The 52,121-nt window shown below is 65.2% G+C and carries 59 protein-coding genes and 4 pseudogenes; 11 read left to right on the forward strand and 52 right to left on the reverse strand.

Translation table 11 applies throughout. The features are described from left to right. The 3 genes and pseudogenes from FK527_RS17635 to FK527_RS14905 form a co-directional block, all read left to right on the forward strand. Nucleotides 1-200, forward strand: a pseudogene (locus tag FK527_RS17635) (hypothetical protein); the annotation flags it as partial. After that, nucleotides 181-873, forward strand: a complete 693-nt coding sequence (locus FK527_RS14900; RefSeq protein WP_003097513.1) for a heavy metal response regulator transcription factor — start codon at nucleotides 181-183, stop codon at nucleotides 871-873. The pseudogene FK527_RS17635 and the gene FK527_RS14900, both read left to right, overlap by 20 nt. Next, nucleotides 857-2,281: a heavy metal sensor histidine kinase gene (locus tag FK527_RS14905; RefSeq protein WP_425460455.1), complete on the forward strand. Its 1,425-nt coding sequence runs from the start codon at nucleotides 857-859 to the stop codon at nucleotides 2,279-2,281. The genes FK527_RS14900 and FK527_RS14905 overlap by 17 nt, the downstream gene beginning before the upstream one ends. Here the strand turns inward: FK527_RS14905 and FK527_RS14910 are convergent. The 4 genes and pseudogenes from FK527_RS14910 to mobH all read right to left on the reverse strand — a co-directional run. Beyond that, complete coding sequence (locus FK527_RS14910) at nucleotides 2,241-2,498, reverse strand: heavy-metal-associated domain-containing protein (protein WP_013391817.1); 258 nt, start codon at nucleotides 2,496-2,498, stop codon at nucleotides 2,241-2,243. The two genes, FK527_RS14905 and FK527_RS14910, sit on opposite strands and share 41 nt — an antisense overlap. A gap of 33 nt (nucleotides 2,499-2,531) precedes the next feature. Beyond that, nucleotides 2,532-2,756, reverse strand: a complete 225-nt coding sequence (locus FK527_RS14915; RefSeq protein WP_034012201.1) for a hypothetical protein — start codon at nucleotides 2,754-2,756, stop codon at nucleotides 2,532-2,534. Further along, a pseudogene (locus FK527_RS17835) lies at nucleotides 2,753-3,193 on the reverse strand (conjugal transfer nickase/helicase domain-containing protein); the annotation flags it as partial. The gene FK527_RS14915 and the pseudogene FK527_RS17835, both read right to left, overlap by 4 nt. A gap of 104 nt (nucleotides 3,194-3,297) precedes the next feature. Further along, nucleotides 3,298-4,630 (reverse strand): annotated as a pseudogene (gene mobH / locus FK527_RS14920) (MobH family relaxase); the annotation flags it as partial. A gap of 299 nt (nucleotides 4,631-4,929) precedes the next feature. On the opposite strand from mobH, the gene FK527_RS14925 reads away from it, so the two are divergent. From FK527_RS14925 to FK527_RS14935, 3 genes are read left to right on the forward strand one after another with little or no spacing between them, the layout of a single operon-like run. Then, nucleotides 4,930-5,247, forward strand: a complete 318-nt coding sequence (locus FK527_RS14925; RefSeq protein ID WP_013391814.1) for a type II toxin-antitoxin system PrlF family antitoxin — start codon at nucleotides 4,930-4,932, stop codon at nucleotides 5,245-5,247. Next, a complete protein-coding gene (locus FK527_RS14930; protein ID WP_013391813.1) occupies nucleotides 5,247-5,705 on the forward strand; it encodes a type II toxin-antitoxin system YhaV family toxin in 459 nt (152 codons plus the stop codon). Before FK527_RS14925 ends, FK527_RS14930 begins: the two co-directional genes overlap by 1 nt. A 26-nt stretch (nucleotides 5,706-5,731) precedes the next feature. After that, a complete protein-coding gene (locus FK527_RS14935) occupies nucleotides 5,732-6,109 on the forward strand; it encodes a DUF3742 family protein (protein ID WP_013391812.1) in 378 nt (125 codons plus the stop codon). Between the two features lie 15 nt (nucleotides 6,110-6,124). On the opposite strand, the gene FK527_RS14940 is transcribed toward FK527_RS14935, so the two are convergent. From FK527_RS14940 to pilL2, 23 genes are all read right to left on the reverse strand, one after another. Then, nucleotides 6,125-7,642, reverse strand: coding sequence for a conjugal transfer protein TraG N-terminal domain-containing protein (locus tag FK527_RS14940; RefSeq protein ID WP_013391811.1), 1,518 nt, complete (start codon nucleotides 7,640-7,642; stop codon nucleotides 6,125-6,127). A 13-nt stretch (nucleotides 7,643-7,655) separates the two neighbouring features. Continuing rightward, nucleotides 7,656-8,027 carry a hypothetical protein gene (locus tag FK527_RS14945; protein ID WP_013391810.1) on the reverse strand — a complete coding sequence of 124 codons (372 nt, stop codon included), beginning with the start codon at nucleotides 8,025-8,027 and terminating at the stop codon, nucleotides 7,656-7,658. Next, nucleotides 8,024-9,418, reverse strand: a complete 1,395-nt coding sequence (locus FK527_RS14950) for an integrating conjugative element protein (protein ID WP_013391809.1) — start codon at nucleotides 9,416-9,418, stop codon at nucleotides 8,024-8,026. Before FK527_RS14950 ends, FK527_RS14945 begins: the two co-directional genes overlap by 4 nt. A 9-nt stretch (nucleotides 9,419-9,427) precedes the next feature. Next, the gene (locus FK527_RS14955; protein WP_425439547.1) at nucleotides 9,428-10,291 is read right to left on the reverse strand and encodes a TIGR03756 family integrating conjugative element protein; all 864 of its coding nucleotides are present in this window, start codon (nucleotides 10,289-10,291) and stop codon (nucleotides 9,428-9,430) included. 83 nt (nucleotides 10,292-10,374) lie between these two features. Then, entirely contained in the window at nucleotides 10,375-10,821 is a 447-nt protein-coding gene (locus FK527_RS14960) for a TIGR03757 family integrating conjugative element protein (protein WP_003116803.1), read from the reverse strand. Between the two features lie 163 nt (nucleotides 10,822-10,984). Further along, the gene (locus FK527_RS14965) at nucleotides 10,985-11,479 is read right to left on the reverse strand and encodes a JAB domain-containing protein (RefSeq protein WP_003116804.1); all 495 of its coding nucleotides are present in this window, start codon (nucleotides 11,477-11,479) and stop codon (nucleotides 10,985-10,987) included. Between the two features lie 175 nt (nucleotides 11,480-11,654). After that, on the reverse strand, nucleotides 11,655-12,419 hold the full coding sequence (locus FK527_RS14970; RefSeq protein WP_003116805.1) for a DsbA family protein: 765 nt from the start codon (nucleotides 12,417-12,419) through the stop codon (nucleotides 11,655-11,657). A 13-nt stretch (nucleotides 12,420-12,432) separates the two neighbouring features. Beyond that, nucleotides 12,433-15,327, reverse strand: a complete 2,895-nt coding sequence (locus tag FK527_RS14975) for a conjugative transfer ATPase (protein WP_013391807.1) — start codon at nucleotides 15,325-15,327, stop codon at nucleotides 12,433-12,435. Then, complete coding sequence (locus tag FK527_RS14980; RefSeq protein ID WP_003116807.1) at nucleotides 15,327-15,776, reverse strand: TIGR03751 family conjugal transfer lipoprotein; 450 nt, start codon at nucleotides 15,774-15,776, stop codon at nucleotides 15,327-15,329. Before FK527_RS14980 ends, FK527_RS14975 begins: the two co-directional genes overlap by 1 nt. Beyond that, nucleotides 15,757-17,175: a TIGR03752 family integrating conjugative element protein gene (locus FK527_RS14985; RefSeq protein ID WP_003116808.1), complete on the reverse strand. Its 1,419-nt coding sequence runs from the start codon at nucleotides 17,173-17,175 to the stop codon at nucleotides 15,757-15,759. The genes FK527_RS14980 and FK527_RS14985 overlap by 20 nt, the downstream gene beginning before the upstream one ends. Then, the gene (locus FK527_RS14990) at nucleotides 17,165-18,076 is read right to left on the reverse strand and encodes a TIGR03749 family integrating conjugative element protein (protein WP_003116809.1); all 912 of its coding nucleotides are present in this window, start codon (nucleotides 18,074-18,076) and stop codon (nucleotides 17,165-17,167) included. Before FK527_RS14990 ends, FK527_RS14985 begins: the two co-directional genes overlap by 11 nt. Further along, the gene (locus tag FK527_RS14995; protein WP_003116810.1) at nucleotides 18,073-18,765 is read right to left on the reverse strand and encodes a PFL_4703 family integrating conjugative element protein; all 693 of its coding nucleotides are present in this window, start codon (nucleotides 18,763-18,765) and stop codon (nucleotides 18,073-18,075) included. Before FK527_RS14995 ends, FK527_RS14990 begins: the two co-directional genes overlap by 4 nt. After that, a complete protein-coding gene (locus tag FK527_RS15000) occupies nucleotides 18,762-19,160 on the reverse strand; it encodes a TIGR03750 family conjugal transfer protein (protein WP_003050133.1) in 399 nt (132 codons plus the stop codon). The genes FK527_RS14995 and FK527_RS15000 overlap by 4 nt, the downstream gene beginning before the upstream one ends. Before the next feature lie 11 nt (nucleotides 19,161-19,171). Further along, on the reverse strand, nucleotides 19,172-19,531 hold the full coding sequence (locus FK527_RS15005) for a TIGR03745 family integrating conjugative element membrane protein (RefSeq protein WP_003090173.1): 360 nt from the start codon (nucleotides 19,529-19,531) through the stop codon (nucleotides 19,172-19,174). Between the two features lie 16 nt (nucleotides 19,532-19,547). After that, nucleotides 19,548-19,781, reverse strand: coding sequence for a TIGR03758 family integrating conjugative element protein (locus tag FK527_RS15010; RefSeq protein WP_003050225.1), 234 nt, complete (start codon nucleotides 19,779-19,781; stop codon nucleotides 19,548-19,550). Beyond that, the gene (locus tag FK527_RS15015; protein ID WP_013391806.1) at nucleotides 19,778-20,161 is read right to left on the reverse strand and encodes an integrative conjugative element protein, RAQPRD family; all 384 of its coding nucleotides are present in this window, start codon (nucleotides 20,159-20,161) and stop codon (nucleotides 19,778-19,780) included. The genes FK527_RS15010 and FK527_RS15015 overlap by 4 nt, the downstream gene beginning before the upstream one ends. A gap of 98 nt (nucleotides 20,162-20,259) precedes the next feature. After that, entirely contained in the window at nucleotides 20,260-21,009 is a 750-nt protein-coding gene (locus FK527_RS15020) for a TIGR03747 family integrating conjugative element membrane protein (RefSeq protein ID WP_013391805.1), read from the reverse strand. Then, complete coding sequence (gene traD / locus FK527_RS15025; RefSeq protein WP_144735305.1) at nucleotides 21,006-23,195, reverse strand: type IV conjugative transfer system coupling protein TraD; 2,190 nt, start codon at nucleotides 23,193-23,195, stop codon at nucleotides 21,006-21,008. Before traD ends, FK527_RS15020 begins: the two co-directional genes overlap by 4 nt. A 4-nt stretch (nucleotides 23,196-23,199) precedes the next feature. Beyond that, complete coding sequence (locus FK527_RS15030; protein WP_013391803.1) at nucleotides 23,200-23,739, reverse strand: integrating conjugative element protein; 540 nt, start codon at nucleotides 23,737-23,739, stop codon at nucleotides 23,200-23,202. Beyond that, nucleotides 23,736-24,326, reverse strand: a complete 591-nt coding sequence (locus FK527_RS15035; RefSeq protein ID WP_013391802.1) for a transglycosylase SLT domain-containing protein — start codon at nucleotides 24,324-24,326, stop codon at nucleotides 23,736-23,738. The genes FK527_RS15030 and FK527_RS15035 overlap by 4 nt, the downstream gene beginning before the upstream one ends. Next, entirely contained in the window at nucleotides 24,308-25,033 is a 726-nt protein-coding gene (locus FK527_RS15040; RefSeq protein WP_013391801.1) for a TIGR03759 family integrating conjugative element protein, read from the reverse strand. The genes FK527_RS15035 and FK527_RS15040 overlap by 19 nt, the downstream gene beginning before the upstream one ends. Nucleotides 25,034-25,047: 14 nt before the next feature. Then, nucleotides 25,048-25,692: a hypothetical protein gene (locus FK527_RS15045; RefSeq protein WP_013391800.1), complete on the reverse strand. Its 645-nt coding sequence runs from the start codon at nucleotides 25,690-25,692 to the stop codon at nucleotides 25,048-25,050. Next, nucleotides 25,689-26,255, reverse strand: coding sequence for a PFGI-1 class ICE element type IV pilus protein PilL2 (gene pilL2, locus FK527_RS15050; RefSeq protein ID WP_013391799.1), 567 nt, complete (start codon nucleotides 26,253-26,255; stop codon nucleotides 25,689-25,691). Before pilL2 ends, FK527_RS15045 begins: the two co-directional genes overlap by 4 nt. A 168-nt stretch (nucleotides 26,256-26,423) precedes the next feature. Between pilL2 and FK527_RS15055 the strand changes: the two genes are divergently transcribed. The 5 genes from FK527_RS15055 to arsH are packed head-to-tail and all read left to right on the forward strand — an operon-like array spanning nucleotide 26,424 to nucleotide 29,482. Further along, nucleotides 26,424-26,744 carry an ArsR/SmtB family transcription factor gene (locus tag FK527_RS15055; protein WP_016445103.1) on the forward strand — a complete coding sequence of 107 codons (321 nt, stop codon included), beginning with the start codon at nucleotides 26,424-26,426 and terminating at the stop codon, nucleotides 26,742-26,744. Between the two features lie 2 nt (nucleotides 26,745-26,746). Beyond that, a complete protein-coding gene (locus FK527_RS15060; protein WP_013391797.1) occupies nucleotides 26,747-27,241 on the forward strand; it encodes an arsenate reductase ArsC in 495 nt (164 codons plus the stop codon). 10 nt (nucleotides 27,242-27,251) lie between these two features. Continuing rightward, the gene (gene arsB, locus FK527_RS15065) at nucleotides 27,252-28,328 is read left to right on the forward strand and encodes an ACR3 family arsenite efflux transporter (protein WP_013391796.1); all 1,077 of its coding nucleotides are present in this window, start codon (nucleotides 27,252-27,254) and stop codon (nucleotides 28,326-28,328) included. A gap of 16 nt (nucleotides 28,329-28,344) precedes the next feature. Then, a complete protein-coding gene (gene arsC / locus FK527_RS15070) occupies nucleotides 28,345-28,767 on the forward strand; it encodes an arsenate reductase (glutaredoxin) (RefSeq protein WP_013391795.1) in 423 nt (140 codons plus the stop codon). Continuing rightward, on the forward strand, nucleotides 28,760-29,482 hold the full coding sequence (arsH, locus tag FK527_RS15075) for an arsenical resistance protein ArsH (RefSeq protein WP_013391794.1): 723 nt from the start codon (nucleotides 28,760-28,762) through the stop codon (nucleotides 29,480-29,482). The genes arsC and arsH overlap by 8 nt, the downstream gene beginning before the upstream one ends. 59 nt (nucleotides 29,483-29,541) lie before the next feature. On the opposite strand, the gene FK527_RS15080 is transcribed toward arsH, so the two are convergent. From FK527_RS15080 to FK527_RS15205, 25 genes and pseudogenes are all read right to left on the reverse strand, one after another. After that, nucleotides 29,542-31,821, reverse strand: coding sequence for a helicase-related protein (locus FK527_RS15080; protein ID WP_013391793.1), 2,280 nt, complete (start codon nucleotides 31,819-31,821; stop codon nucleotides 29,542-29,544). Nucleotides 31,822-31,957: 136 nt separating this feature from the next. After that, nucleotides 31,958-32,263 (reverse strand): hypothetical protein, encoded by a 306-nt coding sequence (locus tag FK527_RS15085; protein WP_003116817.1) that lies wholly within the window; start codon nucleotides 32,261-32,263, stop codon nucleotides 31,958-31,960. An 89-nt stretch (nucleotides 32,264-32,352) separates the two neighbouring features. Further along, nucleotides 32,353-32,673: a hypothetical protein gene (locus FK527_RS15090; protein ID WP_003116818.1), complete on the reverse strand. Its 321-nt coding sequence runs from the start codon at nucleotides 32,671-32,673 to the stop codon at nucleotides 32,353-32,355. 50 nt (nucleotides 32,674-32,723) lie between these two features. Beyond that, nucleotides 32,724-33,857, reverse strand: a complete 1,134-nt coding sequence (locus FK527_RS15095) for a DUF6094 domain-containing protein (protein WP_281287836.1) — start codon at nucleotides 33,855-33,857, stop codon at nucleotides 32,724-32,726. A gap of 40 nt (nucleotides 33,858-33,897) precedes the next feature. Beyond that, the gene (locus tag FK527_RS15100) at nucleotides 33,898-34,548 is read right to left on the reverse strand and encodes a hypothetical protein (RefSeq protein WP_034030343.1); all 651 of its coding nucleotides are present in this window, start codon (nucleotides 34,546-34,548) and stop codon (nucleotides 33,898-33,900) included. Between the two features lie 76 nt (nucleotides 34,549-34,624). Next, nucleotides 34,625-34,885 (reverse strand): annotated as a pseudogene (locus FK527_RS15105) (hypothetical protein). A 16-nt stretch (nucleotides 34,886-34,901) separates the two neighbouring features. Continuing rightward, a complete protein-coding gene (locus FK527_RS15110; RefSeq protein WP_034030340.1) occupies nucleotides 34,902-35,309 on the reverse strand; it encodes a hypothetical protein in 408 nt (135 codons plus the stop codon). Nucleotides 35,310-35,414: 105 nt separating this feature from the next. Beyond that, a complete protein-coding gene (locus FK527_RS15115) occupies nucleotides 35,415-35,756 on the reverse strand; it encodes a hypothetical protein (protein WP_034030346.1) in 342 nt (113 codons plus the stop codon). Nucleotides 35,757-35,851: 95 nt separating this feature from the next. Next, on the reverse strand, nucleotides 35,852-36,541 hold the full coding sequence (locus FK527_RS15120; RefSeq protein WP_034030338.1) for a DUF3275 family protein: 690 nt from the start codon (nucleotides 36,539-36,541) through the stop codon (nucleotides 35,852-35,854). A gap of 56 nt (nucleotides 36,542-36,597) precedes the next feature. Beyond that, nucleotides 36,598-37,506: a DUF3577 domain-containing protein gene (locus FK527_RS15125; protein ID WP_034030336.1), complete on the reverse strand. Its 909-nt coding sequence runs from the start codon at nucleotides 37,504-37,506 to the stop codon at nucleotides 36,598-36,600. Between the two features lie 440 nt (nucleotides 37,507-37,946). Next, nucleotides 37,947-38,300: a DUF3085 domain-containing protein gene (locus FK527_RS15135; RefSeq protein ID WP_034030334.1), complete on the reverse strand. Its 354-nt coding sequence runs from the start codon at nucleotides 38,298-38,300 to the stop codon at nucleotides 37,947-37,949. A 106-nt stretch (nucleotides 38,301-38,406) separates the two neighbouring features. Continuing rightward, complete coding sequence (locus FK527_RS15140; protein ID WP_034030332.1) at nucleotides 38,407-39,219, reverse strand: hypothetical protein; 813 nt, start codon at nucleotides 39,217-39,219, stop codon at nucleotides 38,407-38,409. A 264-nt stretch (nucleotides 39,220-39,483) separates the two neighbouring features. Then, nucleotides 39,484-40,704, reverse strand: coding sequence for an ISL3 family transposase (locus FK527_RS15145; RefSeq protein WP_023112352.1), 1,221 nt, complete (start codon nucleotides 40,702-40,704; stop codon nucleotides 39,484-39,486). Between the two features lie 108 nt (nucleotides 40,705-40,812). After that, a complete protein-coding gene (locus tag FK527_RS15150; RefSeq protein WP_058131072.1) occupies nucleotides 40,813-41,922 on the reverse strand; it encodes an S-(hydroxymethyl)glutathione dehydrogenase/class III alcohol dehydrogenase in 1,110 nt (369 codons plus the stop codon). Between the two features lie 72 nt (nucleotides 41,923-41,994). Then, the gene (locus tag FK527_RS15155; protein ID WP_023112350.1) at nucleotides 41,995-42,579 is read right to left on the reverse strand and encodes a flavin reductase family protein; all 585 of its coding nucleotides are present in this window, start codon (nucleotides 42,577-42,579) and stop codon (nucleotides 41,995-41,997) included. Between the two features lie 103 nt (nucleotides 42,580-42,682). Beyond that, on the reverse strand, nucleotides 42,683-43,696 hold the full coding sequence (locus FK527_RS15160; RefSeq protein ID WP_023007052.1) for a zinc-dependent alcohol dehydrogenase family protein: 1,014 nt from the start codon (nucleotides 43,694-43,696) through the stop codon (nucleotides 42,683-42,685). 71 nt (nucleotides 43,697-43,767) lie between these two features. Continuing rightward, nucleotides 43,768-44,823: an NAD(P)-dependent alcohol dehydrogenase gene (locus FK527_RS15165; protein WP_023102505.1), complete on the reverse strand. Its 1,056-nt coding sequence runs from the start codon at nucleotides 44,821-44,823 to the stop codon at nucleotides 43,768-43,770. Nucleotides 44,824-44,852: 29 nt separating this feature from the next. Next, nucleotides 44,853-45,263 carry an organic hydroperoxide resistance protein gene (locus tag FK527_RS15170; protein WP_023007050.1) on the reverse strand — a complete coding sequence of 137 codons (411 nt, stop codon included), beginning with the start codon at nucleotides 45,261-45,263 and terminating at the stop codon, nucleotides 44,853-44,855. Nucleotides 45,264-45,316: 53 nt separating this feature from the next. Next, nucleotides 45,317-46,735: a coniferyl aldehyde dehydrogenase gene (locus FK527_RS15175; RefSeq protein WP_023007049.1), complete on the reverse strand. Its 1,419-nt coding sequence runs from the start codon at nucleotides 46,733-46,735 to the stop codon at nucleotides 45,317-45,319. 87 nt (nucleotides 46,736-46,822) lie between these two features. Then, nucleotides 46,823-48,214 carry an NAD-dependent succinate-semialdehyde dehydrogenase gene (locus FK527_RS15180; protein ID WP_058131069.1) on the reverse strand — a complete coding sequence of 464 codons (1,392 nt, stop codon included), beginning with the start codon at nucleotides 48,212-48,214 and terminating at the stop codon, nucleotides 46,823-46,825. Between the two features lie 73 nt (nucleotides 48,215-48,287). Next, nucleotides 48,288-49,118: a nitroreductase family protein gene (locus tag FK527_RS15185; RefSeq protein ID WP_034030325.1), complete on the reverse strand. Its 831-nt coding sequence runs from the start codon at nucleotides 49,116-49,118 to the stop codon at nucleotides 48,288-48,290. Between the two features lie 27 nt (nucleotides 49,119-49,145). After that, complete coding sequence (locus FK527_RS15190) at nucleotides 49,146-49,451, reverse strand: DUF1330 domain-containing protein (protein WP_023007046.1); 306 nt, start codon at nucleotides 49,449-49,451, stop codon at nucleotides 49,146-49,148. Between the two features lie 11 nt (nucleotides 49,452-49,462). Then, nucleotides 49,463-50,140, reverse strand: a complete 678-nt coding sequence (locus FK527_RS15195; RefSeq protein WP_034030322.1) for a type 1 glutamine amidotransferase domain-containing protein — start codon at nucleotides 50,138-50,140, stop codon at nucleotides 49,463-49,465. Between the two features lie 34 nt (nucleotides 50,141-50,174). Continuing rightward, entirely contained in the window at nucleotides 50,175-51,206 is a 1,032-nt protein-coding gene (locus FK527_RS15200) for an NADP-dependent oxidoreductase (RefSeq protein ID WP_023007044.1), read from the reverse strand. Nucleotides 51,207-51,341: 135 nt separating this feature from the next. Next, nucleotides 51,342-51,953 carry a TetR/AcrR family transcriptional regulator gene (locus FK527_RS15205; RefSeq protein WP_023112346.1) on the reverse strand — a complete coding sequence of 204 codons (612 nt, stop codon included), beginning with the start codon at nucleotides 51,951-51,953 and terminating at the stop codon, nucleotides 51,342-51,344. Nucleotides 51,954-52,121 lie beyond the last annotated feature (168 nt).

Here is a 52,121-nt window from a genome sequence, read left to right on the forward strand (position 1 = left end):
TCTACAACCACCACTTGCCCCAATCAGCCCTGCAGAGCAAGACGCCTATGCAGGCTATGAGTGGGTGGTACGATTCATACCCTCATTTGTTCCATCGGCGGCCTTATGATCGTCCGGGACTGGACACGTACATCGTGAGCGGCTATTTTTCTGCGCCGCAGCGATTTCATGGGACATGCGATGAAACTGCTGGTCGTTGAAGACGAGAACAAGACGGCGGATTACGTCCGCCAAGGTCTCATGGAGGCGGGATTCGTAGTGGATCTGGCGCGCAACGGATTGGACGGACACCACCTGGCCATGGGCGAGACATACGATCTGGTGGTCTTGGATGTCATGCTGCCGGATGTCGATGGCTGGCGCATCGTGCGTGCCCTTCGAGATGCCGGTAAACAGGTCCCTGTACTCTTTCTGACGGCGCGTGGCGGTGTGGACGACCGTGTCAAGGGATTGGAACTGGGAGCGGACGACTACCTCGTCAAGCCATTCGCCTTCTCTGAGTTGCTGGCGCGGGTGCGGACGCTGCTGCGACGCGGAAGCGCTCCGAGCCAGCCTGATCGCATCCAGGTTGCCGATTTGGTACTGGACTTGGCGCGCCGACGTGCAACGCGCGCTGGCCAACGCATCAATCTCACCAGCAAGGAGTTCGCGTTGCTTGAGCTCCTGGCCCGTCGCCAGGGGGAAGTCCTTCCACGTTCTCTGATCGCGTCGCAGGTATGGGACATGAATTTCGACAGCGACAGCAACGTCATCGATGTAGCCATCCGCCGCCTACGCGCGAAGATAGACGATGCGTTCAATCCGAAGCTCATCCACACCGTGCGTGGAATGGGATACACGCTCGATGCGCCCGATGATGCCCCTGCGCCATAAGCCGCGGCAAAGCCGTCCAGCGTCGCTTGCATTGAGGGTCACGGCCCTGGTTGGTATCGCCACGACCTTGGTGTTTCTTGTGTTCAACTGGGTCATTCTCCGGTCGTTGGAGCACCACTTTGCTCAACAGGATGCCCACGAACTGGAGGCAGTGACAGCCGCTTTGGCTCAGCCCTTGCACCAGCTTGCAAGTGACATCGCAAGCGACGAACTGAAGCAACACTTGGCCAACGCAGTCGCAGGACATCATGGGATGACGTACGGCGTCTACGATGGGTCTGGCAATAGCATCTATGCCACGCCCGGTCCTGACCTGTCGAAACTTGACAGTAACAAAAAGTTGGTGAACCGCATCACCGCTGACGATTTGATCGTGTGGCACGAGGATCAGAGGTCATATCGAGGTGTGGTGGTACAACTGCCTGCTGACGATTCAGCGGCGTCCGGCTACCGCATCGTCGCCGCCATGGACATCGGCTTTCATCTCGACTTCCTGGCGGAGTTCAAGCGCATGCTTTGGTGGGCAACCGGCTTGGTCATGTGTCTGGCGCTCGGTGTGGCTTGGCTGGCGGTGCAGTGGGGCCATCTGCCGATTCGCAAGGTCAATGAAGAGATTCGGGCGATTCGCTCTTCAAAGCTGGATGTGAGGTTGGATCCTCGGGATGTGCCGATCGAACTGGCGGAACTGGTATTTGCCTTCAACGATATGTTGGCGAGAATCGAGGAAGGCTTCACCCGGCTATCACACTTTTCCGCAGACATAGCGCACGAGTTGCGCACGCCCGTCACCAACCTGGTCACGCAGACTCACGTAGCGCTTGGCCAGCCGCGCAGCAACGAGGAATACAGAGAAATCCTCTATTCAAATTTGGAAGAGTTTGATCGGATGGGACGCATGATTGGAGACATGCTGTTTCTTGCCCAAACGGAAAATGATCCCCGCAACTTGCGCTTGTCTACAATTGATCTGTCCGAATTGGTGCGGAGTCTGTTCGACTATTTCGAGGCGCTGGCAGAAGATAGCGGCATTACGCTTGGCGTTAAAGGGGCGATCGGCAGCATAGCGGCGGATCGGGAAATGCTCACCCGGGCGCTGAACAATCTTCTCTCGAACGCAATTCGACACACTCCTCGCGGGAAGAGCATCACGGTCTTGCTCTCGCAGGATGAGCAGTGGACAACGATCAGTGTGGTCAATCCCGGTGAGAAAATTCCTGAGCCCGATCTACCAAAGCTCTTCAATCGATTCTACCGAGTTGATCCGGCACGGCAACGAAATACGGCGGGCGCCGGTCTTGGCCTTGCCATCGTGAAATCGATTGCGGAGGCGCATGGTGGTTCTGTTGCCGTGACCTCCAGCGAGCTTGTCACAAGATTTGACTTGGCACTGCCCCATCTGCGGCAGTAGTCCGGGTGAGCTTCGGTGCCGGATAGCCGCATTCGGAGATGCAATGGCGCAGATCCTTGACCCTGAGGCATCGCTCGTCGAGATGAATCGTTGCGCTTCCCGCAACATAGTTGGCATCCGCATTATGGACGCCGTGAAGATACAGCAGCTTGCGGCGCACTCCCTCACCGCTCAGGCTCGATACAAGCCCTCCGACTTCAACGTTGATCGACTTCATGAATGCTCTTTCCTGTTAGCTGTATTTGTGGTGTCAAGGAGCGAATCGGCCCGAGTCCAGACAGTCCTGCGAGAACTCGAAGACAATCTCCCGGTCGGGAGCGATGACCTTATGCTTCTTGCCGGCGTAGTGCAGCCCAGAGACGGGAGAGGCGCTGCCTTGTTCCATCATCGCTGCGCTCATCGGGCCTTTGGCTCTGTCTGAATAAAGGTGCGCTTTGGCGGCAATAGACTGCCCCGGCGAAATTGAGGAGGTCATGTTGACGCCCCTTGCTTTCCTGAAGTCTGTTCGCAGTGTCTGGTCTCACCCAACAGGGATAGATAGGGATTGCTCGGAGGCGTTTCCGAGAAAAGCAGGCTCGGATCTTCCAGAAGGTATCCATGCAGACGGCGGGATTTTCTAGGCCCGGTTACTTCACAGGTCCAGATGTTCAGGCCGTTCGGTTGCTTGCGATGCAGCTGCAGCCTCTCGAAGCGCTTTTGTATCCACTGCCAGTCTTGCTGGCTCTCCTGCTTGGCCAGCGCGCTGACTTGCGGATGCTCCTGCGCATAGCGCTGGAATACGCCGGGGCTGACCAGGTAGGCGGTGCCGCTCGCGGTATGCACGAGCGCTTTCGCGTCGTTGATGATGAGCCGGCGGGAAGCGATGCCTTGTTTCAGCCACGCCATGAAGTGCTCTCCGGATGGCGCTGTCGTGGGCTTGGGCGCTGGGGACGAACGCTGAGGTGCGGTCAAGGTCGTCGCTTCAGTACGCGCGGCAGACACCGGCTCCGAAGGTGCTTCAGCGTCCTGCCGGGTTGCGGGTGAATTCACCATGCCCACCATCGAAAGCATGTCTTCCATGGCGTCGGGCAGCGGTTCACCTTTCGCTGGACGAGAGGGGTTACCTCCCTCCCATGGCGGAACCTCTTGGCCCTCCGAGGCTGACTGCGCTCCGGCCGGCGGAGTAGTGGCTGACACATCGGGCCCTTTGTCCGTGGCCGCCGCGTCGATCGCCACTGTGCCGGCGAACAGCGCCGGCCTCTCGCTTGGCTCCCAGATCAGCGCGGGCCCGAGGCGCAACAGCGTGAACGAGTGACACCAGCCGGTGGAACTGGTCACGGTCGCGCGCCAGATCGCCTTGCCGTCGGGCGTCGGCTGCAACATGCCGTGATCCTGGAGGACGTTGAACACCGCGGTGTTGTTCGCAGGAATGCCGTCAACGCCTTGGGACAGCAGGTGCGCACGCAGTTTGTCCGATACCGTCTTGCTCACCAGCCACAGCGCGTCCTCGGTGAGCCAGCCATCGGAGGCTTCCGGCTGGTTCAGCTTCAACTGTTCCTTGAGCAGGTAGCGCAGCCCGTCGAGCAGCTTGCGTTGCAGCGCGTGCTTGGGAGCGGCCATGGCGCGCGCCGGATCGCCGCCCAGTTCCTGGGCCACGGAAGCGCGGTCGGCCTGCACGACCAGTTCGCCCAGCACACCGGCGTGCTCGTACTGGCCGGCCAGGACGTAGAGCAGCGGTCCCCACAGGTCGGGATAGCCACTGAGCCAGTCCAGGAGTTGGGTGTCCAACAGTTGGCGGTAGAGCAAGCCCGTCGCCGCGCTGTGCAGGTGGTATTCGCGATCGTCGCGGTAGCGGAAGCGGTACGGCTGGTGCAGCGGACCGTACCACGGGTGCCACAGCGAGCCATCGGCCAGTTCGACGTGCAGATCGACGGCGATCTTGCCGATGTCGTGCAACAACGCGGCATAGGCGACTGCAGCAGTCCAGGCCTCAGCCTGCGCAGCCTGGTCCTCGGGGCTTGCGCCGATGGGAAGCAGATGGGACTGCCGCAGCTTCAGACTGTAGGCGACGATTTCCAGGCCATGGTCCAGCATGCCGCCGGGGTAAGCGTGATGATGCGCCTCGGAAGCCGGGAAAGCCTGGACCAGCTCGGCGTAGCGTTCCAGTGGCGCCCGGTACAAGGTGGCGAACTGCTTACGTGAGAGCGACGTGCGCTGCCAGATGTGCTCCAGCAGCTTCTGCCGGCGCGGGGTGGCCAGCAGCGATGCGGCCGACTCGGGCCGCATCAACCCTTTCGGGAGGTCGGTGACCGATGGTGGCGTCGGAGCAGCAGCAACCGCGGGCCGTTTTCGCTGGAACAGAGAGAGCATGCGGGTGTCCTGTCGCGGGCCGAGCGGGGAGGCCTTTTTGCCTTTTCGGGATAGAGCCTTTCCCCTTGCACCCCATTCCCTTGCCATTTCGACCCTTTACAGCCTTTGGGTATAGGGCGACGGGTGCTGACCGTCCACCGCCAATGCGGGTTGCAGCAGGGCCGGATTGATGCAGGAAGGCTGGCTGTTCACGCCCTACGATGGGCCGATTCTTGGACTCGGAGAACGCCGTGAGGCTTCACGTTGACAAAGTAAGGAAATTTCCTTACCATGCGGGTATCGCAATCAGGAGAGCCGCCATGCCTGCCATCCACGAAGTTGCCACGCTGACCTCCAAAGGCCAGATCACGCTGCCCAAGCCCATCCGGCAGGCGCTCGGCGTCGATGCCGGTGGCAAGCTCGCGTTCGATCTGCGGGGCAGCGAAGTCGTCGTCACCCGCGTCGATGCCGAGCATGAGGACCCCGCCATCGGCGCATTCCTGAGCCTGCTGGCCCGCGACATCGAAGCTGGCCGGAACGTCCAGGGCCTGCCCGAGGATCTGGCCCGCGCCATGCTGGAGCATGCTGGCCACGGTCTGGACCTGGACGAGGAGATCGACGGGAAAGTGGAACTCTGATGCAACGGCATGGCTGGACGCTGCTCTTCCACGACTGCGTGATCGAGCAGTTGCAGAAACTGCATGCGACCGCGAGGCGCGCGCAGGAGAACGACCCGACGGGCTTCGAGTCCAATGCCAACGTCAAGCTCTTCCGGGCCTTGAGCCAGTTGATCTTGGATGTGGTGCCAGGCGATCCGGCACGCGACGAGTACCGCCAGGGCAACACCTTGGGACCTGCCCACCGCCACTGGCGAAGGGCCAAGATCGGACGGCGGTTCCGGCTGTTCTTCCGGTATGACTCGAAGGCGAAGGTCATCGTGTACGCCTGGGTCAACGATGAACAGACCCTGCGGTCTTCGGGTAGCAAATCGGACCCGTATGTCGTGTTCGAGAAGATGCTCGGGCGCGGGAACCCACCAGACGACTGGCATGCGCTGATACAGGCAAGCAAGCAGGATTGGAGCAAACTGGAATAGGCATCGCTCAATAGCAGGAGACGACCATGAACACCACGACACGCATCCGTACCGCAGAACGACTCGGCCGCACCTTGGGTCGCGGATGGCGTGCCTACGTGCGCGGCGAACGCCGGGCATCGAGCTGGTTGGTGTCAAAGGGGGGGGCGGCGGCCGGTGCCACCGCGCTCGTGTGGGTGGTCAAGCTGGTTGCGCTCGGGGTGCTGCTGTACACCACCTTCTGGCTGGCGGTGTTGCTACTGCTGGGCGTTGCGGCGGTATGGATGGCTGGCAATTCGGCTAGAGATGAAGACCGCTGGACGCAACAGGATGAATTGCGCAATGGCGAGGCGGGCTTTGGCCTGTATTCTTCCAATGGCCAGCGGCTCGACCCTCACGACCCGAACGATCCGTTCGATGACTGAGGTTTGGCCTGTTTGTCACAGAACCTTGCCGGCTACCTTGTTTACACCTGACCCGGCGCTATCACGCGCTTCCTTGGAGCCGACAGCAAGGTTCTGAGCAATCACCCCAGCCTTAACTCCGACCCACCCCAAAGCAGCGACCCAAAACGTCGGCAGGACCAGAAACATCGTGCCTGTGACGAACATCAGGAGCATGTCGCCGAAGGCGTTGTTCAGCCCCACCAGCGGGTCGAAGTTGGTGTGCGGCCGGTTCCAGCCGAACCCCCAGCCATAAAGTGCGTCCAGGATCGTCGAATCGATCCAGCGCGCAAGCTGAAACCAGAAATCCGTGAAGAACAGCGCGAACTGCACGACGCTGACCGTGACGACCGTCTTCAAGTCATAGGTGCCCACGACCAGCACGAGCGGGATGCAGATTACCAATGCCATCTTGAGCAAGGCGAGCACCATCGGCAGCGCCTGCCGCACGACGTCCATCGCGGGAAACGAGGCAATCGCGCCAACTGCCATTCCAACGTCTCCCGTAGCCCGCGTCACGATGTTTGGCAAGGTCTTGTCGATCTGGCCGCCGTAGTCGGTATAGACGCTGCCTTGGTTCAGCTTCTGCTGCCGCGGTGACGCGATCGCGCGGATCACCGAATTGTCCACCTCGGCCCGGCTCAGGAAGCCAGCCCAGCCCGCCAGGCGATTGAGCAGGCTCGGGTCCACCTGTCCCAGCAGCCGTGCCCGCAGGCCATTGCTGCCATCAGCCCACCATTGCCTGCAGGTCGGGTAGCCACCGCCACTGGATACCTGGGCCAGCCCAGCGTCGCGGTTGCTGTCATAGGGCCAGTCATCGCGCGGCGTGCTGGAGCGATACGTGTCGTAGTACCCGTTCGTGTCGGTGAAGAACCGCGATCCGATCCAGGTCACGTCGTGCATCTGCTGCTCATCAAGTTGAGGGCGCTGCATGAACAATTTGGCCCGTGCAGGCCCATAGCAATCCCGAGAGAAATCCGCTACTTCCTGAGCCAGCACCGGATCATCGATGCGCGTGGCGTCGATCTCCATGCGCATCTGCCGCAGGTCCGTGCCGCACGGGATTGCCGCCACCGAAGCGCCCGTGACGGCGCGCGAGAGCGCGTGCATGAACGCCCACCACACCGGCACCTTCGCCGACTGGTTGTTGATGGTGCTGAAGGACTGCGACCAGCCGGTATCCGCGGGCTGCGCCACGCTGACCTGGCACTGGGCCGAGCGCGAGCTGTCGTACTGGATGGTGTTTAGGTCCACGTCGATGAACGGAATGCCGGCGAACATCACCACCACGATGGCGACGAAGACCCGGTTCTCGATGCGGGCGGCGCTCAGCACGCCTTTATTGCCCTCGTCGGCGCCTTCAGCACGAGCTTTCAACCACTCCTGCACGACGATGGCGACGAAAGGCAGCGCGAATACCCCGCTGGATACGAGGGCCGCCCAGATGCCGTTGTTGACGATCCAGGAAACGAGTGTGAGGTAGTACTCCAGGTAGTCGGTCGTGAAAAGCGTCATGGCCTCGATCCCCTCAAGCGGCCTGCATCAACAAGCTGGCTTCCAGCACGACGATGGCGACGACGCCCGCGATCTCGCTGCGCATCAGGCGGCGCCGTGCCTGCCCATCTGCCCCGTCCTGGTCTTCGCGCGCCAGCAGCCGGCGGCGCATCCAGAGCCACCCGTAAACCGTGGCCCCGTACAGACACAGCCGCCACACGAAGAAGTAGCCCGATGCGGCCGCGAGCCACCGCTCCCATCCGGCCACGCTGCCGACCAGGTAGATGCCGGCGATGTTGGCACCCACCGCAGCGGCGACGAGCACCACCGCCCACAGCAGCGCCGTCGCCGCGCGCCGGCTGAAGAGCCAGCGCAAGGGGCGCCAGGCCATGCGCTCCGCGTTCATGGCCTGGCTCCGGGATTGCCCTTCTGCAACTGGTCAAGGCGGTCGGGTACCGGATCGCCCTCGTAGATGCCGCGCGAGCCGGCCGCCCGCGTGCCGTGGCGCTGGATGATGGCCATCGGCGAGTTGTTCGCCAGTTCGCGCCGCAGCTCCAATTCCGTCTTCAGGTTGCGGATCTCCCGGTCGAGCGTGTCGCTCTCATGGTTCACGGCCTGCACCGCAAGTTCGTTGGCTGCGACGTTGGGCTCCTTCTTGCCCGTGAGCAGCGTGCGTTGGAGCAGGAGCGCCTTCTCCAGCACCGATGACAGCGCCACTTCGGACGCGAGGCGCCGCGCCAGCAGGTCCTGGTCCGGCTCGTCGCGCAGCGCCTCGATCACGCCGCGGGTGATCGGCAGCGACGTGCTGCCGGCCTCGCGCAAGTTCTCGAAGGTGGTATTACGCGTGCCGGAAACCAGCTCCTGCAAGACCTCCAGCTTGGCTTCGTACTCCTCCTGGATCAGCGGCGTCAGCCCGACGCCGGGCACCGTCTCGGTCTTAGTGCAGGAGTCGCACGTGCGCTGCACCTGCTCTCCGAGGGCGCGCGTGGCCCATTCGGTCGCCTGCTGCGGCGACGTCCAGGTCTGGCAGGACAGGCTCGCGCAACTGGTGGACGCGATGGAGGAGGTGTCCGTCACGCCGCGACCGTTGACCAGGTTGTAGCCCGCGCGGGTGACGTCGCCGACCACCCGGATGGCGGACTGGCCCGCGCCACCGGCATTGCTGCCGCCCACCCAGGGCACGCCGTCGTTGCCGCGGCGCGTCTCGGCCTGCTCGACGGCCGATACGGCATCGTTGCTGCCAACCGCGTCACGCAGGGCCATGCCTTCGGCCATCTGGCTCCAGCCAAGCTGGCCACCCGCCGTCTCGGCCATCTTCTCCGCCATGGCGCGGCACGTCAGCTTGGAGCGGTCGAAGTCCAGCCGCGCCTGCAGCACGCCGTTAGTCAGCAGGTTGTACAGGCCCGGATCGGCGCGCTGAATGATCAGCGCCGGCAGCGATGCAACCGCGCTGGTCGCGCTCTGGATCACGTTGCTCATGATCTGCTGAAAGCCGTTCGTGATGCCGTTAAGCTGATTGCGCAGCGTGGTCTGGATGCTCATGTCGCCGCAGATCAGGTTGCTGTTCCACCCCACGCCGACCCCGATGGAACGCATGCCGGCCGCGCGGCCCATGGACACCGCACTGCCACCGCCGATCGAGTACATGACGTCATCGCCGAGGACGGGGCCGCTGTTCTGGTATCCGACCTGCGCCCACGCCATGCCGCAGACCAGAGCGAGCGTGCCGGCCAGCGCCGTCGGGCGCAGCAGGCGGCACGCCTTGGCGGAAAGGTTCATCGGTTCAGGACGCTTCATCGTGGCACCTCAGAGGAAATCGACGCTGCCCAGGAACACCTGACCGCGGCGTTCGCAGCACGCATAGGGACGCCACAGCGCCCAGGCGTAGTCGCCTTGCTGGGCCTGGGTCAGCGTGCCGCTGTGCGGGAACACCACGCAGGTGTTGGACAGGCGCGGCGTCAGCTCCTGCCACTTGCCCGTAGAGGCATCACCCTCCATCAGCTCGCCGGCCGGCCAGTAGCCGTCGCGGGCGTTGGCAAGCAGCGGCTGGTACACGTGGATCTGCCCGCGGCGCGTGACGACATCGCCCGCGCGCTGGGCCACCACAGCCCCGGATTTTTGGTCGTCGGTCTGGTGCAGGAAGCCGCCGCGCGGATAGACGTTGCCCCAGAGATTCATCGTGGTGCGCGCACCGACCTCGCGCATGCCCGGAATCAACGCCTCCGGGTAGGCCATTTCAGGCACGTTGTAGCGCCAAGCCAGCGTGTCCAGCGTGCTGAGTAGATACGGCATGAAGGCCGTGCCCGCGCCTTGGCAGAAATAGCCCGACGACGATGCGAACTGGTTGAATACCTCGCCGCCAGGATGGCCGATGACATCGCTGTTCTTGAATTTGGCGAGGTTGTTTTCGTGGTCTTCGTTCGTGGTCCCATCCCCACCTGCCTGTGCGGATGGGTTGGGCGTGCTCATCGCCTGCACTTCGACCCAGGGGTTCTCCCCGGTGTTGCTGTAGCTGGAGACGACCGCATCGGGCACGTAGTGCCGGACCTTGGTGGACGTGCGCACCGTGCAGCCCGTCCAGGTGCAGTAGAGCCAGTAGCAGATGCCCACCACCCGGTATTCCAGGCAGTCCGGCGACATGACGGAGGACACGATGGTGGCGGTGTTCAGGGCGTAGCTGCCGGTGGCGCTGACCAACAGCAGCGAGGCCACGGCGACGCGCAGGCGGCGCAGCAAGTCGAATGGGCGATGGGTCACGGCTGCGTCCTCCGGTACTGCTCGATGCGGGACACCGCCCGGGCCACGTCCGGCTCGCCATAGACCACATAGCGTTGATCTACCACGACGGCCGGGATGGCGGCGACGCCCAGGCTCCATGCATCGGCGACGCCCTGGTAGGCGGTGCCGATGCGGCGCTGAAGATCGGTGCCGCCTTGGTTCAGTCGTTGCCGGACGATGGCTGCTGCCCGCTCGGGGTCGGCCGGCAGATCCGCGGAAAGCTCGGCCTCGATCCGGGGCGCTTCGTCCAACTCGATCAGCCGCTCGCCGCCGGCGGTCTTGACCGGGTGGCGGCTGTCGGTGACGACCACCACGTCGGCGGCGAAGGTGGCCGGGCTGAACACGGCCAGAGATGCCGGCAGCGCCACGGCCAGGCCAAGGGTTCGCCAGCCTGGTGCGAACCGGGTAAAAGCTGCTGGCATGTCATGCGCCCCGGAAGTTGATCAGGGCCATAGTCAAACGCCGAACCCCACGCGGCCCCAACAAACAATGCGCATCGCGGCCACCCCGCATACCTGCTTGCGTCGCTGCGAAGAAAAAGCGGAGGCCGAAGCCTCCGCGCTGATCAACGAAGCAGTGCAACCTTTACAGCAGGCCGGACTCCGCAAAGGAGAACGGGGCACCCTGGCCGACGATGATGTGGTCCAGTACCCGCACATCGATGAGCGCCAGCGCGACCTGCAGTTGCTGGGTCAGCATGCGATCCGCGCTCGACGGTTCGGAGATGCCCGAGGGGTGCTGGTGGCTGAAGACCACCGCGGCGGCATTCAACTCCAGCACACGCTGCGCGACGACACGCGGATAGACCGATGTCGAGTTGATCGTGCCCCTGAACAACGGCTCGTAGGCCAGCACCTGGTGCATGCTGTCCAGGAACACAGCGGCGAATATCTCATTGGGCTCAGCGACCAGTTTCAGACGCAGGTAGTCCCGCACAGCGGCCGGTCGGCTGAGGCACGGTCCAGCTTTGAAGATCCGTCTCTCCAGCAGCACGATGGCTTGCTGGATGATCCAGTCCTCGTGTTGGGTAGCGATGGCGGAAAGCGACTCCAGGTAGGAGTCATTGACGACGAAAGACATGGCGAACCTCCAGACGGTGAGATCGGAGGGCGCGCGCCCTGGGAGGGCAAGCCCTCCTGGGGAACGAACAAGGTGCATCCATCACCGCGGTAGCGGTGATCGTTCGCGGCCAGGACGCGAGGCGAACGGGTTGCGGTCAGCGCAGCGGACTGCGCCGTAGCCTTGAAGACCGGGGCTACCTGGGCATGTCGCCGACGACGTCGGCAGGCATTTCCGATGTGGGTGTGGTGGCGGGATCGCCGGCGGCGAGCATGTCCATGGCTGACAGCAAGGCATCGCCCTCGATCGGACCCTGCAGCAGGATCGCCTTGCCGCTTTCGCGATCGTGCAGCCGCAGCGACGGCGTGGCGGTCACGCCGCTGTTCGTGGCTTCCGCAGTTTGGGTACGAATCGCCGCGTCGGGCCGCTCGCTCGCGATGCACTGCTCGATGGCTGGCGTCAGGTCGGGGTAGCGCAGGTCCTCGGGCAAGCCCTGGCCGTCGCTGCGCGTGTGGGCATATACCCACTCGACGGCTTGCCAGAAGGTGGCATGCCCGCCGGCTTCGCCGGCGCATTCCGCCAGACGCGCTTCGGCAGAAGCGGCCGGTTCATGTGCGGCCAACGGCAGGTGGTGCCATTGCAAGGCCACGTCGGCATTGCCGGCCACCCAACGTTTGAGCACAGGGAAATAGGACCGGCAGAACGGGCATTCGAGGTCCGCGTACAGCGTCAGTGTGAAACGACCTTCCGGATTGCCCATCTGCCACGGAGGCCCTGCCACCTGTGTCTCGCTGACTGGCGCCGAAGTCTGAGGTGTGGACCCGCCTGGCGAACGGGACACGAGCCAGATCAGCAGCAGCGCAACCAGCACTGCAGCCAACGCCCACGGCCAGCGGGTCCCCCAGCGCCGACGGCGGAACGCCTGCACCTGCATCGGGATGGAAGGATGTTTGTGTTCCATGGCGTTCTCCGGCTTACGACAGTTCCAAGGCGGGCGACTCGATGCCGCGTGCCTGGTCGATCTTCTCGGCCACCTTGAAGGCGGCTTCCAGCTCGGTGCAGCCGTATTGCTGCATGAGCTGGTAGCGCTCGGCCTTCTCCTCGGGTTCGGTCTGCGCAAGCGCGAGGTAAAGGCTCGGCGGCACCGCGCGGAACAACACTTCCATCGACTTCGACAGGATCACGCCCTCGGTGAATTTCCCCCCCTCCTTGCGCGCAGAAAGCATCAGCGCTTTCTGCGCTGGTGAGAGTTCACGGAAGCGTGCAATCTTCTCGACCTCATCGGGCGGCATCGACAGGCAGATCCACCACTCAATCATGTTGAGCATGGGCTCTGCGGCACGCGGCAGGTCGTCGATGTTCTGGGTCGCCAGCCAGAACCAGGCGCCCAATTTGCGCCACATCTTGGTAATTTTCACGACGTAGGGCGCGAGCAACGGGTTCTTCGTGATGATGTGGCCTTCGTCGGTCACATTGATGATCGGACGACCCAGGTACTGGTCGCGCTCGGCGATGTTGTTCACCGTGCTGATCAGGCTGATGTAGGCGATGGAGAGCTGCGCGTTGTAGCCCTCGCGGGCATAGGTCGCCAGATCCACCAGCGTGATGTCGGCCTCGGGCCACGGCGTGCCATCGCGGTCGAACATCTCGCCATCGGTGCCTTGGCAGAACATGTCCATCGCGTCCGCCATCTCCAGCAGCCGCATGCGCCGCATCTCGGGAAGCGTCGAGTCCTGACCGCGGGCGCGCAGCGCGTTGCGCACGTCGCGAGTGAGCACCGTGCGCTTCTCAGCCACGCAGTGTTCGGCGGCGTCGAGGATGCACTGGCGGATCAGCGAACGGTCGGCCCGCGTCATCCGGGCTTCCTCCTTGTCCTCGCCGCCGGTGATCATCAGCCGTGCCGTGATCTCCAACTCGCCCAACACGTCACGCTGTTCGTCTGCCTCCATGACCGAGGCATCCGGTGGCAGGTCTTCGTCCAACGCATCGGCATCGAGCGTCTGCACGTCGCTGGGTGTTTCGATCAGCCGGCGGGCATCCGCGAACGGTGCCAGGCTGATGCCCGATCCGGGGGCCAGCTTGACCCGGTTCACCGTCAGGCCCAGGCGCCTGGCGAAGTCGCTGAACAGCCCGAAGCTGTTGCCGGCTTCCACGATGAAGAGGCGCGGCCGGTAGATGGCCGTGACCTGGTTCAGCAGGTTGTTGAGCGTGGCGCTCTTGCCCGAGCCGGTGGGGCCGAACAGGAATAGATGGGCATTCATCTGCCTGTCTAAGCGGTTCAGCGGATCAAACGTGATCGGCCCGCCACCGCGGTTGAAGAACGTGTTGCCCGGATGGCCCGTACCCTGGCTGCGACCCCACGCCGGCGAGAGATTCGCCACATGCTGGGCGAACATCAGTTGGGTGAACCAGTTTCGCCGATCCTGCGCGGGGTTGTAGCAGCACGGTAGCCAGCGCAGATAGCTGTTGAGCGGCGCGACTTCATCGTCCTCGCGAACGGGCTGCAACCCCGCGTTGAGCATCACGTTGGCGAGGTCCAGACCGCGCCGGTCAAGCTCGGCTTCGTCGCGTCCGCGCAGATAGAAGGCCAGCGTGCCGCGGTAGAGTTTGTGCGCGCTGCCGATGAGCGAGCGCGCCTCCTGCACGTCCTTGAGCGTCTGCTCCGATGCCAGTGTTTCGCCGACTGCCTTCTTCGCCAGGTGGTTCAGGTGCGATTCGAGAATGTCCTGGGGCGTCGCCACCATGGTCAGACACATCGTCGTGTCCTCGGGCATCTGATCGAACAGCGTGTTGATCGCATCGCCCTTGCGGGTTTCGCCAGTCAGGTGTCCCGTTCCGGGCGGCATGCGCAGCCGGTCAGTGACCAACACACGGTGCGGTATGCCGTCGAAGTGCCAGGTGCCATGCTCCACGTCCGAGCGTGGCTGGCTGAAGAAAAGCCGCTGGCTAAAATCCCGCCCGCTCGCCAGTTCGATCTCGCCAGCCTCGGTGTCGGCGGGGTAGCGCGCGAACGCATAGAAGCGCTCCCGGTCCTCGACCCCAGGCCCGAGCAGCGTCGGACGCGGGTTGAACCAGCGCAGCAGCCAGTCATGGACGTCTGCCGCACCCAGGCGGCGAGCCTGGATGCCGGCGTTCGCCAGCCCGCCGCACAGGCGGTCGCAGACGATGTTCAGCATCTGCTCGGGTGTCTGGCCCCGGCGGTTTGCCTGGCCCTGTCCTTGTCCGGTCACGCGGCGATAGACGACCATGCGCACACGCCTCGTCTGGCCGCGCCAGCGCAAGCGTGTGACCACCGTGTCCTGGAACAAGCCACCGGGCTTGGCCACCGCGCGCAGATGGTGGGCAAAGAACCGCAGGTAGAACTCCGTGAACACCGTGCCACGGGCGCGCGGCTGCACGTAGTCGCGCAACGTCTGCATGTACTGGTCGAAGCTCGGTTCGTCCTGGGCGTAGAGCTGCAACACCCAGGGGTTCTCGTCCAGTTCATCGAAGCTGTCCTGGAGCGCGTTTTCTAAGGCGTCGCGGGCGTGCGCGAGCCAGCCGGGTTCCCGGCCCTCGGTACCCAGCGGCACCAGCTCGAAGAAGGCGGCCACCGATTGGCCGTCCTCCAGGAGCATCGATTTCGACTCGGGCAAGAACTCCACCCAGGGCAGCAGTTCCACGAAGGACGGTGCGACGTCGTACAGCGCCTGCTCGTCGGCCTCCGTCGCCGGCTTGCGGCCCCGGACTGCCGAGCCGGGTTCGGGGATGCCGACCTGCCGCAAGGCCTCGACGTGGCGCTGCCAGCCGTCCGGCTGCTCATCATCACCAGCGCCGGATGCGGCCAGCTTCGGCGCGGCCGGCTTAGGCCAGGGAAGTTTCCACCGCATCAGTAGGCCTCCACGCGCTCGCCTGGCATGGCGTACTGGATGCGCTGGTTGAGCGGGAAGACCGTCGTGTAGCCCGGCACCGGCACGGGGTCCGTGCCCGCCAGGTGCGGATACACGTACATGACGAGATCGGGATTGGGCAGACGCTGGAACTGGCGGTGGACCTCATTGCGCGCGGTGCGCGTGTAGCGCATCTGCTCGACGGGTGCGACCTGCACGTCGGCGTCGGTCAGGGGCCGACGCAGGCTCTGGCGCGCATCGAGCAGCTGGCGGCCGGCGTTCCGTCCGGCTGCGCCACCGCCGTCGCCGGCCTCCTGCTGCCAGATGTCCATCATCGTGCGGTCACCGTGGGTCAGCAGCTTTTCCTTGCTGGTGGCGCAGCCGCCAAGCACCGCGACGGCGAGGGCCAGTGCCAGGCCACGGGCCAGGTTAGTCAAGTTCGAGTGCATGGCTTTCTCCTGCGCGGTGATCGACCTTGCGGCCTTCGGGATCGAAGTCGATGGCGAGCGGCTTTTCGAGGTGGACGGCAACCTTGGCGCCGGGCTGGACATAGACGGCGGCGAACGCCTGGCCGTACAACTTGTTGACCCAGGCCGACATGTCCCGCACGCCGCCCGCCAGAATCTGGCCGACCGCTTCCTGGCCGGTGATGCCCACGGTGCCGATGGAGCCGTCCGAGCCGACATAGGACATGCGGCCGCTGTCGCTCTCGATGAGTGAGGCCACACCGGCGCCGGCCGCGGTGATCAGGGCCTGCGAGCCGAGGTATTGCTGGGCGTTGCTGCGCCGCTCGCCGCTGACGCAAGGAATGCCGTGGGGATCGCTGATCCAGCCCAAGCCATCGCGCTGTTGGTTGTTCTGCTGGTTGCCCTCGCGGTCTTCGGGGATCGTGCGAATCGTGCCGTCGTGGAAGACGAACGTGATGCTGCGCACCTGGCCGCGCACGCACGAGAGCGTCCAGTCGCCCGAAGCGGTGCCGCTGAACACGGCGCCGGCCACGTCGGGAATGTCGATGCCATTGGCGGTCAGGTTGTCCGGCCCGACCAGAACTTTGAACGGATAGGGATCGTTGACCGTGCCGTCGATCGGCACGCGGCCGATCAGCGCTGTCATGGCGACCGAACCCATGAGCGTGGAGTTGGTCGGCACGGTGTAGACCGGCTTGGCACTCTTGACCCCGGCGGCGCGGGCGCCCGCGTTGGCCACGGTTTCCGCAGTGGTTTCGAGCGTGCTCTGCGCCGGGCCGAAGCTCGTGGGGAAGCTCATGCCGCCGCTCGCGCCACGCCCCCCGTTGCGCCCCTCGGCGGGCTTTGCGTCGTCCGGCTCGACCCACCGCACGCCGCCCTCCATGCCTGCCTCGTCGCCGCCCTGCAGCCCCAGGCCCACGGGCAGGTCCGCATGGCCGCCGCCGCGCCCGCCGATGCTGTCCAGACGCCGCTGCAGGTCGGCGAGCAGCCCTTCGGTCTGCTGGCGCGCGCTGGCCGCCTGCTCTTGGTCGCGGCGCAGGTTGGACCGCTCGGATTCGAGCGCCGAGTTGATGCGCTGGTCGATGGAGTTCTCGCGCTGGCGCAGTCGCTGGTTCTCTTCACGCTGCGACTTGTTGTCCGAGAGCGCGGTCTGAAGCTCGGTGCGCAACTGCTTCACTTGGGCAACGAGCGTCGCCACGGTGTCGCGCGGGGTGTCGCCTTCGATGCCCAGCGCCTTCATTTCATCGGGCGTGAGCTGGGCGCCGTTGTCCGCCGCGGGTGGCGCCGTGCTGCCTCCACCCGAGAACAGCCGGATACCGACGAACAGCACCAGGATGGCAACAGGGATCATCAGCCACTTGAGCAGGCCGTTACTGCGCATGGCGGGCCTCCTTGGTGTTCTCGTCGCCGTCCGGCTGCGGCAGATGCACGGCCGGGTCGAAGCGGTGAATCGCCGGCAGCAGCGACTGCGCGAGACCGCGGCCGCGCGTGACCAGGTACAGGACGGTCGTGTCCTCGGGCGTGCCGCGCGGGCCCAGCGCCTCGTGCTGGAAGGTGGCGGTGAGGAAATCGCCTTGCAGCACGCGCGGGTCGAGCGTGATCCAGCCGCCGCTGCCGTTGGTTAGGCGCACGGCAGTGACCCACTGGTCCTCCAGGCGCCACGACGCGAGTGCGACCGCGCGCACGGGCAGCGTTGGCATCAGTGTGTCCAGGTCGAGGTCGCGGGGCAGGTTGACCCGCATGACGCCCGGAAGCGGCTCGACGGTGCGCAGCGGTGCGTAGAGGTTCTGCGCGGCGAAGCGCGTCAGCACGACAGGGACCGGAGTTTCGCGCCGCGCGGTCCGCGCACCTGCTTGGCCCTGGGCGCGTGCCGGGGCCTCGGCACTGTCGGCCTGCTCGCCATAGCGTCCCGGTGCGCTGTCACCCTCGACGATGCGCACCGGCTCCAGCTCGGCTTCCCCGTCCTTGGGTGGTTCGGCTGCGATGTCCAGCAGGATCAGCGCGCCCGTGTCGGCGTCCTGCAGTTGCAACCGCGTGGGCTCGATCGGCTCGCTGGCGCGCAGGTACACCGCGCCCCCCGCACTCTGCACGCGCAGGCGTTCGCCCACGCCCGCGGGCACGCCCACGCGCACGTTGCGGTCGATGAACACGATGCGTTCCTGACCGACCTTCAGCGGCACTGCCAGTGGCATGCGTTCCCAGCGCAGGATTTCCACTGCATGGGCGACGGGTGCCGCGGCCACGGCCAGTAGCCCCAGCAGCGCGAGTACAGGGTGCTTCATGGGGTGTTTCCTCCTTGAGGCGCTTGCGGAGACAGGCCACTCGGCGCCGGGCGCGTCGGCTCCGGTGCACTGATGCGCTGGGGCGCGCCGTCGTAGCAGTCCAGCGCCAGGCCGAACGGGTTACGGGCGGGATCGACGTCCACCCGCGTGACCTTGATCGGATAGCGCACCAGGGCGCGCTTGACCTGCTCGGCGCCGTAGTACTCGTCCGCCGTGATGTCCAGCGTCACCACCCAGTCGCGATCGGACACGGTGCGCACGCGCGCCGTGGGGTCGTCGCCATAGCCGCGGCCGGGAATCTCGTAGATGCCGCGCACGCGCTGACGCAGCTCGCCCGTGGAGCGGCGGTAGTCATAGTCCGCCCGCAGGAAGGCCTGGCAGGACGGGGTGAGGTACGGCGAGAGCGTGTGGAGGTTGCGCGAGTAGTCTTCCTCGCCATTGGTTGGCCAGCGGTTCAGCGTCTGGAACACGTAGAACGTGAACGCATAGACCGATTCGGGCGGCACTTCCCACCACTTGCGGGTACTGCCAGAGCGCAGGTCGGGCGGGACGTGGATGGTCAGGTCGCGCGGCGCGCTCCACCAGCCGCCGCCCATGACCAGGGCGACGACGACCAGCGCGCCCGCGGCCAGCCGCAAGGTCTTGATGTGCGCCTGCAGGTGGGTGATCTCGTTTTTGAAGCGGCTCATCGCATGCTCCTGCGGGTGGACCAGAAGCCCGAGCGCGAGATCAGCACATGGCCACCCACCCAGCCGGCCATCAGCGGATGGCGCGTGGCGATGCGCCATTGCAGTTGCCGATACAGCCAGGTGTCGGGACGCCCACGCTTGAGGCGGCGCAGGATGCCGCCGCCGATGAAGACGCCGAGCGCCACGCCCAGGACGACGAAGGTCGGCGCCAGCGCGATCGTGCGGAACACCCAGGACAGCGGCGCGCCGACCAGCAGGCCGGCGGCACCGGACAGGCCGCAGCAAATCCAGAGTTCGTCAGCGGTGAGGCCGCGCACCACAACGGGATGGCGGTTGAGCCGGTGCGGAAGGAAGGTGACCGTTCCGTCCGCACGGACGTGCTGCTGCTCGGACATACCGGCCTCGCTTACAGGATGCCGGTGGCTTCGGTGAGCAGCCAGATGCCGATCACAAGCAGCACGGCGCCGATAGCGACCGTGAGGCCGAACTGGCCCCACGTCTTGCGGCCGGTGTGGATCTCCGCGTAGGTCCCGTAGGCGTGGTAGCAGACGCCGATGAACATCGACGCCACCACCAGCAGGGCCACGAGCATGATGATGTCGTAGCCGTAGTTGCGGATCGTCTCCATGATGCCGTTGCCGGTGCCGCGCGTGGGGTTCTCCAATTGCGGCAGACCTTGCGCGAACGACAGCGCCGGCAGCGCGGCGGCGCCCAGGGCCACGGCGGCGCGCTGGGCAAAACGGGAAGTGAGGTTGCGGTTGTGCATGGTCGGGCCTTTCAGGTCAGGACAGAAGGAAGAAACTCAGGACGAGGTACATCGCGACGAAGCGGATGCAGACGCCGAGGAACTGGCGCTGGTTGAGGCGGCTCTCGGACCACCCCACGTAGGCCGTTCGGATGGCCCAGACGCCCCACACGAGCAGGACCGCGAACACGACGCCGACCAGAACGGTCGCCATCGCGGAAGGCGCGATACCGCTGTTGGCTTGAAATGCCGAGACCTGGGCGCCGTTCATTGCTTGCCCTCCGCAGTCGTCGCCGGCAGCGGCTCGGTCGCCCGTTCGGTGCGGTATTCGCCGGCCAGTTCGGAGGGGGCGCGCGGTTGAGCGCGCGATGGCGTCAGGTGAAATTGGATGCCGGCGCGCACGCGCGCCAAGTCAGCCTGGAGCCGCGGGTAATCGAAGTGGTAGCGCTCGCCCGGTGTGATGGGGGTATGCGCGGCGCTGTCCGCGACGGTGCGTTCCAGCGCGTCGAGCTGGCGCAGCGCGGCGACCAACTCCTGGCGCTGCGCCGGGGACTCGGCCAAGGCCATCGGGGACCGGCCCAGCACGAGGGCCGTCACGAGAAAAGTGGGCACGCCGCGATGCGCGGCGCGCAGCCAGATCGAAGCCAACATCGCGCCATTCCTGTGTGATCAGCAATGGGTTGATCGTGGAGATCAGGGCTGTTTCAGGCCGCAAACAATAGGAACCCGGAAGCGACCGGATTGATGGCCTAGAGGTACTTTTTGAAGCTGCCCGCGGTCAGGCTCACGGCCAGTCCCAGCAAGGCTGCGCTGGGCAGCAGGATCAGCAGCGGATGCACCGAGATCGGCAGCGCGAGGTAGGTGATCCAGGGCAGCACGGCCAGCGGCATCAGGCTCGCTTTCGCGCGGTGGTAGATGAAGCCGGATTCCCGGCCCGCGCCGAACCGCCGCACGTCCCGCCGCACCAGGCCGTCGATCAGGCCGACGAATGCCGCAGTGAGGATCAGCGGCAGCGTGAGCACCAGGACCAGCAGGCGCACGAGGAACGTGAGCGTCGTGAAGGCCGCGGCGATCAGGTAGCTCTCGGCCCAGACATAGGCCTGGCTGATGTAATAGCGGAAGTTGCGCGTCGGCTCGCGGCTGGGCGCACGGGCGCGCTCGGCGGTCTGGCTCATGCGCTCCAGCAACCCCGAGCGCACGAACACCCACCCGTACCCGGTATCCACCAGCTCGTGCGCCGTGCGCCCGGGCTCCTGCACCACCACGCTGCGCGTGAAGTGGTTCGACAGGTGCCCGAGTTCGTACTGCAGCATCTGCTGGGAGTGGCGCCAGCCCTGGTCCTTCCAGAACAGGTGCATGCCGACGCACTCCACCACGATCGAGAACAGCAGCGAACCGATCAGCACCCCGAGCAGCCTGAACGGCAAGGTGATGGTGCCGACGATCAGCCCCTGGCGCTGGTTCTGCTCCCGCTGCGCGGTCGAGGCGGCATCCTTCATGGTGCGGCCTCGCCGGTGCTGTCGTCGGCGCCGGTGGCCACCGCGTCAGGCTCGGCCGGAGCGGCGTCATCCAGCAGGTCGTCGGGCAAGGCAGCCTCCTGCAAGGCTGGGGAACTGGTGAACTCCCACCATTGCGTGGCCTCGCTGTAGCTCTGACGCATGTACCCAGCCAGTTGCTGCAAGTCCGCCGGCATCACTTCATCGGGGTCAGGCGCTGGCAGTGGCATCCGGACCTTCCAGAGCTGACCACCCTGCAGCAGCGCGAAGCATTGGCCTTTGGGCAGGCCGACGACGTGGGATGGCTCGATCATCGGCACGCTCGACATGCTGATGCGGTCTTGCGTGTTGCTGGTGAAGTCCGTCGTCCCGCGGATGTCCGAGGCATCGGTCGCGCCGGAGACGATGGTGGTGGTATAGACCTCCACCTTGGGCAATTGACGGGTCAACAATTCCGCGGTGGCGGTTTCCCGAACCCGCAGCATGAACAGGTTGTTGAAGTTGCCGATCACCTGGCCGGCCTTCGCGCGGTTGCCGATGCGGGCCTCGATGTCCGAGAGCGTCTGCGTATACGCGGTCACCTGCAGCCCGGCACCGCCGCCCTTGTTGATAAGGGGGATGAACTCGTCGCCCATCAGTTCGTTGAACTCGTCGGCATGGACGTTGATGGGAATGCGCGTGCCAGCCGAGGCACCCGGCAGGCCGTCGTCGATCCCGTGCTTGTAGATGTGCCCGGCTACCGACACCAGGTCGGAGAACATGGAGTTGCCGACCGCCGCGGCGACTTCAGCATCCGACAGCGCATCCAGGCCGACATAGACCACGGCGCGCTTCCTGATGACTTGCATCCAGTCGAAGATCGGGCGCGCGTCAGACAGGTCGGAGTAATTCGGCGCCAGGAGTTGGGCGATCTTGCCGCTGGTGAGCTTTTCCAGCAGCGGCAGCAGCGATGCAACGATCTTGTCGAAGTAGGTCTTGTCGTAGCGCACCGCCGAGCGCAGGCCATCGAGCACAGGGTCGTAGTTGCGCGCCTGGGAGAGGTATTGCTCCAGCGCCACCACACGCTTCTCGCGCCCGATCATGTTCCTTGGGATGTTCTTCTCGTTGAGCTTGGCCTCGATCTGGACGATCACCTCCCAGGTCTTGGGCTCGGTCTTGGCGAAGTAGTGTTGGGCGTACTCCATGAACAGCGCGTCGATGTTGATTACGTGCCGCTGGATCAGCATGTAGTCCGGGCGCTGCCCCAGTTCCACCAATGCGCGCGCAATGATGTTGACGAAGCGCCATGCGAACTCGCGGAACGCTGCACTGTTGCCCTCGCCGGAGAGTTGCCCGGCAATGCGCGTGGCGACTTCACTGATGCGTCCGAAGCGCCCCACCGCGTTGTAGCGTGCAGAGAACTCGGGCCAGCCGAGGTGAAAGACGTAGAACTCGCCCTCGCGACCCGCTCGCTTGGCTTCGACGTACATGCGTTTCAAGAGATCCGCGTCGCCCTTGGGGTCGATGACGATCACGACCTCATGCTCACCGTCTGCATTCGTGCGACTGATGTCCTGGGTGACGAACAACTCGGCCAGCCGCGTCTTCCCCACGCGCGTGGTGCCCAGCACCAGCGAATGGCCGACGCGCTCACCCAGTGGCAGGCTGACGTCGACCTCGTCGGGTTCGATGCCGTGCAATCGCGGCAGGCCGCCTACCGGTGGCAGTGGCCGCACGGGGTTGAATGACACATCCCAGCCCGTGAGCCGTACGAGGCGAGACAGTGGAAACGGTGCGAACTCCAGCCGCTCCTCCAGGCGTCGCGCCAGCCGGTATGCCGGTGTTGGCTCGACGTAGCGGCGAAATTCCGGCCGGTACGTCTGCATCAGCCTGTGGGTGTGCTTCTGTTCCCACAGGAAACCGCGCCCCACGAACAGGCGCTGCTGGCTGACCGGCACGTCCCTGCTCGTCATCACGTAGCGCGGCAGGCGCCGGATGTTGCGGCGGTAGCGCAGGATCACCCGCGCATCGCGGTAGCGGATCGCGCCATAGGCGCCGAACGCCAGTGCGGCACCGACGCCCATGGCTGGGCTCAGCGCGAGCGACCACGGGGCCACCAGGGACAGAAACGCGGCGCCCGCACATGCCGCGACGGTGTATAGCTCCACCGCTGGGCGCAACAGGACTTCGACGGGCTGTTTCCCCGACATGGCCTCATTGCTCGATGCCGGTCGCCGTGATCAGCGCCGGGTAGTGCCGCAGGCCCAGGCGTTCGGCCAGATCATCGCCGGCCACGGGGGCCATCGGCACGCCAGGCGCCAGTGCGCGCAACCGCGCCAAAGCCTGCGCGGTCTCGACATTGACCACCAGGCCGACCGCGCCGCGGTCGTGCAGCGACGCCGCGTGACGGCGCAGCCAGGCTTGCGAGGTCTCATCGTCGCCGATGACCACGAAAGGCCGCAGGCCCGGTGCCTCGATCACGCGCCGCGCGACGAAGCCGGGCATCAGCTTCGCGCTGCGTACCGGCAGCATCGCTGCCTCGTCAGCGGGGGTGGCGGGAATCTGCGGCGTCGGAATGGGAGGCCGCAACGCGCTGTTGGCGCGTGGCTGCAGGTTAAGCGCTTCGTAGTACGGCAGCGCCGACGCGCCGCCGCGGTCCTCGACCACGATCAGCGGTTCGGCGGCATGCGCGACCAACGGCAGCGCCGCCAGCAGCGCGAGCAGGCCCCGCAGGGTCCAGAGCGGTTTCGTCATGGGGTCGACTCCTGACGCACGGCTCGCGCCGTGGCGATTGAGTGCGTGCCCTGCACGCGGGCGAGGTGTCGGGATACGCTGCGTCGATAGCGGGCGGCAGGCTCACCGCCCGCGGGCCGGTGGTAGCGGCCCATGGCCAGCAGCCAGTCTTCACCGGGGGTGTACTGCTCCTTGAGGATCTCGGCGGCGCTGGCGAGATTGCGGTACGGGTCCAACAAGTCGCAGGCATGGGTGTAGCGGTGCGGGTGGTAGCCCAGGTTGATCTGGCCCAGGCCCGCGTCGATGCGCGTGGGTGGCGTAGATCGCATCGCCTGCTGCAAACCGGCGCAGGCATCGGCACGGGTGGCGAAGCGCCGCGACTGGCCGGCGACATTCAGGGTCCACGGCCATGGGACGATGCGTCCATTGCGTCGCATGCCGCTCTCCTGCAAGGCCACGGCGTAGAGCACCGTCGAGGGAATGCCCGCGCGCTGTGCGGCAAGCTGGTAGGCCGGTGGCGGAACCTCCTGGGCATGGGCGGCGCAGGCGAACAGGCCCGCAGTGAGCGCCAGTGCGCGCAGCAGCGCCGTTACGGCTGGCGTTGCCATTGGCCGTTCACTTCGCGCACAACCGCAGGCAAATCGCCGGGCAGGCTCAGCGACAGCCAGCGGCCGCCGTCGTGGTTGAGCGTGATGCCGCCGCTGCGCACCCGGGCCGGGTCGATCTGGGCGCGCTTGGCCCAGTCGCGGATGCGCGCATCGTCCTGGCGGCTGCCGACCATGTAAAGGTCGAACTCGGCACCCGAGGATTGCAGGCGTTGGACGAGTTGCCCGCAAGCCGCGCAGCCGTCCTTGATGAACACTGCCGTGCGACCGCTGCCCCGCGCAGCGGCGGCGCCTGGCCTCTCGTCAGACAGGTTCACCCGCTGCATGCCGGGGTTCAGGCGCTGCCAGGCCTCGTCGTAGGCGCGCTGGTACGCGAGCAGCTTCTCCACGCGGCGCGCTTCGACTTGCACCTGCAGCTCTGCGTAGCGCCGCCGTTCTTCGTCGGTGCGCGCCTCGATGCCCAGGGCGGACAGCGGGTCCAGATTTGGCGAGTAGATGCCCAGCGGCCCATCCATCAAGTCGCGATAGCGCGCCCATTCCTGCGGTTGCAGGCCCCATTCGCCTGCCACCCGGTCGTCCAGGATGCGGGCGGCCAGCGGGCGCTCCTGGCTCTGCGCATTGCGGGCGGGGGTCGTGGCGGGCTGCTGCGCCCAGGCGGGCAACTGCATGGAGCCCAGCAGGAACGCGTACAGGATGATCGACGGCTTCATGTGGTGGGCTCCGGTCAAGGAATCGCCACGCGACGGGTCTGGTCGCCGGCCTGGAACACCGCGGCATTGCCCTCGATCGCCTGCAGGCGCCACGGACCCAGCGCATCACCCGGCAGCAGCACCTGGAGCTGATCGGGCGTGAAATCTCCGGCACTCGGGGCGACGGACACGCTGCGCTGACCCGCGCGCAGCTCAGCGCCGACGACACGAAATGGCAGCGGCGGCGGTTCGGACTTGGCGGTGGCCGGTTGGCTCGGGGTGCGCCGCTGGGTAGGCGCCGCTGCACGCGCAGTCGCTTGGCGCACCTTGATCTGCTCGACTTCGGTACGCAGCGCCTGAACGTCCTCGGCGGTGGCATAGCCACCCAGCGCCTGTTCGGCTTGAACGATGCGCGCCTCCATTGCCTGCCGAGCGTCTTGCAGGCCTGCGGCGGTGGCGGCTGCGGGCTGCTGCTGCAAGGCCCGCGTGGTCTCGGCCAGCCCGGTCACCTGGGCTTCGAGGCGCTGCAACCGGACATCGAGCTGCTGCTGGTCGGCCTGATCGGTCATCGTCTGGTGGCCCAGGATCGCGAAGACACTGAGACCCAGCAGCCAAAGCCAGAGCAGGCTTTGCAACACCACGGCGGCGGTCGGGCGCCGGAGCGGCTGTGCCGCGTTCATGGCTGGCCTCCCGCAAAGGGGAACGTCTGCACGGCCTCGGCAGCAGGCGGCTCGGACACCGGCTCGGCACCGGTGTCGCGACCAGGCCGCTCGAAGCAGACCTGCCGCGTCCGGTCATCGGCGTGCAGTTCCCAAGCCGGACCGGCCAGGGTGAGCAGTGCATCGCGCAAGGTCATGGGGCCGAGATGCAAGTGCGCCGCCGGCAGCGGCAGCGCGTACAGCTCGATCACCGCATGCGGGGTCTCGCAAAGCTGGTAGCCGCTGCGTTTGAGCACATGCCGCAGCCCGTCGCCGACCGTGGCGCGGACCTCCTCGGGCATGGACACGTCGATGGTCTGCACCAGCAGATCGCGCTGCGCCGCCATCGGCGCCAGCTCCACCAGGGTGTAGCGGCCATAGCGCACGACGGGAATGAACTCGGGCGGTGCAGCCTCGGGCGCGGGTGGGACGTCCTCGACGGTGCTGGCGGCCAGCGGCGGTGGCGTGGTCGCGCAGCCGCTGGCCAAGGCTGCGGCCAGGAGGCTGGTACCGACCAGACACCGGGATACATGGATTGCAGGCATGGCATCGGCTCTTCTGTTGCGATGCCGATACCTTGGCTGCGCGCGGCTGCGCGGTCAGTCAGAAATGCGAACTGGGGGGTGCCCGCTTTTGCAGTCCAACACATAGCGCAACCCGCAAATCCAACTGTGGTTTGCACATTAATTCTATAAATGTTGTATTATCGAATCATGAAAGAGGATCAAGCCATTTCCGCCTTAAACGCCCTGGCTCACACCCAGCGCCTGCGCGTGTTCCGCGCCTTGGTCGTTGCTGGCCCGGGCGGACTGACGCCGAGCACGCTAGCTGACCAGCTCGACGTGGCCCGCAACACCTTGTCCTTCCACTTGAAGGAACTGGCCCATGCTGGCCTCGTCAGCATCGAGCAGCAGGGCCGCAACCTGATTTATCGCGCCGAGTACGGCCGCATGGACGGTCTGATCGGTTACCTGACCGAGCATTGCTGCCAAGGTGGCGTATGCGAGGTTTCTCCATCCAAGACCTGCTGCTGACCATGACCGATACCACTTACAACGCCTTGTTCATCTGTACGGGCAATTCGGCCCGCTCCATCCTCGCCGAAGGCATCCTCAACGACATGGGCCAAGGGCGGTTTCACGCCTGGTCGGCAGGTAGCCATCCGAAAGGCGAAGTTCACCCGCTGGCACTCGCCACGCTGGAGCGGCTGCACCTTCCGACAACGGGCTACCGCAGCAAGAGCTGGGACGAGTTCGTGAAGCCCGATGCGCCGGTGTTCGATTTCATCTTCACCGTCTGCGACAACGCAGCCGGCGAGGCGTGTCCGCTGTGGCCGGGCAAGCCGGTGTCGGCGCATTGGGGCGTGCCTGACCCGGCAGCCGTGGAAGGCACCCTGGAACGACAAAGCAAGGCGTTCTTCGATACCGCCATGACGCTGCGCCGACGTATCGAGTTGTTCCTGTCGCTTCCGATCAAGAGTCTCGATGCCATGTCGTTGCAGCGTGAACTGCGCGACATCGGCCGCCAGTGAGGCCCGCCCGATGAGCGCAACCGATACTGCCGGCCCCGCGCCAGCAAACTCCGCCATGAGCGGCTTTGAGCGTTACCTGACGCTATGGGTGGCGGTGTGCATCATCGCGGGGATCGCTCTGGGCCAGTTCGCGCCCGCCGCATTCCAGGCCATCGGCCGCATGGAGATTGCCAAGGTCAACCTGCCGGTCGGCCTGCTGATCTGGGTAATGATCATCCCCATGCTGCTGAAGGTGGACTTCGCCGCGCTTGGCCAGGTGCGCCAGCATTGGCGGGGCATGGGGGTCACGCTGTTCATCAATTGGGCCGTCAAGCCGTTCTCAATGGCGTTGCTGGCGTGGATCTTCATCCGCCACGTCTTTGCCGACTGGCTGCCCGCCGATCAGCTCGACAGCTATATCGCCGGCCTGATCCTGCTGGCTGCTGCACCGTGTACCGCAATGGTTTTCGTTTGGAGTCGGCTGACTGGCGGTGATCCGGTATTTACGCTGTCGCAAGTGGCCTTGAACGACACCATCATGGTGTTCGCCTTCGCACCCATCGTCGGCCTGCTGCTGGGCCTGTCGTCGATCACGGTGCCGTGGGACACCTTGCTGGTGTCGGTGGGTTTGTACATCGTCATTCCGGTCATCCTGGCCCAGCTCTGGCGCCGGGCGCTGCTGCGCAAGGGGCAGGCCGTGTTCGACAGGGCACTGGAACGCATCGGCCCATTGTCCATCGCCGCGCTGTTGCTGACGCTGGTGCTGCTGTTCGCCTTCCAGGGCGAGGCCATCATCCGGCAGCCGCTGGTGATCGCCATGCTGGCGGTGCCGATCCTGATCCAGGTGTTCTTCAATTCCGGTCTGGCGTACTGGCTCAACCGCCAGGTGGGCGAAAAGCACTGCGTCGCTGGGCCATCCGCGTTGATTGGTGCCAGCAACTTCTTCGAGCTGGCCGTGGCCGCCGCCATCAGCCTGTTCGGCTTCCATTCCGGCGCAGCACTCGCAACAGTGGTCGGCGTGCTCATCGAGGTGCCGGTCATGCTGCTGGTGGTGCGCGTGGTCAATCGCTCACGCGGCTGGTACGAACGCCGCGCGACCACTTCGTAACCTCCAAGAGGCATCCATGAGCACCATCACGATCTACCACAACCCAGCCTGCGGCACCTCGCGCAACGTGCTGGGCCTGATCCGCAACAGCGGCGAGGAACCGACCATCATCGAGTACCTGAAAACGCCGCCCGACCGCGACACGCTCCAGGCGCTGATCGCGGCGATGGGCGTGCCGGTGCGAGACGTGCTGCGCGAGAAAGGCACGCCCTATGCCGACCTCGACCTGGGCAACCCGAAGTGGAGCGACGACGACCTGATCGGCTTCATGCTCCAGCATCCCATCCTCATCAACCGGCCTATCGTGGTCACGCCGCTAGGCACGCGCCTGTGCCGGCCTTCGGAAGCCGTGCTCGACCTGCTGCCGCAGCCGCAGCGCGGCGCGTTCAACAAGGAAGACGGCGAGCCGGTGGTCGATCAGGACGGCCGCCGTGTCTGAATCTCGTCTCGACCTGCCGAACATCGACACGGCGCTGTTCCAGCAACCGGACACCGAACATCTGTTCGCGCCGGCACGGGCCACGCACGCGCCGCGCTTCCTGCTGCTCTATGGTTCGCTGCGCGAACGCTCGTTCAGCCGCCTCGCAGCCGAAGAAGCCGCACGCATCTTGCGGGCGCTGGGCGGCGAGACCCGATTGTTCAATCCGTCCGGGCTGCCTCTGGTGGACGATGCGCCGGCCGATCACCCGAAGGTCAAGGAACTGCACGAACTGGTGCAATGGGCCGAGGGCATGGTGTGGAGTTCGCCGGAGCGCCACGGCGCGATGACCGGCCTGATGAAGACCCAAATCGACTGGATTCCGCTGTCGGTCGGCGCGGTGCGCCCGACCCAGGGCAAGACGCTGGCGGTGATGCAGGTATCGGGCGGCTCGCAGTCGTTCAACGCCGTCAACCAGATGCGCGTGCTGGGCCGCTGGATGCGGATGCTGACCATCCCGAACCAGTCCTCGGTCGCCAAGGCGTACCAGGAGTTCGACGAGGCCGGACGCATGAAGCCCTCGGCCTACTACGACCGCGTGGTGGACGTGATGGAAGAACTGATGAAGTTCACGCTGCTCACGCGCGACGTGGCGCCGTATCTGGTGGATCGTTACAGCGAGCGCAAGGAAAGCGCTGAATCACTGTCCAGGCGTGTACGGCAAGGTGCAATTTGACGCTGCGAGGCGCTGAAAAAAGAGCCGACGACCTCTCGGTCGTCGGCATTGCGTGAAGTTCAGGCGGCGACCAGTTGCCGGGCCAGTGCGACCTCGACGGAATCACCATCCTGGTTCAGGACATCCAGCCCCGATTCGGGCACGTCGCCCGAGGTGGACTGCGAGACCATGATCTTCTTGGCCATCAGTTCCAGGCAGGTCATCTGCGAAGAACCGGCGTAGCCGAGGTAGATCACGCGCACCGGCAACTTCTGCCCGATGCGCCAGGAGCGGCGTGCCGCCTGCTGGAGCGAGTACACGTTGTAGCCCGACTGCATGAACACGATCGTCGGAAACTCCAGCAAGTCCAATCCCGTCTTGACCAGCTCGGGATTGGTGATGAGCACGTCGATGCCACGATCCAGTTGCTCAGCGATCCAGTCTTCGCGGCGGCTGGCATCCACGCTTGCGCGCAGCACCGCCACCTTGAAGCCTTCTTGCTCCAGCAGCACCTTCAGGCGCGACGTGGTGTCCCGCGTGCCGGTATAGACCGTGTAGGCCAGAACCTTGCGGCCCTGCGCCTTCTCCGCTTTGCAGATGTCGATCAGCTCACGCTCCTTGGGGCTGATCTCGAACTCGTTGAACTGAGCCGGGACAAACGCCAAGGTGTTGCGCGTGCGCGGATGCACCACGGTCTCCGACCGGAAGCAGCAATCCGGCCAGGCCAGCAGCACGTTGAGGACCACACCCAGCAAGGTCGTATCGCGTCGCGCCAGAGCCTGTTTCAGCTCCGCGGTCAGCCGACCCGCCAGATCGCGGTAGGCCGCGGCTTGCGCCGTGTCCATCGCGACTTCACGGAACTCCTCGTCATACGGCGGCAGGACGTTGCCACCGATGTCCTTGAGCTTGAGAAAGATCGTGAACGGCAGGATGCAGCGCAGCACGCCCTTGGGGCCAAACCCCGGGGCCTTGACCGTGCGCACCGATACCTTGGTGCCCTTGGCCGTCTTGTGCGCCGTGCCGGTGCTCTCGGAGTAGATGTCCTTCAACACCCCGTGATCGCGCATGAACGCCATCGCAGCCGAGGTCATGCTGCCGCTCGTGGTCGGGCGGTAGCCGTCTTCGATCATCCGCCCCGGAAGGGCTCGGAACAGCAGGTGGAACAGGTCGTCCCCGTAGCCGCCCATCAACGTGCCGGTCAGCAGCAAGGTCTTGCGAGCCTTCGCCGCCAGCACGCCCATGGCCTGGCCCTGGGCACTGCCCCCGTTCTTGTACTCATGTGCCTCATCGGCGATGAGCAGGTCGAACGTGCCTTGCGGCAGGTAGCGTTTGATGAACTCGGACGGCTGATAGCCGCCCTCGCCAAAGCCGAACTCCATGTTGGCCATCGCACGTTCCATGCGCGTGGCCTGACGGTCGGAAAACACCAGCTCGCCGTTGCCATCCATGAGGTTGATGAACTCATGGATGTTGTCGCCGAGCATCGACGCCAGGAACCCGTCACCGAACTTTTGCATCAGCTTCTGCGCGGTGACCTCTCCGATGGTCGGTATGCGCTTTAAGGCTTTGAGCACGGCCGAGGACTGGTCGCTGCCGGACAGACTGCGCGGGCGGATCAGTGTCCACAGGGGCGCGGCGCAGTGGCCGCACTTCCTGCGGCACTCCTCGGCTTGGAGCGCGATCGGGTTGACCGGCTCGCCGTCGAGGTCGGTGATGACCGTGCCGCAGTCCGGGCAGGCCGCCACGTCGCCGTGGCGGGTGCGCCGCGTGGTGAAGACAGGCTTCCAGTGAAAGCCCATCCGCATCCTGACGCGCCCCAGGACGAAGAACTCCTGGCCCGTGGGCTGCACGCCCAACTGCTCGCGCAGCTTGATGAGCTTGACGAGCGTATCCGGCCCGTTGAGTACCCACACCTTGGCACCGGCCACCGTCTCCTGGATCTCGCGCCGCCACTTGTAAACCAGGTGGGGCGGCGACAGCACCAGAGTGCGGCGATAGCCTTCGGCGTTGAGCACGGCGGCCGTGGCAATGCCGACGGTCGTCTTGCCGCAGCCCATCTCGCCATTGACGATCGCAGCACGTTCGCCACGGTCGATCAGCAGCTCGGCGGCGGCGTGGACGACTTCGGCCTGGGCTGGGAACAGCTTGCGCTTGAGGCTGGCGACCACCAGTTGCCGGTGCGCCTGCGGTTGGCCGGTATAGACCGGCGGATTAGCGCTGTTGAGGGCGTCGAGTAGTTCGTCGCCGAACTCGCCGACAAAATCCTGAAGGCTCAGGGTCAGAGGGGAAGATTCCGCGTCGAGCAGTTCGCCCTGTACGGGCGCGGATTCAGCGGCAGTGGTTTCGAGATCGAGGGACATGGTGATGCTCCAAAGAAAAATGGGGCATGCACCACCCCCAGCGGGGCAATGGCATGCCCCGTGGTGGGAAGAGAATCGACGCGTGGCTGAGGGTGGTTGAAGGTGCTGGCCTGGGCGGCCCGCAGGTGAACCGTGCTCAGTCTTCGGACGGAAGCACGATGACGGTTGCGCAGCGCTGCGAATCGGTGACGATGCGAATGGCGAGCCCCGGATGGATCACGTAGTGCGATTCCAGCGACGCGCCCGATTGAAGCGCGCTGCTGTTCGTCTGCCATTGCTGGATGTTGACGTCGCCCCAGTCGCCACGGGTGTGGCGCCTGAAGTACGGGATCGGGTCCAGGCGACCCGCGCGGACCAGGCGGTCTACACCTCTGCTGAAGATGAGCGCCCCGATGGGGAACGCCAGCCGCTGGCAGTAGGTTTCGATGCGATGCGATGCCATGGGCTCCTCCTTGATGAGTCATTGAGCCACGACACCCCTGCCGGAGTGAAGTGGCTCCGTCAGGTGGATGAGGATGACGATGTGGGGCCTCAGATCAGGTCCCGCTCTTCGGGAAGCTGGACCACCGTGGTCTGGTGGTCCTCGCTGGTCTTGACGATCAGCGCCAGGTCCGGCGTGATCCTGAACTGCGAGATCATTAGGTTGTCCTGTTGGATCGCCACGTCGTTGGCTTGGCGTGTGGCCTCATCGATCTCGCCCCAGTCCCCGCGCACATGGCGCTGGACATAGGCCAAGGGGTCGATCAGGCCTCGCCGGGCCAGCCAATGCACCTTCTCGCTCAACTTCAACGTACTCGGTGCGAACAACGGTTGCTTGTGCGGCGCAGGCCGCTTGAACGGATTGGGGATCATGGTGTTTCTCCTTCGAGTTGGTACAGCAGGACGGCAGCGCGTCCGGTGGATCAGCGAATGGTCAACACCTCGCCCCGTGTCGCGGAGCCAGGTGTCATGTCCCACGCGCGGATGACGGGAACGAACTTGTCGGTGAGGATGCGGGTCTCGGCGATGGAGCCGTCTTCGCGTTCGGTGAACTCCCGCTGGAGCGTCTTGTCCTTGTGGGTGTCACCTTTGACGACGAGCACGCGCCCGGTCTTGGAGCGCACAACCCCCGAGATCGCACCCGCGGCCAGAGCCAGGGCGAGATGCCAGTGGGACAAGGCCCGCGCCGGAGGACGCAGCGACTGCTGCGCGGCCCCCAGGTGCGTGTCCAGCGACGGCCAGAGGCCTTGCAGCCTGCCAACCTCGTCGGCGAACTGCTCGGGCTCCATCGTCACGCGGAAGAAATGCTCCGGCTCGGCCGGACTGGCGGGGACGATGTACGGCAGGAACGGCCAATCGCTCGGCAGCTCCTCGGCTTCGATCTCGCCTTGCCCAACCTGCAGCAGCAGATTGCGCATGGCCTTGACGCCATCGGGTACCAGTTCGCGCTGGCGCACCCTACGGCCGAAGATCACCACCTGCTTGAACTGCGTTTCCACCGCTCGGTAGATCCGCAGGTCCGTGTAGTGGCGTGTCAACCAACCGACCAATTCCGCGTCGAGCACGTAGCCGGGGACGATGAAAACCAGCACGCCGCCGTACTGCAACAGCGACAGCGAACGCTGATAGAACAGCTTTTCGAGGCGGGCACGGCCCTGGCCCTGGTATCCGATGTTGCCGTTGACGTCCTTGGACAGGTCGCCATACGGTGGATTCAGCCAGAGCAACCCGAAGGACTGCTTGGAGACCATCGTATCCATCAGGTCCGCGTGCAGGCAGTGATCGACCAGGCCGCGGGCATGGCGTGCCCGCTCGGCGTCGAACTCGACTGCGAACGCCTTGGCCTGCTCGCGCCCGAGGGCGTGGGCGGCTTCGGCGATCGCCACGCCTTCGCCTGCGCAGGGATCGAGGATGCACATCGGCCCATCGCTGGGCATCAGTGCGTTGAGGGCTCTTTCGAGCGTGGGTTCATCGGTCGGGAAGTACCCGTTTTTCCCGAAATTGCGGGCGAGCCGCGGGAACATGAGGGCCATGGAAGTCTCCTGGTTGGCGGGGATGAAACACGGAAGCACGCCAAGGCGTGCCTCCGTGGGTGGGTCAGGCCGCTACCACTTCCGGCGTCCAGATCGTGGCCGGATAGGGATAGGCGGTGAGCACGTCACTGCGGATCAGGGAACCCAGCGCCAAGGTCAGCGCCGGCACGTCGATGGCGAGCCGATGGCCTTCCAGCGGCCCGAGGGCGAACGGAAGGCGGGCCAGCATCTCGCGGCTTTGCAGCAGTTCCAGCACGGTCTCGCGCCAATGGTCGAGCAACGGCAACGGGCAGGTGTCGCGCACCAGCATCCACAGGCGGTCAAGCCGGTGGGCGCTGCCCTGTGGGAGCAATGCCAGTGCGCTGGCGTTGGCTTTGTCGGGCTTGACGCAGCGCCGGTCGAACAGCCACACGTTGGACAGCGAACCGAACAGCGTTCGCCGGTAGGTGCGGGTCATGCGCTTTTCCAGGCGATCGACGTTGCCGACGAACACCGGGACGCTGCCGCCCTGGTCGGTGATGAGGTGGAACTGGTCCAGTCCCTGCTCGTCGCGCCCGAGGGTCAGGCGAGCCAGGAACTGCTGGACGGCGGTGTCGCGCGCCCAGATGGACAGGAAGATCAGGTTGCCCTGGTCATCGCCGACGCAAGCGTCGGCCATCACGTCCGGGCATTCGTCGATGCGGTACAGCGTGGTGGAAGAAGTGTTTGCGAGCATGGTGGTGTCCTCGGATTAACGGGAACAGCACCGCCCGCTGGGGCAAGTACTGCCCCAGGGGGTCGAAGAAAAACGCTCAGTCCGGCTCGAACTGCCGGGTGTGCGGGTTGAAGTGAAGCGCCTCGTCCACCGCCGTGATCGGCGTGAAGCCGTCCAGGTAGATGTTGTTGAGGTACTGGTCGCGGTAAGTCAGTGCCTACCGTGCCTGTTCCTCGGCGAGGCCGTTGCTGATGAAGTACTCCAGCATCTCCTCGTCGGAGGACACTTCGTCGTTGGACAAACTTCCTTCAACGAGTGCCAGCAGCGAGGGCGGGAGCGCAGCCAGGATCGGGTCCATGTTGGTTCCTCCTGGCTCAGGCCATCAGCGTCGAGGCGGGAGCCGTGACAGCCGTGGGTGTGCGCCGCCGTGCGTGGTAGGCGCGAACGCCTGCACGCCAGTCGGCGGACTGCTCCGGTGCGAGGTCCAGATAGGACAGCGGGCACGAGTAGTAGTACGGGTGCATGGACTCTTCCAGCGGCTTGTAGCCCCACTGGTTGCCGCTGCGTTCCAGCAGATCGCAGCGGATGGTGCGCAGGGACTGGCCCGGCGCGAGATCACGATGCACACCCTCGACCTTGGCGGTCATTTCGACCACGGACCACAGTACATTGCCGCGCAGCGCGTGGGCGATGACCTTCGCGCTGACGCGCTCGGTCTCCTGCGGTTCGATCAGTTCCGCGATCAATTCGGATCGCGATTGGTGAGAGAAATACCAGCCCATGGGAGGCCTCCTGAAAAAATAGAGCCGGAGGCCTCCCCGCAGGGGAAGAACCCCCAGCGGGTGATGGAATGCCGCAGGTGCGGCGAAGGAACCTATGACTTGTCCTCAGTCCCAGTCGTCATCGTCTCGATCACAACCGGCCGGGCAGTAGCCGAACTCAATGCCGTGCGAGCAATAGCCGTGCTTGGCATTCCAGTCCTGGGTTTCCTGCCGCTCGGCAGGTGTTGCGTAGTCCCATTCCTGGGCGGCAATTTCCAGGGCCTGAGCGCGCTGGTCTTCCGGCAATCGACTGGCTTGCGTGTCGATTTCCGAACTGAAGAGCGTGACCCAATGGCCCCAGGACAGGCCGCAACCACGCTGGGCATGCTCGGCGGCCGTCTTGCACACGGCGCGCCACGCGGTTTTGTCCAGCGCGGAACGGGGGGTATCGCAAGCGATGATGGACATGATGGAGACCTCCAGAAGAAAGCCGGGGCCTCGCCCGCATGGGGAAAGGGACCCCGGCGGGTGGATGAAGAACACCGCGGATGCGGCGTCTGCGATCACGCAGGTTGTGGTTCGGCCTGACGGCTCCACTCCTGCGTCTTGAAGTCCAGCGCGTAGCCCAGTTCGCCCAGGCGGGAGATCTGCGCGCGCAAAGCGCGTCGGTCGATGGTCGAATCCAGTTTCACGGACTCGCCCAGCGGCCACAGCAGGCCGAACAGAGTAGCGTCACCATCTTCGGTGCTGCCAGGAGCAGCCGCCGCAGCGGGCGCCGGTGCATCTACCCCGAAGGGCGTGGTATCGACCAGCGGGTCCGCCAACGCCTGCACAGGTGCGGGCTTGGTGGGTTTGGACGTCTTGGCGGGCTTGGCCGGCGTTGCCGCAGGCTGTGTCCCCAGCTCTTCATCGAGCGGATCGACTTCCTGGGTGGCGAAGCTGCGGGCCTCGTCACGGCTCAACTTGTCGATGCCATTGAGCGTCATTCCGTCGAGGTTGGCGCGGACTTCAAACCGCGCGCCGCCCGCGACTGGATAGGACTTCGCGAAGATGTAGCGAATGACGAATTCCCCGTCGTACTTGCCTTCGGGGTACTGCTCCAGCTCCGCGTCCTTGACCGCGAATTCGCCGATGGGGGTGGAAAGGCGACCGACCGTGAACGGACCGTTCTTGCCGCGGATGGTCCGCAACGTGAGCTGGCCCGGGATGACGATGGGCAGGACTGATCTCGTGGGTGCCGATGTGGCTGCCATGATGGTTCTCCTTGGGAAATAGGAAAAGGCAAGGCCCCGCGAGGGGCCATGCCGGATCAGAACGAAGCAGCCAGTGCCGGCTCCTGCTCCTCGACTTCACCTTCCGGCTCGCGCTCGGCAGGCTGATCGGCAGCGGTGTCGGCGGCAACCTCGGCTTCGGGCGCGGGTGCGTCCTCGGCCTGCGGTGCGTCGGCTTGCGCCTGGCTCGTCGGATAGACCTGGGTGCCGTCGATCTTGATCAGACCGATGTGGACCAGCGTCGATTCCAGGCTCGCTCCCGGTTCCCCGGCGCGCTCGCCCTTGGTGCGGATGTACGGGTCGATTCGCATGTCGTTCATACGGAAGGCGATCAGTACCTTGCGATCCCCCTCGATGGCCTGGATGCACCGGCGAACCAAGTGCTCGGTTTCAGGAGTGGCGACGATGGTGTCGAAGTACCGATACTCAGGCTCATCGACGGGGCCTGCCAGTGCGGCAATGGTGCTTGACAGGAAGGGATCGCCATCCTTGGGGGTGACGTCCTTGACGCGGCTGAGGTAGCCGATGCCGCGGGTCATCAACTCGTGCTGCTCGATCGAAGCCAGCTCGGCCCGGTCGAGCGGCTCGGCCTTGAGCAGTCGAGCTTTGAGGCTGGCGGCCGGCTTGCCGGCGTGCTCGCCCTTGTCGCGGATGTACGCATCGCCCCAGAGGTCGCCGAGGCGGAAACGCACCAGCGGGCGTTGCTTGGGATCGTCAACGCCGATGCAGCGCTGAACGAGCTTCTTGGCCTCGGCACCCGAGACCTTGACGTCGAAGTAGCGATAGCTGGGGTCCCTGGCGGGGCCGACCAGTGCTGCGACAGTGCATGCGAGGAACGGCTGCGCGCGGCGGCCGCCCCGGACGGGCACTTCATGGGCACGCTGGATGTAGCCGATGCCCGAGGTGTGGAGGTCGAAATACGATTTCTCGTTGGACGTGGTGTTCATGGTGAATCTCCATTCGAAGAAGCGGAGACACACCAGGCCCACGCATGCGGGGAAAGGTGCGTAACCCCGCGGTGGGTTGATAAGGCGAAAGCATCCGCCACCAGGGACTGGTGGCCGCTCGCGGACGGATGCGGTGCGAGCTGGCTCGGTCACGCAGCGGGAACTGCGCCGCAACCTCGAAGACCGATGGTTGCCTGGCATGTCGCTGACAACGTCAGCAGGCATGGGGTCAGCATGTCCGGGGCTCGCGCGCGTGACAGCAATCAATCGGCACCCGGGCGTTTCCCTTTGTCCACGCCATGCGCCGCCGCCGCGCATGCCGATCAGGCGCCAGCCGACGGCACGCAGACTGGCATCGCCTTCGTCGGGCGTCTCCGTGACGCGGAAAAAAAGAAGCCCCCTATGCGGGGGGCTACAAGGGCCGTGCGGTGGTTGCCGCGCTAAGCCGATGGGACCACCTCCAGCGACAGGTGCGTGGCGGTGGCGGACAGCATCAGGTCGTCCGTGCCGTGCAGGATGCGTGCGAAGACGCCTTCCTTCGGGTCGAAGAACTCGCCGAAGTCGTCGCCGCCCAACTCGGCGCGCGTCAGTTCCCACCAGTCATCGAACGGGTCGGTATCCGGGTTGCAGCCGACGGCATACGCCAGCAGCTTCACGCGGCCGTCCGGGCGGCGCTCGGCGCGCTCGGCGAGGAAGTACACGCCCTGATCCTTGGCGAGGACGACGCGGCATTGGTTGGCGACGGCCTCGGCCAGTACGGGTCGCAGATCGGTGCCTCTGAATCGCAGTGACATGGTTGAAATCTCCTGTGGGGATGAGAAAGAAAAAGGCCCTCCACCCGAACGGATGGAAGGCCTGTGGGGGCAAGTTGTCGTCAGGCTGCGAACTTCGCCCGGGACATCATGCCGGCACCGCCTGGCGTCGCCGGGAAGCCTTGGCGTCGATCACGCTCACGTCGATCCGGCGCCAGTTCCCGTCGTCGATGAGTCTCTCCAGCACTTCGCCGAGCATGTCGAAATACACCTCGTCATGCCGATCGACCAGTTCGCCATCCCGATGCAGCTCCACCACGTAGGTGTCGCCGCCGCGGTCGTAGAGGATCGTCACCTGGCCCTGGAACTTCGCGGTCGAGACCGTGAAGCCGATCGCCGGAGGCGTCTCGATGATCTTGGACGGTTTGGGATCGACCCAGGTGAAGTCGCGGGCGCCCGCGTCGACCAGCATGTGGGTGATACGCCGGAACCCGTCGGGTGCCGGCATTTCCTCCAACTGCTGGATGAGCTGGCCCAGTTCCATGCACTGCGGCACAGGGACGGGCAGCTTGGCCGGCGCGGAGCCGAGGATGTGCGTCTTGATGGTGTAGGGTCTGCCATCCGACGTGTACTCGGTGCGCTCTTCCGGCGTGTCCGCGCGCAGGCCGTCGAAACGGCGCCGTGCGTAGGGCTGGACATGCACCTTGGCGCCCTCGCTGGGAACGGTGGTGACCAGGTTGGGATCGAGCACCGCGAACTCGCTGGGCTTGAGCTTGACGACGATGGCGTCGTCGTTGGCCGCGACCACCTTGCCGTCGAAGGGTTGGGGATCGATGGCGAAGCCCAGCGTCGAGGACTGCGGCTGGTCATCGAACACGCGGTACTTGAACGACCGCACGTTGCGGGGCACATGGCCGGCGACGAGCGAGGGCATCATGGTCTTGATGAGGGAACGGTCCATGGGAATCTCCTTGGGAAAGAACAAGGGATTCCCCGCCCACAAGGGAGAGGTCCCTTGTGGGTGGATGGACGCGGTGCGTCCGTAGGAAGAAACGACCAGCACGGTCTCCCGTACTTGCAACCTCGAAGGTCTTGGCTGCCTGGGCATGTGTCGGCGACGCCGACGAACATGGGGCAAAGATGGCCCCGGAATGGGCGGATTGCCTGCAGGAAACAGCACCGCGCCGTACCCACTTTCCTGATCCGTGGGCAAGAAAAAGGTTCTTCACCCAACTCCGGGGAATGCCGCCCGGATCTTGAGGAAGAAGTAGGCGTCATCGCGGTAGCCGTAGGCGATGCGCTTGATGACTTTGATGCGGTTGTTGATGCCTTCGAGCAGACCGGTGTGCATGGGCCAGCGCACCCGGCTGAGGATGCCGCGCCAGTACGGCCGCAGGCACTTGGCGAAGTGCATCAGGGCCGGGATCGCACTCTCCCGGGCATGGCGCAGCCATTGTTTCCAGGCACGGTGCCAAGCCCAGGCGCTGGGTGCGTTCCACAATGCCTTGAGTTGCTCCTTCATCACGTAGACCGTCATCAGCGACTGATTGGCTTCCAGCACCTCGCTCAGTCGGATCTGTTCGGACTCGGCCAGGTTTGCCGGGTTGCGCAGCAGCAGCCAGTGCGAGCGTTTGACCACCTTGCGAGCCGGCTTGTCGTGGCGCAGTTGGTTGGCCGCATCCACCCGCACCCGGCCGATCACCTCGCGGCCGTATTTGGAGATCACATGGAACAGGTCGTACACCACCTGTGCGTTCGGGCAGTGCTGACGCACTTCCAAGTCATAGGCGGTGTTCATGTCCATGGCCACCGCCTGGATGTCGGCACAGCGTTGGGGACCAAGCAACTCGAAGAACGGCCTCACCTCAGCCCGTGAGCGGCCTCGGCCAACCCACAGCACCCGCTTGCGCTCCACATCCACCACGACGGTGGCGTATCGGTGGCCCTTCTGGATCGCAAACTCGTCCATCGCGATCCGCCGCACCCCGTCCAGATCCACCGGCCCCAGCCTGCGCTCCAATGTCTGCAAGTCGATCGCCTTGGTCGTCTTCCAGTCCAGTCCGTGCCAACGAGCAGCATGCAGTACCGAGGTCACCGCGCACAGCCGTGCCACGCTCTCGGCCAGCCGCCGCGTCACCCGGCAATGCCGGTCAAGCCAGTCCAATCGCTCCACGCGGGGGCCGCAGGATAGGCAAGCCAAGCGCAGACGCGGCACGTGCAGCTCCACCTGATCATCGAATATCGGCAGCTCGCGGATGCGCCGCATCATGCGGTCATGAATCGCTGTCACCGCCTGACCACAGCCCATGCAATGCCGCTGCGCACCAGGTGCAGGCTCCAACTCGATCACCAGCCAACGCTGTTGTCCACGAGACTCATGGCGCCACTTGCGCACTCGATACCCCTCCCAGCTGCCCAGCCGGGACATACAATCCTGCTCGGCCACGGTCGACCCTCAGTCTGTTGCCTAGAGAACAGCAAGTCTGACCGGTCGGCCGTGTGCCTTCCTCCCCTCAGTTGGGAGAAGAACCATAAATAACCGGGGGATTCCGGGTCAGTAATGCACCACGCTGCGGATCGACTTGCCTTCATGCATCAGGTGGAAGGCTTCGTTGATCTCATCGAGGGGCATGGTGTGGGTGACGAACGGCGCGAGGTCGATTTCGCCCTTCATGGCGTCTTCGACCATGCCCGGCAGCTGCGAGCGGCCCTTGACCCCGCCGAAGGCGGTGCCAAGCCAGCGTCGGCCAGTGACCAACTGGAACGGGCGGGTGCTGATCTCCTGTCCGGCGCCAGCCACGCCGATAACGACCGACTGACCCCAGCCGCGATGGGCTGACTCCAGCGCCGCGCGCATCACGTTGACGTTGCCGATGCATTCGAAGGAGTGGTCGACGCCCCAGCCGGTCATCTCGATGATGACCTGCTGGATGGGCTTGTCGAAATCCCTGGGATTGATGCAATCGGTCGCGCCAAAGGTGCGTGCCAGCTCGAACTTGGACGGATTGGTGTCCACGGCGATGATGCGCCCGGCCTTGGCCTGGCGCGCACCCTGAATCACCGCCAGACCGATGCCGCCCAGGCCGAACACTGCGACCGAGTCGCCGGGTTGCACTTTCGCAGTGTTATGCACCGCACCGATGCCGGTGGTGACGCCGCAACCCAGCAGGCAGACGTGTTCCGGATTGGCCTGCGGATTGACTTTCGCCAGCGAAACCTCCGCGACGACGGTGTATTCGCTGAAAGTCGAGCAGCCCATGTAGTGATAGATCGGCTGGCCGTTGTAGGAAAAGCGCGTGGTGCCGTCCGGCATCACGCCCTTGCCCTGGGTGGCGCGCACGGCCACACACAGATTGGTCTTGCCCGACTTGCAGAATAGGCACTCGCCGCATTCGGCGGTGTAGAGCGGGATCACATGGTCGCCCGGCTTGACGCTGGTGACGCCTTCGCCGACCTGGACCACGATACCGGCGCCTTCATGGCCCAGCACGACAGGGAAGAGGCCCTCGGGGTCGTCGCCCGACAGGGTGAAGGCGTCGGTGTGGCAGACGCCGGTATGGGTGATCTTGACCAGAACTTCACCGGCCTTTGGTGGAGCGACGTCGATCTCGACGATTTCAAGCGGTTTGCCTGGCCCGAAGGCGACGGCAGCACGTGACTTCATGCTTTTCTCCTGTAATCGGTGGGCACTTTACGGAGGTGCGGCAGTTGCCGCTCCACCTGGGCGACCAAAGGTTTAGCGTTGCGTTAAAGGCACGTCCAGGGCATCGCCGATGGTATAGAAATGCCCGCCGGCGACATGATGCAAGCTGCGCCAGACCGGGTCGGCATGCTCGTAGCGCCAGCGGCCATCGCTGAACGCCCGCGCGTCCGCCCAGGCGCCGACCACCTCGCCGATGAACAAGTCATAGGTCTCCTGATTGCGCACTTCCGGGATGAGCCGGCACGCCAGCCAGGCCGAAGCTCCGGCCACGAAGGGTTGGTCGAAGCCGTCGAAGCGCAGGAGCTCCACGCCGCAGTTCTGGAGCTTGTCCGGATCCTGATGCAGGCTCCGGGAGCCTACCTCGTGCACCAGCCGCGCTTGCGCGACAGTTGGAATCTGGATGACGAATTCACCGCTGGCCTCAATCAGTTCGCGCGTTCGTGTGATCTTGTCCAGCACCACGGTCAGCCTGGGTGGCGAAAAATCCAACGCACAGGCCCAGGCGGCGGCCATGACGTCGTCGACTCCACTGTGGCGGGCCGACACAAGGACGGTCGGACCATGGGTGATCAGCCGGTAGGCATCGTCCAATGCGACCGACAGGACGTGTTCGGTCATGTCATTCCTCTCTTCAAATATCCACGCCCGGGTCCGGTATGCAGCCGGGCGCGTCCCGGGCGCCGCGTCCGCCAGCGCAGCTGGACGGACAGGGCTTGGGTGATCAGATATCCACCACGACCTTGCCGAAATGGCGGCCGCTCTCCTGGTAGCGGAAAGCCTCAGCAAGCTGCTCCAACGGGAAGCTGCGGTCGATCACCGGGTGGATGCCGGTCTGCTCCAGCGCCGCCACGTACTCCTGCTGCAGGCGCCGGCTGCCGACGATCAGGCCCTGCAGGCGTGCCTGCCTGGCCATCAATACGGCAGTCGGCACCTCGCCGCCTCGGCCGGTCAATACGCCGATCAGCGCGATATGACCGCCCACGCGCACCGCATGAATGGACTGTGCCAGCGTGCCCGGGCCGCCGACTTCCACGACGTGATCGACGCCGCGCCCGCCGGTGATCTCCAGCACCCGCTTGCCCCATTGCGGCGTGCGGCGGTAATTGATGAGGTGGTCGGCGCCGAGCGAGCGCAGACGTTCGAGCTTTTCATCCGACGAGGAGGTGGCAATCACGCTCGCGCCCATCGCTTTTGCGATTTGCAGCGCCGCCACCGAAACCCCGCCGCTACCCAGAACCAGCACGCTCTCGCCGGCCTTGAGCGGGCCGTCGGCCACCAGGGCGCGCCAGGCGGTCAGCCCGGCGGTGGTGATGGTCGCCGCCTCGGCGTGGCTCCAGCCGCGCGGCGCCAGGGTGAAGTCGGCGGCTGCGCGCACCGCGACTTCGGTGGCGTAGCCGTCGATGCCGTCGCCCGGCGTGCCCTGAAAGTTGCCGACCGCGGCGAACGGCAGGCCGTCGGTCCATTGCGGAAAGAAGCCGGAGACGACGTGGTCGCCGGGCTTGAACTCATTCACGCCTTCGCCCACCTCTTCGACGACGCCGGCGGCGTCGGATAGTAGTACCCGTCCGTCGGCGGCGGGGATGCCGCCGTTGGCGACCAGCAGATCGTGGAAGTTGAGCGAGCTGGCGTGCAGCTTCACACGGACCTGACCTGGACCAGGCTGGCCGGGGTCGGGGAGTTCGCGTAGTTCGAGGCAGTCCAGGCCGCCGGGGCTGCGTGTCACGATGGCTTTCATCTGGAATCTCCTGTTGCTTCGCGCGGGCCGCCTCGCCGGGAAGCGGCCCGCAACGGTTAGGCTGTTTCGCCTCAGGCGGCGGCCAGGCTCGCGCTGTCGATCACGAAGCGGTACTTCACGTCGCTCTTGAGCATGCGCTCGTAGGCGTCGTTGATCTGCTGGATGGCGATCATCTCGATCTCGGCGACGATGCCTTTCTCGGCGCAGAAGTCGAGCATCTCCTGGGTCTCGGCGATGCCGCCGATCAGCGAGCCGGCGATGCTGCGGCGCTTGAAGATGAGATTGGCGATGCTCGGCGACGGGTGCGGGTGCTCGGGTACGCCGACCAGGGTCATGGTGCCGTCGAGTTTGAGCAGGCCAGTGAAGGCGTCGAGGTCGTGGCTGGCTGCGACCGTGTTGAGGATGAAGTCGAAACTGTTGGCGTGCGCCGCCATCTCTTCAGCGTTACGCGAGACAATGACTTCGTCGGCGCCCAGTTCCAGCGCAGCGGCGCGCTTGCTCTCGCTGGTGGTGAAGGCCACGGTGTGTGCGCCCAGGGCATGTGCCAGCTTGATGCCCATGTGGCCAAGCCCGCCGATACCCACGATGCCCACTTTCTGGCCAGGACCGACCTTCCAGTGGCGCAACGGCGACCAGGTGGTGACGCCGGCGCACAACAGCGGCGCCACGGCGGCCAGTTGCGCCTCGGGGTGCGAAACCTTCAGGACGAAGTCGTCCTTGACTACGATCTGCTGCGAATAGCCGCCCAGGGTGTGGCCGGGCGCATCATGCGTCGGGCCATTGTAGGTGAAGACCTGGCCGTGCTCGCAATACTGCTCCAGGCCCGCGTCGCAGGCCGGGCAATGATGGCAACTGTCGACCAGGCAGCCGACGCCGACCGTGTCGCCGATCTTGAACTTGGTCACTGCACTGCCGATGGCCGAAACGTGGCCGACGATTTCGTGCCCGGGCACGCAGGGGTACAGCGTGTTGGCCCACTCGTTGCGGGCCTGGTGCAGGTCGGAATGGCAGACGCCGCAGTAGGCGATGTCGATCTTGACGTCGTGCGGCCCCGGCTCGCGGCGAACAATGTCGAGCGCCGCCAGCGGCGTGTCAGCGGCATGGGTGCCATAGGCTTTTACTGTCATGGTGTTTCTCCTCGTAGGCCTACCGTCGCTTAGGCGACGCTGGTGTGCAGGCGCACGTCGACGTTGCCGCGGGTGGCGTTCGAGTACGGGCAGACTTGGTGGGTGGTTTCCACCAGCTTCTGCGCGTCGGCTTCGCTCAGGCCCTGGACTTCCACATACAGGTCGATGTCCAGGCTGTAGCCGCCCTCGGCGTTCTGGCCGATGCCGACCTCGACCGAGGTCTTGGTGGCAGTAGGTGCCAGCTTCAGTTGCTTGGCCGCCACCGGCAGCGCGTTGTCGAAGCAGGCGGCGTAACCCATGGCAAACAGTTGCTCGGGGTTGACGCCAGCCTTGCCGGACCCCGGCATGGCCATATCCAGCGCGAGGCTGCCATCGTCCAGCGTGGTGCGGCCGGAACGGCCGCCGACGGCGGTGGCGCGGGTCTTGTAGAAAATCTTCATGGTATTCAGCTCCGTAGGTTTACGAAGGGCGGTGTGCTCCGCCCAGGAAAAAATCATTCGCTCAGCTGTGCCTCGACCGCTTTCTGCTTGTCGGCATAGGGCGCGCGCAGCGCCAGGCTGGAGGTCCCGTCCGGGCTCTGCATCACCACGGCCTTGGCGTGGCTGAAACGCCGGAACCCATGGATGCCGTGGTAGGCGCCGATGCCGGAAGGGCCGATACCGCCAAACGGCAGATCCTCGATAAAAGCGTGGATCAGCGTGTCGTTGATCACTGCTGCACCCGAGGTGGTGCGTTCGGTGAAGCGCTTTTGACGCGTTGCGTCGCTGCCGAAGTAGTACGCGGCCAGCGGACGCGGATGGGCATTGACGTAGTCGATGGCATGGTCAAGATCCGGGCAGTTCACCAGCGGCAGGACCGGCCCGAAGATTTCTTCCTGCATCACGCGCATCGTATCGTCGGGATCCAGTACAAGCGTCGGTGCCAGCAGGCGGGTCGCAGGATCGGCATCTGCTTCGCCGTCCGGTGCAAGACTGATGACGGTTGCTCCCTTGGCCTGGGCGTCATCGAGCAACACCTGCAGGCGCTGGAAGTGCCGATCGTTGACAACGGCGGTGTAATCGGTGTTGCTTCCCAGATCTGGATAAGTGGCCGCAACGAACGCGCGGGCGTGCTCGATGAACGCCTCGCGTGCGGACGGCGGCAGAAGCACATAATCGGGGGCGATGCAGATCTGCCCGGCGTTGAATGTCTTGGATGTGAGCACCCGCTCGGCCACTATCTTGATGTCGGCGTCCACGTCGACGAGCACGGGCGATTTGCCGCCAAGTTCCAGCGTTACCGGTACAAGGTTCTCGGACGCGGCGCGCATCACAAGACGCCCCACTGCCGTGCTGCCCGTGTAAATGAGATGGTCGAACGGTTGCGCGGTGAAGGCGGCGCCGACTTCGGCGTCTCCGAGCACGACGCCGAATTCGAGCGCATCGAAATAGCGCGGAATCTGCTCGGCCAGCAGATCGGAGGTGCGGGGCGTCAGTTCGGACGGCTTGAGCAGCGCGCGGTTGCCGGCGGCGAACACGCCTGCGAGTGGCCCGAACGAGAGGTTGATCGGGAAGTTCCAGGGGCTGATGATGCCTACTACACCGAGTGGCTGGTATTCCACGCGTGCCTGCACGCCCGGCATACCGGCGTCTTGCGCTTCGGGTCGCATCCAATGTTCGAGTTGCTCGCGCGCGTGGCGCATGCTCTTGATGGGCGCAAGCACATCGGTGGCCAGTGTCTGATAGGGGCTGCGGTGGCCATAATCGGCGCGAATGGCCGATTCCAGCTGCGCGCGGTTATCGGACAACAGGCGTTCGGCGCGAGCGAGCCGATCCCGCCGCTGTTCGGCGTCCGCCGGGCCATCGCTCAGGTGCGCCTGCTTCATCGCCGCGACGACGCCAGGCAGGCGCGTGATCAGATCGGATGTACTCATGAGGGTTTCCTAAGTTCGGTTAACGTTGAACGTCGCCCGTGGACGCGAAACGGCGGCCGGCGGTACCGTGCCGCCGGCCCGCTTGCATCAGAACGGCGCGTCGATGTCGACCACGTCGATCAGCTTGTGGTTGACGAACTCCTTGAGGCCCAGGCCGAGCAACTCTCGGCCGTAGCCAGAGCGGCGTACGCCGCCGAACGGCAGGTCGGCCTTGGCCATGGTCGGGTGGTTGACGAACACCATGCCGGTGGAGATGCGCTTGGCGACTTCGGCGCCATGTTTGGCGTCGGCGGTGAACACCGAGCCGCCCAGGCCGAACGGCGAGTCGTTGGCGATGGCGATCGCTTCTTCCTCGTCGTGGGCGCGGTAGACCAGCGATACCGGCCCGAAGAATTCCCAGTAGTAGGCCGGGTTGTCCGGAGTCAGGCCGGTGAGGATCGTCGGCTGCACGAAGGCACCTTGCGCCGGCACCTTGGGCCCCACCTCGGTCGCGGTCGCGCCGTGGGCGACGGCCTGGCGGATCTGTTCCTTGACGTCGTCGGCGGCCTTCTGCGAGGACAGCGGCGCCAGGGTGGTAGCGGGGTCGAACGGATCGCCCGCCTTGAGCCCGGCCACGCCCTCGGTGTAGCGGCGCAGGAACTCATCGTAGATGGCCTCGACCAGGATGATGCGCTTGGAGGACACGCAGACCTGGCCGGCGTTCCAGTGGCGGCCGAACACCGCCCACTTCACGGTCTTGTCCAGCTCGGCGTCGGCCAGCACCACGAAGGCGTCGGCGCCACCGAGTTCCAGCGTGGACTTCTTCAGCGCCTTGCCAGCCTGGGCGGCGACCACCGCGCCTGCGCCTTCCGAGCCGGTCAGCGCCACGCCGTGCACGCGCGGGTCGTTGAGGATGATCTCGATGTGGTGCCGCGCCGCATAGAGGTTCTTGAAGGCGCCCGCGGGCAGGCCTGCTTCGAGCATCAGCTTCTCGAAGGCATCCGCGCTCTGCGGCACGTTGGAGGCGTGCTTGAGCAGCAGCGTGTTGCCCGCGGCCAGTTGCGGGGCCAGGATGCGGGCGATCTGGTAGTAGGGGAAATTCCACGGCTCGATCGCCAGGATCACACCCAGCGGCTCGTGTACCAGCAACGCGTCGCCCTCGGCGGGATCGGCCACGGTCAGTTTCTCCGGTGCCAGCAGGGCCTCGGCGTTCTTCACGTAATACTCGAAGATGCGCGCGGAAAGTTCGACCTCGGCCAGTGCCTCGGCGGTGATCTTGCCCATCTCCAGGGTCAGCAGTTTCGCGTAGTCGCCAGCCTTGGCGCGCAGCAGGTCTGCGGCACGCTGCAGGATGGCACCGCGCTCGGTGAACGAGCGCTCGCGCCAGGACAGGAAGGCTTCGTGCGCAGCGGCGATGGCCTGTTCCACCTCGGCGTCGGTGGCGTCCGGGAAGGTCTTCAGGGTCTCGCCGGTGTAGGGGTTGATGGTGGCGTATGCCATGTTCGATGATTCCTTGTGACAGTGGATGGAGGAAGGCGTCACGGCCTGCAGAGCCGGAGCGCGGACGAGGAATTCAGCGCAGGGTGAAGCCGAGCGCGTTCAGGGCTTCGCGCAGGCGATGGCGGCCCATCAGCGCGCCGGGGCTGCCGATGCGTTGCACCGACACTTGCGACCAGGGCCGGTCGTCACGCTGCTGCTCCTGCTGGAAGCGGCGCATCAGCGGGTCGTAGTGCGCCACCGCGGCGGCCTCGCCGGCAGCGTCGTAGCGTTCGTGATGCAGCACCGCCGGCTGTGCCAGGCGCGGCTTGACTTCGGCCGGGCGGGCCGGATCGGGATGGCCCACGCACATGCCGAACACCACGAAACTGTCCTGCGGCAGCCCCAGTTCAGCGGCGACCTGCTCTGGATGGTTGCGCATGCCGCCGATGTAGACGATACCCAGCCCCAGGGCTTCGAAGGCGTTCGCCGCGTTCTGCGCGGCTAACGCGGTGTCGACCGCTCCGACGGTGTAGCTCTCCAGGTAATCGATACCGTCGGTCGCGGCACCCTGCGCGGCACCGAGTCGGCGCAGCCGCGACCAGTCGGCGACCCAGGCCAGAAACAGCGGTGCCTCGGCCACGTGGCGCTGACCGCCGGCCAACGCGGCCAGGCGGGCGCGCCGCGCGGGGTCGCGCACGGCGATCACGCTCCATGGCTGCAGGTTGGACGAACTGGAGGCTGATTGCGCGGCAGCGATGGCGAGTTGAAGTGCCTCGTCGTCGACCGGTTGATCGGTGTAGGCGCGCACTGATCGGTGCTCCAGCAGCGCGGCCAGCGCGGCGGGAACAGGGGGCAGCGGCAGGGCGGCGGCCTCGCCATAGCGGGCCTGCCATGCGGAGGCTGGGTCGATCTGATGGGAAGTCATTCCAGAATCCTGTGCGTGTTAGGGGACTCAGGCCGCAGGTGTCGCGCCGATGCCGTCAAGCAACAGCACGCGGTAGTCCGCGCCCTTGAACCGGTGCACCCGTGCTGCCTGGTAAGCGGGGCTGTGATACCAGGCGCGTGCGGCCTGCATGTCGGAAAAGCGCAGGATCACGCCGCCCTCGATCGCCGGTCCCTCCAGCACCTCGAAATCGCCATAGAACGCCAGCGGCGTCAGATCGTGTCCTTCGCGCGCGGCTGGAGCCTGCCTCGCATAGATGTCAAGTTCGGTGGCGTCGAGGGTGCGTTCGCGCAGGAAAACCACGTAAGCGGACATGTTCAATCTCCTCACAGAAGGGCGAGCAGCGCCTTGGCGGCGTCGGCGGACGAGGCAGGGTTCTGGCCGGTGACCAGAAGGCCGTCGGTCAGCACGTGGGACTGCCAGTCGCCGCCCTTGCTGTAATGACCGCCATTGGCCTTGAGCACGTCCTCGACCAGAAACGGCACCACATCGGTCAGGCCAACCGCAGCCTCCTCGCTGTTGCTGAAACCGGTCACCTGCTTGCCGGCGACCAGCGGCTTGCCGTCGGCATCCTTGACGTGGCGCAGCACGCCAGGTGCGTGGCAGACCGTTCCGACCGGCTTGTTCGCCTTGACCGCCGCTTCGATCAGACCGATCGAGACCGGGTCTTCAGCCAGGTCCCATAGCGGGCCGTGGCCGCCGGGATAGAACACTGCATCGAAGTCGCCGATGGCGACCTCGGCCAGCTTGCGGGTGTTGGCCAGGGCCTTGACCGCGTCAGCGTCGGCCAGGAAGCGACGGGTCGCCTCGGTCTGGGCGTCGGGTTCGTCGCTCTTGGGGTCGAGCGGCGGCTGGCCGCCCTTGGGCGAGGCCAGGGTCAGCTTCGCGCCGGCATCGAGGAAGGCATAGTAGGGGGCAGCCAGTTCCTCCAGCCAGAAGCCGGTTTTCCTGCCAGTGTTGCCGAGTTGGTCGTGCGAAGTGAGGATGACGAGAATATTGGCCATAGCGGCTCTCCTTTGGAGGTTCGAAGTGAAAGACTCAGGGGGTGCCGACTCGTACCACGACCTTGCCGAAGTGCCTGCCGGCGAGCAGGTCGATCAGCGCCTGGGGCGCATGTTCCAGGCCCTCGACGAAGTCTTCGCGGACCGAGACCTTGCCCTCGGCGACCCATGCGCCCATGTCGCGCTGAAACGCCGCGAAACCGTCGGCGTAGTGGTCGCCGATGATGAAACCCTGCAGCAGCAGGCGCTTGCGCAGAACCAGCCCCAGCATCATCGGCATGCGGTCCGGGCCAGGTGGCAGGTCGGTGTCGTTGTAGTGGGCGATCAGCCCGCACACCGGCACGCGGGCGCCGACGTTCAGTCGCGGCAGCACGGTGTCGAGCACCGTGCCGCCGACGTTCTCGTAGTAGACGTCGATACCCTGCGGCGTCGCGGTAGCCAGTTGTTCGGCAAAGTCGGGCGCGCGGTGGTCGAGGCAGACATCGAAGCCGAACGCTTCGCGCGCGTAGCGGCATTTTTCCGGCCCGCCGGCGATGCCGATGGCGCGCGCGCCCTTTAGCCGGGCAAGCTGCCCAACTACCGAGCCGACCGCGCCGATGGCGGAGGCGACGACCACAGTCTCGCCCGGCTGCGGCCGGCCGATGTTCAGCAGGCCGTGGTAGGCGGTGAAGCCGGGCATGCCGAGCACGCTCAGCGCCAGCGAAGGATTCGTGGTCCGGGAATCGAGCACGACCAGTCCACGACCGTCGGAAAGCGTATGGCTCTGCCAACCCGTGTCGCCGACGACCAGGTCGCCAACCTTGAATGCCGGGTCGTGCGAAACCTCCACCCGGCTCACCGCGCCGCCGGTCATCACCTCGCCTAGCGCTACGGGTGGAGCATAGGACGGAGCATCGCTCATTCGCCCCCGCATATACGGGTCGAGCGAGAGGTACAGCGTGCGCAGCAGGAGCTGGCCCTTGCCTGGCTCAGGCAGCGATTCCTGTTCCAGCCGGAAGTCGTCTGGCGTCGGCTCACCCGAGGGGCGTGAGGCAAGTACGATGCGGGTTTGCAGGATCGCAGTGGTCATCGCTGACTCCTGAAAAGGACGGCCGAAACGGACTCATGTGCGTGCGTGGAAGCAAAGTTTGTCATCTGATTGAATTAGGCCGGTCGTATACAGTTTGGGCAAAAAAAAAAAGCTACGAGGACTTTTTTCTGTCTGTCAGGCGCAGCGTCGAAGATGAGAAGACAGGCCTAGCAGGCCCTGCGTAGCAGCCAGCGCGGCCTCCATGGGTACACGGTCGCGCGTGAGCTTGGCGCACAGGCTCGCGCCCAGCCACAACTGGTACAACGTGTTCGCCGTTGTGCTGGCATCCAGCTCAACCGGAAGCGAGCCGTCGCTGGCGCCATCCTCGATGGCGCTGGCCAAACGCGCGATCACTCGCGTGGTGCCCTGTTCAAGAACTAAACGCATCGCCTCGGAGAGGTCGCTGACCTCCGCAGCCAGCTTGACCGCCAGACACTTGCCCTTCGGGTCACAGGCTGCCTGGGTCTCCAGCCAGTACTCGAAATAGGCGATCAGTCGCTGTGCTGCGGAAAGATCAGGACGACTCAGCAGATTATCGAGCGAAGCCAGGTAATCGGCGAAGTAATCCTCCAGCAGCGCTTCGCCAAAGGCCTCCTTGGAGCCGAAGTAATGGTAGAAGGAACCCTTCGGCACGCCGGAAGCCTGGAGAACCTCGTTCAGGCCCACGGCGCTGAAGCCCTTTCCCGCGATAATGATCCGGGCGGTATCGAGGATATGTTGGCGGACGTCGTTCGTGGCATTAGTCATGGTTTGTATCTTACCCTGAAACTAGACCGGTCGTCTACAATCAGTCTTATCCAACGAGGTATGAGCCTGAAGCCCGCCCCGTGATTCCAAGGAAGAATGAGCCTGAAGGCAGGCCAGGGAGAAGCGACACAAGCGGCTGATAGGCAGCAGCTTAGGTGCAACGGGTCG

The sequence above is a fragment of the Extensimonas perlucida genome, assembly GCF_007655255.1.
Taxonomy (GTDB): Bacteria; Pseudomonadota; Gammaproteobacteria; order Burkholderiales; family Burkholderiaceae_C; genus Extensimonas; species Extensimonas perlucida.

Coding starts and splice junctions, on each gene's coding strand:
- FK527_RS14900 (WP_003097513.1), top strand. CDS start 181: ATGAAACTGCTGGTCGTTGAAGACGAGAACAAGACGGCGGATTACGTC.
- FK527_RS14905 (WP_425460455.1), top strand. CDS start 857: ATGCCCCTGCGCCATAAGCCGCGGCAAAGCCGTCCAGCGTCGCTTGCA.
- FK527_RS14910 (WP_013391817.1), bottom strand. CDS start 2,498: ATGAAGTCGATCAACGTTGAAGTCGGAGGGCTTGTATCGAGCCTGAGC.
- FK527_RS14915 (WP_034012201.1), bottom strand. CDS start 2,756: ATGACCTCCTCAATTTCGCCGGGGCAGTCTATTGCCGCCAAAGCGCAC.
- FK527_RS14925 (WP_013391814.1), top strand. CDS start 4,930: ATGCCTGCCATCCACGAAGTTGCCACGCTGACCTCCAAAGGCCAGATC.
- FK527_RS14930 (WP_013391813.1), top strand. CDS start 5,247: ATGCAACGGCATGGCTGGACGCTGCTCTTCCACGACTGCGTGATCGAG.
- FK527_RS14935 (WP_013391812.1), top strand. CDS start 5,732: ATGAACACCACGACACGCATCCGTACCGCAGAACGACTCGGCCGCACC.
- FK527_RS14940 (WP_013391811.1), bottom strand. CDS start 7,642: ATGACGCTTTTCACGACCGACTACCTGGAGTACTACCTCACACTCGTT.
- FK527_RS14945 (WP_013391810.1), bottom strand. CDS start 8,027: ATGAACGCGGAGCGCATGGCCTGGCGCCCCTTGCGCTGGCTCTTCAGC.
- FK527_RS14950 (WP_013391809.1), bottom strand. CDS start 9,418: ATGAAGCGTCCTGAACCGATGAACCTTTCCGCCAAGGCGTGCCGCCTG.
- FK527_RS14960 (WP_003116803.1), bottom strand. CDS start 10,821: ATGCCAGCAGCTTTTACCCGGTTCGCACCAGGCTGGCGAACCCTTGGC.
- FK527_RS14965 (WP_003116804.1), bottom strand. CDS start 11,479: ATGTCTTTCGTCGTCAATGACTCCTACCTGGAGTCGCTTTCCGCCATC.
- FK527_RS14970 (WP_003116805.1), bottom strand. CDS start 12,419: ATGGAACACAAACATCCTTCCATCCCGATGCAGGTGCAGGCGTTCCGC.
- FK527_RS14975 (WP_013391807.1), bottom strand. CDS start 15,327: ATGCGGTGGAAACTTCCCTGGCCTAAGCCGGCCGCGCCGAAGCTGGCC.
- FK527_RS14980 (WP_003116807.1), bottom strand. CDS start 15,776: ATGCACTCGAACTTGACTAACCTGGCCCGTGGCCTGGCACTGGCCCTC.
- FK527_RS14985 (WP_003116808.1), bottom strand. CDS start 17,175: ATGCGCAGTAACGGCCTGCTCAAGTGGCTGATGATCCCTGTTGCCATC.
- FK527_RS14990 (WP_003116809.1), bottom strand. CDS start 18,076: ATGAAGCACCCTGTACTCGCGCTGCTGGGGCTACTGGCCGTGGCCGCG.
- FK527_RS14995 (WP_003116810.1), bottom strand. CDS start 18,765: ATGAGCCGCTTCAAAAACGAGATCACCCACCTGCAGGCGCACATCAAG.
- FK527_RS15000 (WP_003050133.1), bottom strand. CDS start 19,160: ATGTCCGAGCAGCAGCACGTCCGTGCGGACGGAACGGTCACCTTCCTT.
- FK527_RS15005 (WP_003090173.1), bottom strand. CDS start 19,531: ATGCACAACCGCAACCTCACTTCCCGTTTTGCCCAGCGCGCCGCCGTG.
- FK527_RS15010 (WP_003050225.1), bottom strand. CDS start 19,781: ATGAACGGCGCCCAGGTCTCGGCATTTCAAGCCAACAGCGGTATCGCG.
- FK527_RS15015 (WP_013391806.1), bottom strand. CDS start 20,161: ATGTTGGCTTCGATCTGGCTGCGCGCCGCGCATCGCGGCGTGCCCACT.
- FK527_RS15020 (WP_013391805.1), bottom strand. CDS start 21,009: ATGAAGGATGCCGCCTCGACCGCGCAGCGGGAGCAGAACCAGCGCCAG.
- traD (WP_144735305.1), bottom strand. CDS start 23,195: ATGTCGGGGAAACAGCCCGTCGAAGTCCTGTTGCGCCCAGCGGTGGAG.
- FK527_RS15030 (WP_013391803.1), bottom strand. CDS start 23,739: ATGACGAAACCGCTCTGGACCCTGCGGGGCCTGCTCGCGCTGCTGGCG.
- FK527_RS15035 (WP_013391802.1), bottom strand. CDS start 24,326: ATGGCAACGCCAGCCGTAACGGCGCTGCTGCGCGCACTGGCGCTCACT.
- FK527_RS15040 (WP_013391801.1), bottom strand. CDS start 25,033: ATGAAGCCGTCGATCATCCTGTACGCGTTCCTGCTGGGCTCCATGCAG.
- FK527_RS15045 (WP_013391800.1), bottom strand. CDS start 25,692: ATGAACGCGGCACAGCCGCTCCGGCGCCCGACCGCCGCCGTGGTGTTG.
- pilL2 (WP_013391799.1), bottom strand. CDS start 26,255: ATGCCTGCAATCCATGTATCCCGGTGTCTGGTCGGTACCAGCCTCCTG.
- FK527_RS15055 (WP_016445103.1), top strand. CDS start 26,424: ATGAAAGAGGATCAAGCCATTTCCGCCTTAAACGCCCTGGCTCACACC.
- FK527_RS15060 (WP_013391797.1), top strand. CDS start 26,747: ATGACCGATACCACTTACAACGCCTTGTTCATCTGTACGGGCAATTCG.
- arsB (WP_013391796.1), top strand. CDS start 27,252: ATGAGCGCAACCGATACTGCCGGCCCCGCGCCAGCAAACTCCGCCATG.
- arsC (WP_013391795.1), top strand. CDS start 28,345: ATGAGCACCATCACGATCTACCACAACCCAGCCTGCGGCACCTCGCGC.
- FK527_RS15080 (WP_013391793.1), bottom strand. CDS start 31,821: ATGTCCCTCGATCTCGAAACCACTGCCGCTGAATCCGCGCCCGTACAG.
- FK527_RS15085 (WP_003116817.1), bottom strand. CDS start 32,263: ATGGCATCGCATCGCATCGAAACCTACTGCCAGCGGCTGGCGTTCCCC.
- FK527_RS15090 (WP_003116818.1), bottom strand. CDS start 32,673: ATGATCCCCAATCCGTTCAAGCGGCCTGCGCCGCACAAGCAACCGTTG.
- FK527_RS15100 (WP_034030343.1), bottom strand. CDS start 34,548: ATGCTCGCAAACACTTCTTCCACCACGCTGTACCGCATCGACGAATGC.
- FK527_RS15110 (WP_034030340.1), bottom strand. CDS start 35,309: ATGGGCTGGTATTTCTCTCACCAATCGCGATCCGAATTGATCGCGGAA.
- FK527_RS15115 (WP_034030346.1), bottom strand. CDS start 35,756: ATGTCCATCATCGCTTGCGATACCCCCCGTTCCGCGCTGGACAAAACC.
- FK527_RS15120 (WP_034030338.1), bottom strand. CDS start 36,541: ATGGCAGCCACATCGGCACCCACGAGATCAGTCCTGCCCATCGTCATC.
- FK527_RS15125 (WP_034030336.1), bottom strand. CDS start 37,506: ATGAACACCACGTCCAACGAGAAATCGTATTTCGACCTCCACACCTCG.
- FK527_RS15135 (WP_034030334.1), bottom strand. CDS start 38,300: ATGTCACTGCGATTCAGAGGCACCGATCTGCGACCCGTACTGGCCGAG.
- FK527_RS15140 (WP_034030332.1), bottom strand. CDS start 39,219: ATGGACCGTTCCCTCATCAAGACCATGATGCCCTCGCTCGTCGCCGGC.
- FK527_RS15150 (WP_058131072.1), bottom strand. CDS start 41,922: ATGAAGTCACGTGCTGCCGTCGCCTTCGGGCCAGGCAAACCGCTTGAA.
- FK527_RS15155 (WP_023112350.1), bottom strand. CDS start 42,579: ATGACCGAACACGTCCTGTCGGTCGCATTGGACGATGCCTACCGGCTG.
- FK527_RS15160 (WP_023007052.1), bottom strand. CDS start 43,696: ATGAAAGCCATCGTGACACGCAGCCCCGGCGGCCTGGACTGCCTCGAA.
- FK527_RS15165 (WP_023102505.1), bottom strand. CDS start 44,823: ATGACAGTAAAAGCCTATGGCACCCATGCCGCTGACACGCCGCTGGCG.
- FK527_RS15170 (WP_023007050.1), bottom strand. CDS start 45,263: ATGAAGATTTTCTACAAGACCCGCGCCACCGCCGTCGGCGGCCGTTCC.
- FK527_RS15175 (WP_023007049.1), bottom strand. CDS start 46,735: ATGAGTACATCCGATCTGATCACGCGCCTGCCTGGCGTCGTCGCGGCG.
- FK527_RS15180 (WP_058131069.1), bottom strand. CDS start 48,214: ATGGCATACGCCACCATCAACCCCTACACCGGCGAGACCCTGAAGACC.
- FK527_RS15185 (WP_034030325.1), bottom strand. CDS start 49,118: ATGACTTCCCATCAGATCGACCCAGCCTCCGCATGGCAGGCCCGCTAT.
- FK527_RS15190 (WP_023007046.1), bottom strand. CDS start 49,451: ATGTCCGCTTACGTGGTTTTCCTGCGCGAACGCACCCTCGACGCCACC.
- FK527_RS15195 (WP_034030322.1), bottom strand. CDS start 50,140: ATGGCCAATATTCTCGTCATCCTCACTTCGCACGACCAACTCGGCAAC.
- FK527_RS15200 (WP_023007044.1), bottom strand. CDS start 51,206: ATGACCACTGCGATCCTGCAAACCCGCATCGTACTTGCCTCACGCCCC.
- FK527_RS15205 (WP_023112346.1), bottom strand. CDS start 51,953: ATGACTAATGCCACGAACGACGTCCGCCAACATATCCTCGATACCGCC.